We start from the raw sequence: 54,599 nt of genomic DNA, 5'->3' as shown, positions 1-54,599 counted from the left end.
ACCCTCGTCCTACGCACCGACACCACCGGAAACCCCACCTTCACCCACCTCCTCCACCGCGTCCGCGACACCGACCTCACCGCCTACGACCACCAGGACCTCCCCTTCCAGCGCCTCGTGGAGCACCTGCGGCCAGCCCGGAAGTCCGGCCGACACCCGCTGTTCCAGATCGCCCTGTCCCGCGCGGACCGCACCCCGACCACCACCCCCCTGCCGGGGCTGGGCTGCACGCCGGAACCGACCCGGCTGGCCATCGCGAAGTTCGACCTCGACATCACGGTGGCGGACGAACCGGTCGACGCCGATCTCGACATCACCATCACCTACGCGACCGACCTCTTCGTCCAGGAGACCGTCGAGCTGATCGGCGCGCGCCTGCTCGCGATCCTGCGCCAGGTCGCCCGGCAACCCGCCACCCCGATCAGCCGGCTCGACATCCTCACCGCCGCGGAGCGGCGGCATCTGCTGGCCGAGGCCGCCGCGAGCGCCACCGCGACCGTGGCGTGCAGCGTCGTGCGGGCCTTCGACGAGCAGGCCGACCGCACCCCGGACAACGTCGCGGTGACCGACGGACAGATCGCCCTGACGTACGCGGAACTGCGGGACCGCGCCGAACGGCTGGCCCGGACGCTGCGCGCGGCCGGCGTGACCACCGAGACGCCCGTACCGATGCTCATGCAACGGTCGGTGGACCTCGTCGTCGCCATCCTCGCCGTCCTCAAGGCCGGCGGCGCCTACCTACCCATCCACACCGCCTACCCGCTGAGCCGGATGCGGGCGGTGGCCGCGGACAGCACGTCACCGGTCCTCCTGGTGGACGCGGCGTTCGCCGACCACGAACTGGTCGCCCAGGAGCGGGCCACGGGCCGGCAGGTGCTGACCTGCGAGCCCGACCCGGCTGCCGAGGGCGTCGACCTGCCGGACGTACACCCCGACCAGCTCTGTTACGTCATGTACACGTCCGGCTCGACCGGCGAGCCCAAGGGCATCCAGATTCCCCACCAGGGCGTCGTCGACCTCGTCCGCGATCCCAGCTGGGCCATGCACCCCGACGACCGTGTCCTCTTCCACGCCCCGCACGCCTTCGACGCCTCCACCTGGGAACTCTGGGGACCGCTCCTCGCCGGCGGCCAGGTCGTCGTCGCCCCACCCGGCAACCTCGACGCGACCACCCTCCAGAACCTCATCCACGGACACAAGATCACCCGCCTCAGCTTGACCGCCGGCCTGTTCCGCGTGGTCGCCGACGAACTCGTCGACGCCTTCACCACCCTCACCGAGGTCACCACCGGCGGCGACGTGATCTCCCCGCAGGCCGTCAACGACACCCTCGCCCACTGCCCCACCACCATCGTCCGCACCACGTACGGCCCCACCGAGATGACCCTCTGCGTCACCCAGTACCCCTGGCGACAGGGCGAACAGGCCGGCGCCACCGTCCCCCTCGGACACCCCCTACGCGACACCCACCTCTACGTCCTCGACCAGCACCTCCAGCCAGCGCCCACCGGCGTTCCCGGCGAGCTGTACCTCGCCGGCACCGGCACCGCCCGCGGCTACCTCAACCGCCCCGACCTCACCACCACCCGCTTCGTCGCCAACCCCTACGGACCCCCCGGCACCCGCATGTACCGCACCGGCGACCTCGCCCGCTGGGACACCAACGGACACCTCCACTTCCTCGGCCGCACCGACGACCAAGTCAAGATCCGCGGCTACCGCATCGAACTCGGCGAAATCGAGTCCACCCTCACCGCACGACCCGACCTCCGCCACGCCGCCGTCATCGCCCGCGAAGACCAACCCGGCGACAAACACCTCGTCGCCTACCTCGTCCCCACCGACAACGCCCCCGTGGACCTGACCGCACTACGCCAGGACCTCGCGGCACACCTGCCCGACTACATGGTCCCCACCGCCTACGTCACCATGAACGCCCTGCCCATCACCGCCAACGGCAAACTCGACCGCAACGCCCTGCCGGCACCGGAGCGGCAGACCACCGTCGACGACACTCCCCGCACCGCCCGCCAGGACGTACTCTGCCGGCTCTTCGCCGACGTCCTCGGCCTGCCCGACGTCGGCACCGGCGACAACTTCTTCGACCTCGGCGGCCACTCCCTGCTCGCCACCCGCCTGGTCAACCGCATCCGCACCACCCTCGGCGTCGAAGTCGGCGTCCGCCAACTGTTCGAGAACCCCACCGTCGCCGCTCTCGAACCCCACCTGACCTCGGCCCGGCCCGCCCGTCCCACGCTTCGTGCGCGGTCGACGGGCAACCGCTGAGCCACAAGCGGAAGGAACACCGTGACGCTGCCTCCGGCCCTGCTCAAGGGCGACGAACTGTTCGAGCACGACGCCAGTGCCCCCTACGACGCCTCCCGTGACCTCTCCAAGTACCTGCTGATGCACTACGGCAGCGTGCAGGACCTGTTCAACCGGGACCAGCATCCGCTGGCGGGGGCCCACGGCTACTGCCAGCGCCTCTCCGACCTGCTGCGCTCGTGCGCGGAGCGGACCGGGACGACGGTGGCCCGCGCCCTCGACATCGGGTGCAGCGTCGGAGGCGTGACGCACGCGCTCAGCGGTTGGGTGCGCGACGAGGTCGTCGGCGTGGACGTCAGCCAGCGCTCCATCGAGATCGCCCAGTCGCTGACCGAACACGGCGGCGGGACCTTCAGCATCATCGAACAGGGGCCCTTCTACCGGGAGGTCGTGATCCGGGTCGCCGAGGCCGGCCGACGCGCCGGGCTGACCTTCGAGGTCGGCGACGCGAACGCGCTGCGGGCCCGGGAGGAGGCGTTCGACGCGGTCGTGCTCTCCAACGTCCTGGACCGGGTGCAGCAGCCGGCCGCCTGCCTGGAGCAGTTCTCCACCTCGGCGGCCATCCTGCGCAGCGGTGGCCTGATGATGGTCGCCTGTCCCTGGTCGTGGTATCCGGAGTACAGCGCTCCGAGCGAGTGGCTGGGCTCGGCGGCGACCGCCACGCCGAGCGAAGAGGCGCTCAAGACCCTGCTGCGGGACGACTTCGAGCTGGTAGCCGAGGTCGACGAACCCGGTGTGCTGCGGCAGAACCCGCGTGAGTACGACTGGTTCGAGTCACACGTGACGGTTTGGCGCAAGCGGTGAGCGAAGTCGTGACCACGGGGGACGGAACGGTACTGCCACTGTCGTACGCCCAGCGCCGGCTGTGGTTCATGTACAAGCTGGACGGACCGTCGGCGACGTACAACGTTCCACTGATCAACCGCTTCCGGGAGCGGGTCGACCCGGACACGCTCTGGGCGGCGGTGGCCGACGTGGTCGCCCGGCACGAGGTGCTGCGGACGGTCTACGTCGAGGTCGACGGTGAGCCGGCGCAGCGGATCCTGCCGCCGGCCGAGGCGGGGGTGGACACCGGGCACGAGACGGTGACCGCCGACGAGGTGGACGCGCGGGTGGTCGGGGCCTGCGCGCGCACGTTCGACCTGTCCACCGAGCTCCCGCTGGCGGTACGGCTGTTCACCGTCGCCGAGGACGATCACGTGCTGGTGCTGGTCCTGCACCACATCGCGGCCGACGGCGCGTCGATGGGGCCGCTGGGTCGGGACCTGTCGCAGGCGTACGCGGCCCGGTTGGCCGGCACGGCCCCGGACTGGGAGCCGCTGCCGGTGCAGTACGGCGACTACACGCTCTGGCAGCGGGACCTGCTCGGCAGCGACGACGACCCGGCCAGCGAGGTCAACCGGCAGCTGGACTTCTGGCGGCGCACCCTGCGTGGGCTGCCGGAGGAGCTGACCCTGCCCACCGACTTCCCCCGTCCGGTCCAGTCGTCCCACCGCGGGGGCACGGTCGAGTTCACCGTCGACGCACAGACCCACGGGCGGCTGCGGAGCCTGGCCCAGGCCGAACAGGTGACCGTGTACATGGTCGTCCAGGCGGCCATCGCCACCCTGCTCACCCGCCTGGGCTCCGGGACCGACGTCCCGTTGGGCACCGCGGTGTCGGGCCGCTCGGACGAGGCACTGGACGACCTGGTCGGGTTCTTCGTCAACTCGCTGGTGCTGCGTACCGACACCTCCGGTGATCCGACCTTCGTCGAGCTGCTGCACCGGGTCCGGACGCTGGACCTGGCCGCCTTCGACCACCAGGACCTGCCGTTCGAGCGCCTCATCGAGGAACTCCAGCCGACCCGCTCGCTGTCCCGGCACCCGCTGTTCCAGGTCTTCTTCCTCCTGGCCAGCGGCGGCACCGAGGACGTGCCGCTGCTCGGGTTGGCCGGCACGCCGCAACGCTCCACCCACGACGTGGCCAAGTTCGACCTCTCGTTCGTCCTCGCCGAACAGCGGGACGCGGCCGGGGAACCGGCGGGGATCAAGGGCCTGGTCGAGTACGCCGAGGACCTGTTCCGCCGGGACTCCGCGCAGGCCGTCGCCGCGCAACTGGTCCGCGTGCTGGCGGCGGTGGCCACCGCGCCCCGACAGCCGATCAGCGCGATCGACCTGCTGGACGAGGCCACCCGGAACCGGCTGCTCGACACCGCCGGCGCCACCGCCCGTCCGGTGCCGGACGGTTCGATCCTGGGCATGATCGCCGAGCAGGTCGCGCGCCGGCCGGAGGCGGTCGCGGTGATCGCCGGGGACCGGGAGCTGACCTACCGGGAACTCGACGAGCAGGCCGACCGGCTGGCCGGCATCCTCCGGCGGTGCGGGGTGGGTCCGGAGCGGATCGTCGCCCTTCCCCTGGACCGGTCGGAGCGGCTGCTCGTGGCGATCCTGGCGGTGTGGAAGGCCGGTGGGGCGTACCTGCCGATCGACACCGAACACCCGGCCGAGCGGATCTCCTTCATGCTCGACGACGCCCGGCCGGTGCTGCTGCTGACCGACCGGGAGTCGGCGGACGCGCTGCCCGACGTCGACGGGTGTCCCCGGATCGTGCTGGACGAGGCGGCGGTGACCGGGCTGCTGCCGCAGGCCGCCGACGCCGTCCGCCCGGTCGTGGCGCCCGACAACGCCGCCTACGTGATCTACACGTCCGGGTCGACGGGACGCCCCAAGGGGGTCGTCGTGTCCCACGCGAACCTGGTCAACTACCAGGTCGCCATCGCCGAGTTCCTGTGCCTGACCGCGCAGGACCGGCTCGCCGCGATCACCACGCCGGCGTTCGACATGTCGGTCCTCGACCTGTTCGCCCCGCTGGTCGCGGGGGCCACGGTGGTGCTGGTCCGCCGGGAGGTGGTCCCGGATCCGTCCGCGCTGGCGGAGGTGGTCCGCGACCGGGGCGTCACCGTCATGCAGACCACGCCGAGCCTGTGGCAGGTGCTCCTGGCGACCGCGCCGGACGCCATGCGCGGCCTCCTGCTGATCACCGGGGGCGAGGCCCTGTCCCGCCAGCTCGCCGACCGGATGCGCGAGATCGGCCGTCGGGTGATCAACGGATACGGTCCGACCGAGACGACGGTCAGCTGCACGGACGCGGTGATCGAGGACCGGCCCGGAGGCCCGTCGATCGGGCATCCGGTCGCCAACACCCGGGCGTACGTCCTCGACGAGCGCCTGCGGCCCGTGCCCGAGGGCACGGCCGGCGATCTGTACATCGGTGGCGCCGGGGTGACCCGCGGCTACCTGGGGCGGCCGGGGCTGACCGCCACCCGGTTCGTCGCCGACCCGTACGGCGGGCCCGGCGCGCGGATGTACCACACCGGCGACCTGGTCCGGTGGGCCCGCGACGGTCACCTGGAGTACCTGGGCCGCACCGACGACCAGGTGAAGATCCGCGGGTTCCGGATCGAGCTGGGTGAGATCGTCGCCGCCCTCGACGCGCACCCGGACGTGGCCTCCTCGGTGGTCACCGTGCACACCGGCGGCAACGACGATCGCTCCCTGGTCGGTTACCTCGCCCGACGGCCCGGAACGGAACCGGACCTCGACGGTCTCCGGGCGCACCTGGCCGCCCGGCTGCCCGACTACATGGTGCCCCCGTCGCTGGTCGTACTGGACGCGCTGCCGCTGAACGCCAACGGCAAGGTGGACCGGGCGGCGCTGCCGGAGCCGGAGCGGCGCACGGGTGGGCGTCCCCCGGCCACGCCCCGCCAGCAGGTCCTCGCCGACCTCTTCGCCGAGGTGCTCGGGGTGCCCGACCCGGGGGTGGACGACAGCTTCTTCGACCTGGGTGGGCACTCGCTGCTCACGCCCCGCCTGGTGAACCGGATCAGGGCGGTGCTCGGCGTCGAGGTCGGCGTCCGGACGGTGTTCGCCGCCCCGACCGTCGCGCAACTCGACCGCCTCCTCGACCAGGAGCAGCCGACGGGGCTGGAAACGGTGCTGACCTACCGTCGTTCGGGCGAGCGGACCCCGGTGTTCGTGCTACCGCCGGCGAACGGGCTCGGCTGGGGCTACTCGGCCCTGCCCCGGCACGTCCCGCCGGGCCACCCGATCCACGCGCTCCAGGACCCGAGGCTGGCCGGCGGGCGGGTGGACGACCGCAGCCTGGCCGACCTGGCCGCCGGATTCCACCAGCAGATCACCACGATCCAGCCCACCGGCCCGTACCTGCTGGCCGGCTGGTCGTTCGGGGGCACCCTGGCTCACCAGGTGGCGGTGGCGTTGCGGGCCGGTGGCGCCGAGGTGGCGCTGCTCGTCCTGCTCGACGCCCGGCCCGGCGGCGACGGTCCGTACGAGGCGACCGAGGAGGAGGCCCGCTACATCGCCCTGGACGGGGTGACCACCGACGTCGGTCCGGCGCGGCGGGAGCAGCTGGTGGCGGCGCAGAGCCCGCTGGCCTCGCTGGACGACCCGACGCTGGACCGGCTCGTCGCGGTGACCGCGGCGAACGTGCGGGCGCTCGCCAACCACTCGCCGGGCCACTTCGACGGTCCGACCCTCGGATTCGTCGCGACCCGGCACAACAAGGACTCCGACCTGCTCTGGCAGCCGTTCCTCGGCGGGACGGCGGAGTTCCACGACGTGGACTGCGGCCACCTCGACATCGTCAAGGCGGCTGCCATGTCCCGGATCGGCCCGATGATCGCGGAAAGGATGCAGGACGTTGACTGAGCAAACGGTCAAGAGGTTGACCAGGAGCCGCAAGCGGATGTGGGGTTGGACCTACCGATGATGACAGCCACCGTACCGCTGCCCCACCCCGGGCTGCTGCGCACCGCACCGCCGCCGGCCCTCGAGTCGCCGGCCATGTCCCGGATCCTGGCCGTCGGCACGGCCACCCCGGAGACGGCCTACAGCCAGCGGGACCTCGTCGAGATCCTCGGCATCCAGGACCCGCGGATCGCCGGGATCTACCTCAACAGCGCCATCGAGCGGCGGTTCCTGACCCTTCCCGAGCCGGACGGCAGCGGTGTCCCCCCGCGGGAGGACACCGGTCAGCTGCTGGCCAAGCACAAGACGCAGGGCATCGCGATGGGCACCCGCGCGGTGCAGGAGTGCCTCAAGCAGGCCGGGGCCGACCTCTCCGACGTCCGCTACCTGTGCTGCGTGACCTCCACCGGCTTCCTCACGCCGGGGTTCAGCGCCCTGCTGATCCGGGAACTCGGGCTCGACCGGCACACCAGCCGCGCCGACATCGTCGGGATGGGCTGCAACGCCGGCCTGAACAGCCTCAACGTGGTGTCCGGCTGGGCCCGCGCGCACCCCGGCGAGTTGGCGGTGATGGTCTGCATCGAGGCCTGCTCGGCCGCGTACGTGTTCGACGGCACGATGCGGACCACAGTGGTGAACAGCCTCTTCGGTGACGGCTCGGCGGCCATCGCGATGGTCGCCGGGACCGAGCCGGAGGCGGCGACCGACCAGCCGCTGACGCCGCACGTCATCGACTTCACCAGCTGCATCATCCCCGAGGCGGTGGACGCGATGCGCTACGACTGGGACAGTTCGCAGAAGGCGTTCAGCTTCTTCCTCGACCCCGACATCCCGTACGTCGTGGGGGCCCACGCCCGGTTGACCGTGGACCGGCTGCTGGGTCGGGCCGGCCTGCGCCAGTCCGACATCGCGCACTGGCTCGTGCACTCCGGGGGCAAGAAGGTCATCGACGCCGTCGGCGTGAACCTCGGCCTCACCCGCTACGACCTGCGACACACCACCGGTGTCCTGCGCGACTACGGCAACCTGTCCAGCGGGTCGTTCCTCTTCTCCTACGAGCGCCTGGTCCAGGAGGGAACCGTCCGCCCCGGCGAGTACGGCGTCCTCATGACGATGGGGCCCGGTTCCACCATCGAGACCGCCCTGGTCCGCTGGTGACCCGCCCGGCCTCCCCTCCGCCCCTGCCACCCCACACGGGAGAAGACATGCAGCTCCAGCACTCCATCGACGGCAGCCTGCCGCTGCGCCCGGCGACCGTCGCGGCGCTCGACGCCTTCATCGACACCGTCGAGGACGCCCCCGTCGGTTCCGTGGCGCTTCTCGACCTCACCGGCGTCCCCACGCCGGCCGACACCGACCGGCCGCCGCTGGCCGTGGTGAACCGGTGGGAGCGGGTCCTGCGACGGCTGGAACGGGTCCACACCACCACGGTCGCCGTGGTGCGCGGAGACTGCGGCGGTACCGCCCTCGAGGCCCTGCTCGGCACCGACCTGCGGATCGCCACCGCCGACGCCCGCCTGCACCTGCCGGTCACCACCGACGGCGTCTGGCCGGGGATGGCCCTCTACCGGCTGGCGAACCAGGTCGGGTACGCCCGCCTGCGGCGCGCGGTGCTCCGCCCCGCGCCGATCCCGGCCGACCGGGCCGTCGCCCTGGACCTGGTGGACGAGGTCAGCGACGACGTCGCGACGACCCTCGCGGAGACGGTCGCCGCGCTCGCCGCCACCGCCGGACCGGACGTCGCCGTGCGCCGTCAGCTGATGCTCGACGCGACGACCACCCCGTTCGAGGAGGCGCTCGGCCGGCACCTCGCCGCCTGCGACCGGCTCCTGCGCCGCACCGACGCCGATGAGGTGCGCGATGTCGCGGCTCTCGTCTGAGCCGGTGGCGGGGCTGCCCGCCGCCCGCGAGATCACCGCCGCCGCGGCCCGGGTCGACGAGCTGACCGCCGTCCTGCCCGGTCCGGGGCAGCGTTCGCCGGAGCAGCGGACGGCCGTCACCGAGGCGCGCCGGCACGCCCGCGATCTCGTCGACGCGTTCCTGCGGTCGCACGTCGACCGCCTCTACGACGAGGTGACCGGGGACCGGTCCCGGTTCCTGCGGCTCGACGAGGTCTGCGCCGCCGTCGCCGAGGCGGTGCCCGGTCTCGTGCCCACCCGGGCACAGGTGGACGCGGAGCTGCGGCTGATCCCGACGGAGAAGGAGGGCCTGGACATCGACCAGAGCATCCTGGTCGGTCACCTGCTCCGGTCGGACGTCGCCGGACCGCACCTGCTGGAGGCGATGCGCCGGCCCACCGCGCGGGCACTGTCCCTGCTGCCGGAATTCACGCGCACCGGCGTGGCGGCGCTGGACGCGGTACGGGTCGAGGTCCACGACGGCGCGGCCCACCTGACCATGCAGCGGGACGACTGTCTCAACGCCGAGGACAACGCCCAGGTCGAGGACATGGAGACCGCCGTCGACCTGGCCATGCTGGCACCGTCGGTGCGGGTGGGTGTGCTGCGCGGCGGGGTGATGACCCATCCGCGGTACGCCGGGCGCCGGGTGTTCAGCGCGGGCATCAACCTGCGTTGTCTCCAGGCCGGGCAGATCTCCTACGTGGACTTCCTGCTCCGGCGGGAGCTGGGCTACATAGCCAAGATCGTCCATGGACTCAGCGGTGAGCGGGACCGCGCCTGGGACGGCGACGTGGTGCAGAAGCCGTGGATCGCGGCGGTGGACTCCTTCGCCATCGGCGGTGGCGCGCAACTCGTGCTGGCCTGCGACCGGGTGGTCGCCGAACGGGACGCCTTCTTCAGCCTGCCGGCCGCCCAGGAGGGGATCGTCCCGGGGCTGGGGAACCTGCGCCTCGGGCGGGTCGCCAACGGCCGGCTGTCCCGGCAGGTGATCCTCGCCGGGCGGCGGGTGTCGGCGAGCGAGCCGGACGGGAAGCTCTTCTTCGACGAGGTCGTCCCGGCGGAGGAGATGGACGCGGCGGTCGCGGCGGAGGTGGCCCGGATGGACGCCCCGGCGGTGGTCGCGAACCGGCGGATGCTCAACCTCGCCGAGGAGCCGCAGGACTGGTTCCGGGCCTACCTCGCGGAGTTCGCCGTCCAGCAGGCCCGGCGGCTCTACAGCGAGGACGTCATGCACAAAGTCACCCGTTTCGCCGCGGCTCCCCGGGCGGCGGCGGTGACAGGCTGACCCGTGACGGAGAAGGAGCGCGCCATGGTGGCAGCAGACGGCGAGGAGCCCCGGGTCCGGTACGAGAAGCGGGGCCGGGTCGCGTACGTGACCTTGAACCGGCCGCACGTGCTCAATGCCATGGACCTGCGGACGCACGAGGAACTCGGTCGGATCTGGGACGACTTCGAGGCCGACGACGAGCTGTGGGTGGCCGTGCTCACCGGCGCCGGGACGCGCGCCTTCTCCAGCGGGCAGGACCTCCGGGAGCGGGCCGATCGGGACCGCGCCGGTTCCGGCCCCACCACGTTCGGCAGTCGGGGGCAGCCCGGCTGGCCCCGACTGACCGAACGGTTCGAGTTGTCCAAGCCGGTCGTCGCCCGGGTGCGCGGCTACGCCCTGGGCGGCGGGTTCGAACTGGCGCTGGCCTGTGACGTCGTGGTGGCGTCCGAGGACGCGGTGTTCGCGCTGCCGGAGGCCCGGCTCGGGCTGGTCCCCGGTGCGGGCGGGGTGTTCCGGCTGGCCCGGCAGCTGCCGTTGAAGACGGCGATGGGTCACCTGCTGACCGGTCGGCGGCTCGACGCGCACCGCGCCTGGCAGCTCGGGCTGGTCAACGAGGTGGTGCCCGCCGACGACCTCGACGACTGCGTGGCGGGTTGGGTCGCCGACCTGCTGCGCAGCGCCCCCCTGGCGGTGCGGGCGATCAAGCAGGCGGCGATGCGGTCGGTGGACATGCCGCTGGAGCAGGCGTTCACCGCCCGCTACGAGTGGGAGCAGCGCCGGTCGACCAGCCGGGACGCGGTGGAGGGCCCCCGGGCGTTCGTGGAGAAGCGGGATCCGGTCTGGGAGGGCCGGTGACCGGTCCACGGCGGGGTTTCGGAAAGAGCTATCGCGATATATCGTTAGGACTCCCGAGCCTGACGGAGGTCGACCGATGCCCGACAGCCCTTCCGGGACTCCCCGCCATGTCCACGTCGGACCGGGCGAGAGCTCGGACATCCCGTTCCCGCCCCTGCCGGCGAAGCCGCCACCTCCGCTCCCCCCGCCCCCTCCCCCGCCGCCGGGCGGACGCCGGGGCGGCCGGATGCGTCGGGGCGACGTGCGGGCGGCCCTGCTGGCCCTGCTGCGCGAGCAGCCCCGCAACGGTTACCAGCTCATCCAGGCCGTCGCCGAGCGCAGCGGTGGCCACTGGCGACCCAGCCCCGGCTCGGTCTACCCGGCACTGTCCCAGTTGGAGGAGGAGGGCCTGGTCGCCGTCACCGGCACCGGCGCGGACCGGCGCTGCCAGCTCACCGAGGCCGGCCACGCCTTCGTGGCCGCCCACGGGGATCGCGTCAACGAGCCGTGGCGTGCCGCGGCCCGGCTGCTCCCCGAGCGGGCCGTCGAGGTGCGCCACGCCCTCGACGGGCTGACCGCGGCGGTGACCCAGGTGACCGCCATCGGCACCGACGACCAGCTGGCCCGCGCCGGACGGGTGCTGGACGCCGCCCGCCGTGACGTGTACCGCATCCTCGCCGACGACGACACCGCCGCCGACGCCTGAGCCCGACGTGTCAACCGACAGGAGACCAGTGATGAGTGCCCACCCCGGCGGTGCGGGCGTGCTCGACACGGCGGTGGCCGCGGACCGGCCGCTGCGCCGCAACCGCGACTTCCAGCTGCTGTGGAGCGGCTCGGCCTTCGCCTTCCTCGGCCGGGAGATCACCGATCTCGTCTATCCCCTGATGGTCCTGGCCATCACCGGGTCTCCCGGCTGGGCGGGCACGTTCGGGGGTGTGCAACTGTTCATGGCCCTGCTGGTCGGCATCCCGGCCGGCAGCGTCGCCGACACGTACGACCGGCGGAAGCTGCTCATCGTCATGGAGACCGCCCGCGCGACCGCCTCGGCGAGCGTCCTGGCGGCGGTCCTCCTCGACGCCGTCACCCTGCCGCACCTGCTCGGCGTGGCCGTCGTCGTCGGCACGGTGGGACCGCTGGGCGGCTCGGCGCGGATGCTCCTGGTCCGGGCGGTCGTACCGCCCCGGCAGCTCACCGCCGCGCTGACCCAGGAGGAGGTGCGTACCCACTCGGCGGCCCTCGGCGGACCACCGGTGGGCGGTTTCCTCTACAGCCTCGCCACCGTGCTGCCCTTCGTCGCGACCACGGTGTCGTTCACGGTGTCGTTGATCTGCGCCCTCTTCGTCCGGGTCCCCCGCCGCGACGACGCACCGGCCGCGCCGGTCGAGGCAGGTGGGACGGTCCGCCGCGCCCTCACCGGGCTCGCCCTGCTCTGGCGGGTGCCGACCCTGCGGCACAGCACCCTCTTCGCCATGGCGCTGAACATGGTCACCGCACCGCTCTTCCTGATCGTGCTGGTGATGCTGGACCGCGCCGGGGCCTCCCCCACCATGATCGGGTTGACCTCGGCCGGTCTGGCGGTCGGCGGCCTCACCGGCACCCTGCTGGTCCGCCCGTTGCACCGCGCGTTCTCCCCGGGCACGCTGATGCTGGTCCTCGGCGGAACGGCGGTGGCGTTCATCAGCGCGCTGGCCCTGCCCTGGGGCGCCTGGTGGCTGGCATCCGCGCTGTTCCTGCTCGGTCTGGGCGGGCCGTCGATGCGGGTCCTCGTCGACATCCTGATCTTCCGGCAGGTGCCCGACGAGCAGCGCGGACGGACGTTCACGGCGTTCATGACGGTGCTCGGGGCCGGGGCGTCGGTCGGTCTGTTCGCCTCCGGTCAGCTGCTCGAGCGGCTGCCGGCGGCGTACGCGATCCTCACCCTGGCCGGTGTCCTGGCGCTCGCGGTCGGGTGGGCCTTCACCGACCGGCGGATCCGCGAGGCCCGGTGGCCGGACGAGTCGCGGTAGCGGTCAGCGCCAACGGACCAGTCCCAACTGCGCGGCGGCGACACCGAGACCGAACCGGCCCTGCACTCCCAGCTGCTCCCCGATCATGGCCACCCGACGGCGGACCGTACGCGGGCTCACGTTCAGCCGTAGTGCCGTCGCCTCGTCGGTGTGCCCGGCGGCCAGCTGACGCAGGATGTCCTGGTCGAGCTTGCTGACCTCGAGAGTGGGCAGGGAGACACCAACGGGCGGGGCGGCAACGAGTCCGTTGTGGACGGGCATGGGTTGTTCCTCCTGAGTTCACTGGACCAGTCAGCCACGGCCGGCCCGCCCCAGTGTCGCAAGGCATGCCTTCCCAAACGCTTCCCGCCCAGTTCCATCGACGACCATAACATTGGCCTAAGTGCTGCTTCGCTACCGCAGAAGTTCCCGACACGTAGGGCGGTGACGTCGGAGCGAGGAGTATCGTCGCGGAAACTGCGACCCGGGGGGGTGTGGGGTGGAAGTTCGCATACTGGGGCCGGTGGAGGTGCGGCACGCCGGCTCCCCCGTCCGGCTCGCCCGGCGCCAGCAGCGGCTCATCCTCGGCATCTTCGCCCTCCGCGCCAACGAGCTGGTCTCGTCCAACCAGCTGATCGACCTGCTCTGGGGCGACTCGCCTCCCCGCCAGGCCCGAGCCGTCGTGCAGACGCGGGTCAGCGAGCTGCGGGCCGTCCTCAACGGGTCGGCCGACCCGGCGGTACGCCTGCGCACCCGTGGCGGCGGCTACCTCCTCGAATCCGCGCCCGAGGCGATCGACGCGCAGCACTTCCTCACTTTGGTCCGGGCCTCCCGGACCGAGCGGGACGGCAGCGCCGCCATCCGGACCCTGCGCCGCGCCCTCGACCTGTGGCGGGGGCCGGTGCTGGGCGGCGACGTCCCCAACGAACTCTGCGCGACGCTCTGCCAGGGACTGGAGTCCGCTCGGCTGACCGCCACCGAGGAACTGTTCGATCTGGAGCTGGGGCTCGGCAACCAGCAGCGCATCGTCGACGAACTCCTCGCCACCGCCCGGGTCAATCCCGCCCGGGAGCGGCTCGTCGGCCAGCTCATGCTGGCCCTGACCAGGGTCGGGCGCAGCGCCGAGGCACTCAGCTACTACGACGAGTGGCGCCGGTGGCTGGCCGACGAGTTCGGTGTGGACCCGCAGCCGGACGTCCAACGGCTGCACCTGTCCATCCTGCGGGAGGGGGAGGGCGAGCCGCCGGCCGATCCACCGGACGAACCCCTGCCGGCCGGTGTCACCGACCAGTCGGGGGTCACCTTCCGGGGCGGCATGCCCCGCCTGCTGCCGCCGGACGTGAGCGATTTCACCGGGCGGACGGCGGAGATCGGCCGGATCCGCCGGCTGCTCACCGCGCCGACCCGCACCGGAGTGGCGGTGGTGGCCGTGACCGGCCCCGGCGGGGTCGGCAAGACGGCGCTGTCGGTGCACGTCGCACACACCCTCAAGGAGGACTTCCCCGACGGGCAGATGTACGCCAACCTGCGCGGACCCGACCACCGTACCCCGATCGACCCGGCCGAGGTGCTCGGTCGTTTCCTGCGGGCGCTCGGCGTCGACGGCGCGGCCGTGCCGGAGACCATCGAGGAACGGGCCGACCTCTACCGCGACCTGCTCGCCGAGCGCCGGGTGCTGGTGGTGCTCGACAACGCGGCCTCCGACGACCAGATCGCCCCGCTCGTGCCGGCCGGACGCCGGTGCGCGGTCATCATCAACGGTCGCACCCACCTCGGCTCGACGTTCGGCGCGCCCGCCCTGCGCCTGGAGATCTTCGAAGCGGGGCAGGCGGTGGAGTTGCTGGGGCACGTCGCCGGCACCGCCCGGCTGCGGGCCGAGCCCGAGGCCGCGGCCGAGCTGTGCCGCCAGTGCGGTTTCCTGCCGCTGGCGCTGCGGGTGCTCGGCGCCCGGCTCGCGGCCAAGCCACACTGGAGCGTGGCCAAGCTGAGCGGGATGCTGCGCGACGAGAGCGGACGGCTCGACCAGTTCAGCTATCACGACCTGGACGTCCGGGCGAGTCTGGCGATCAGCTACGCCGGCCTCTCCCCGGCCGCGCAACGCCTGCTGCGCCTGACCGGCCACGTCGACCTGGCCTACACCGACTCCTGGATCGCGGCGGCGCTGCTGGACGTCAGCGCCGCGCAGGGCGAGACGTTGCTGGAGGAGCTCTTCGACGGGCAGCTGGTGGACGTCGCCGAGGCCGACCCGGTGAGCGGTTCCCGGTTCCGCCTGCACCATCTGGTCCGCCTCTTCGCCCGGGAGCGCGCCGACGCCGAGGAGGACGGCAACGACCTGGCGGCGGCGCGCGTCCGGGTGTTCGGGGCGTGGCTGTCCATGGCGGACAGTGCCTACCGGGCGATCCACGGTGGGCCCTACCAGACGGTCCGGGTCTCCGTCGAGCGGTACGCGGTCGACGACGCCCAGCGGATCCGTCCCGCCGAGGGGCCGGTCACCTGGTTCGAGAGCGAACGGGCCGCGCTGGCCGTGGTCGCCCGCCGGGCCGCGAAGGAGGGACACGCCGCAGCGTGCTGGGAGCTGGTCAACATCACCTCGCCGTTGTTCCAGATGCGTCGCTACTTCACCGAGTGGCACGACCTGATCGTCCTGGGCCTCGACGCGGCACGTGCGGCCGGTGACCGGCTCGGCGAGGCGACGATGCTGTACCGCCTCGCCATGCACAGCACCGACCGCCGTGAGTTCGGTCGGGCCGAGGAGTACATCGCCCTCTCCCGGGAGATCTTCGCCACCACGGGCAGCCTGCACGGACGAGCGCTCGTGAATGCCTTTGCCGCGTCCCTGAGCCGAATCAAGGGGCACGAGCGCGACGCACTCGTCCGATACAAGGAGGTACTTCCGGAATTGGTCGACGCCCGGGACTGGAGTTCCGCCGCGCTCGCACTCCGAGGTATCGGACAAATACATCTCAACCAGCAGGACCATTCGACCGCCGACCACTATTTCGGTCAGGCACTGGACATGTGTCGACTGGGTGGATCGACGAGACTGGAAGCGCAGGTGCTGTTCTGGCAGGGCATGCTCCGGGTGCGACAGGAGCGGTTCACCGAGGCCGAGCCGCTGTTCTCCCGGGTACTGTCGGCTAGCCGACAATTGGGCGACCTCACCGGCGAGGGCCAGGCCCTGCACGGGCTCAGTCGCTGCTACCAGGGCCTCGGCCAGGTGGAACGGGCCCGGAAGACCCTGCATACCGCCCTTGTGCTGTGCCGACAGCCGCGCCCGACGCTGCTGGAGGGCACGATCCGACGTGCCCTCGCGGATCTCGAATTGGCGACCGGTGGCCGGAACCGGTCAACAGTTCCCATTAGTGCAGACACTGTTCCTCGCGTGGACTAACGTCGATGACACCAGAACGCGAGAGGAAGTCACGATGCAGGGATTCACGGCGCGGTCCACCTCCTACCGCAACGATTGGGAGTGGCACTGAATCGGTGGCTGACGCCGCGACGGTCGAACACCGGAACCACATATCGGTCTTGACGATTCAGGATTCCGGCACCGCCCGGAGTCCCGGCGGCGACGCCGGCACCGGACGACCGCGCGGCACCGACCACGTCGGGACGACCGGCGGGCGATAGGCTCGGTTCCCATGCGGAGCAAGCAGGAACTGGGTGAGGCCATCCGGCGGGACCGCCGCGCCGTACTGGTCATCAACGCCCGTTCCCGTCGGGGGCGTCGCCGCTACGACCACGCACGGTCCCGACTGCTGGCGGCCGGTTTCGACCTGGTCGGCACGTACCCGGTCGACCGCCCCGGTCAACTCGAGGAGAGCCTGACGGCCGCCGCCGCCCTGGCGCCGGACCTGCTCGTGGCCGGTGGCGGGGACGGCACGCTCAGCGCCGCCGCCCGGCTGCTCGCCCACCGCGACATGGCGCTCGGCCTGCTGCCCCTCGGCACCACCAACAACTTCGCCCGCACCGTCGGCGTGCCGCTCGACCTCGACGGGGCCGTCGCGGTCCTGACCGACGGCAAGGTGATCGACGTCGATCTCGGCCTGGCCGGGGACGTGCCGTTCGCCAACCACGTCGGGATCGGGCTCTCCGCCGACATCATGCTCCGGACCCCGCCCCGGCTGAAGCGGATCACCGGTCGGCTCGCGTACCCGCTGACCGCGCTGGCGCTGCTCGCCCGGCACCGGCCGATGCGGGCCGTCCTCCGGTCCGCCGGCGACCGGCACGAGTTCGTCACCCACCAGTTGTACGTGGCCAACGGCGGGTTCCACGCCGGACGACGGATCACGGCCGACGCCGACGCCGACGACCGGCTGCTGGTCGCCTACCCGGTGGGTGGGCCGACCCGGCGCGGGCTGCTGCGCGACACCGCGCGCAACGCGGCCACCGGTCACCGCCGCACGCTCGGTGACGAGCCCTTCCTCGCGGTACGCGAACTCTGGCTGGAGACCGACCGCCCGGCCCGCGTCGAGGTGGACGGGGAACTGTGCGGCCGGACGCCGATCCGGCTCGGTCTGGCCGCCAACGCGCTGCGGGTGATGGCCCCGGCCGACAGCCCCGACCGCTGAGCACCGCCCAGGACGACGGCTCCGCACCCGACGGGCACCGCCCCCTGCCCGTGCGCCTCCTTGCGCGCCGACCTCCGGCACACCGGGTCGACGATTGACACCCGCCCACGCCCGCGAATACCGTGCGTCACGCAATGGTCACGCTCCCGTCCCCGAACGAGGCCCGCAGGGTCGGAAAGGTGCCCACCGCCGTGGCTTTCCCTCACCTCATACGCCGGCCGCTCACCCTGCTCTGCGGTCTACTCACCGTTCTCGCCGTGGCCTCCCCCGTCCGGGCCGATGACCGCCCGACCACCAGCAACGACGAGGCGGCGGCCGGGTGGCTTGCCCGGCAACTCGTGGACGGCGAGCGCTTCGAGACGGTCCGCGACGGCGTGGCCCACCCCGCCCCGGAGCTGACCCTGGACGCGGTCCTCGCCTTCGCCGCCGTGGATGTCGCCGACACGCACGCGGCTCGGGCGCTGGCCTGGGTGTCCCGCCCCGACGTCCGCGACGCCTACATCGGCGACGGCGTCGGCGAGTCCTACGTCGAACCGACCGCCCGGCTCGCGCTGGCCGTGGCGGTACGCGGTGGCGACCCCACCTCGGTCAACGGGGTCGACCTGATCGCCCGCCTCCGGTCGTTGCAGACCCGGTCCGGCCGTTTCGTCGACCGCTCCGCGCACGGCGACCGCAGCACCACCGTCGGCCAGGCCTTCGCCATCCTGGCGTTGCAGCGCACGCCGGCCGGGGCCCCGGCGGCGGCGGTCGACTTCCTGGTCACCAGCCGCTGCGCCGACCTCGGCTACCCGCTGGTGCCGGGACAGCCGACCTGCCGCTCCGACGTGGACACCACCGCGACGGTGGCGCACGCGTTGCTCGCCGCCGGCCGGTGGAACGAGCCGTACGCCACGCTCACCGTACTGCTGAACGCCCGCACCAGCAGCGGGGGCCTACGCAACAGCGCCGGGGTCACCAACGCCGTCACCACGGCGCTCGCCGCGCCGGTCTTCGGTCACCTCGGCTGGAGCATCGAGGAGACGTTCACCCGCATGTACCTCGTGCGCGCCCAGGCGACCTGCGGCGACCCGGTTCCGGCGGCGGACCTCGGGGCGGTCCCCCACGACGGGGTGACCCTCGACCCGACGACCACCCGCCGGGCCACCGCGCTGAGCACCCTCGGCTTCACCTCGCAGCTCTACGGCCGACTGCCGCTGTACGGAGCCACCCCGGACACCCCGGTCTTCGTTTGCTGATCATCGGTTCCCGCCGTGAACGCGGGAACCGATGCTCCGTCACCGACCCGCTTCCACCAGCGCGCAGACTTCGTCGGCGCTGCCCCAGGAGAGGGTCATCCCCGCGCCGGCGTGCCCGTAGGCGTGCACGAGAAGACCCCCGGCGCGGTGTTCCGCCTCCACCCGGGGGCCGCCCTGACGGGCCGGACGCAGGCCGACCCGTTCTCCGACGACCGGCGCGACGGCGAGTTCGGGCACCAGGGCGATCGCCCGGGCCAGGATGCCGGCCCGGACCGCCGGGTCGGGGACGAGATCGGCCCGACCGGGTTCGAAGCTGCCGCCGAGCACCACGTCCCGGCTGCGCGGGTGCACGTACGTGGTGCCGGCCGGGTTCTCCTCGTCGCGGAACGACACGTCCAGGCCGGGATTGGCGACCAGCACGACCTGGCCGCGCGCCGGAAAGACCGTGTGGTCCCCGCAGAGCGCACCGGCGGCCAGACCGGCGGCGTTGACCACCACCGGCGCCTCGGCGAAGAGGTCGTCGAGCGCCTCCACCCGCCGCTCCACCAGCTGCCCTCCGCCGGCGACCAGCCGGTCGCGCAGCCACTCGAGGTACGTGGTCATCTCGGCCAGCGGGGCCACGAAGCGCAGCTCGCGCGCGTAGGGCGCGGACGCGTCGACGGCCTGCACGTCGTCGGCCGCCGCTGCCCACCAGGGCAGGTCGTCGGCGGCCTGGCGCTGGAACATCCTGGTCCGGCGCAGCAGCACGCCGGGCACGCCGTCGGCGGCCTGCCGGCGGAACTCCTGGTAGGTGGTGGCGGCCCAGGCCAGCACGCGCGGATCCGGATCGGTGTGGGTGGGATACCAGACCGCCGCCGCGACCGTCGAGACCAGCCGCTCCGGCGGGTCGGCGGTGAACACGGTGACCCGCGCACCCCGCTCCTGCAACCGGACGGCGGTCGTCAACCCGACGATGCCGGCCCCGACGACGATGACATCCCCCATGCCGCACCTCCCCTTCCCCCGCATCGTGCCCTGTCGACACCGGCGGCCGCCACCCGCCCCCCGAGGGCACCGTCCCCCCTTGGCCGTCCATGCTGGCCACCTCGACCGGTCCGGCACAGGGTCCGGTCGCCGATCCGACCGCGACGGCCGGAGCGTCCCCTGCCCCGGTTCAGCGGGGAAAGGTCAGGGTGGTCGGAACGTGTGCGCGCACGTGCACGCTCGACGGGCCGGGCACCCCCGGTGGCAGGACCAGCACGATGGTGCGGTCGTGGGCGGCGGTCAGCGTGGCCGAGGTGAGCCGACCGGCCCGCCAGCTGAGGTCGACCAGCACCGGCCCCCGGGCGCGCAGCCCCCGGACCGCCCCGTCCGGCCAGGCCGGCGGCAGCGCCGGCAGCAGCCGTAGCCGGTCGTTGTGGCTCTGCACCAACAGCTCGGCGATGGCGGCGGTGGCGCCGAGGGTGCCGTCGATCTGGAAGGTCGCCGGTGGCTGGAGGTTGAGCAGGTTCGCCGCCGTGTAGTGGGCGAACAGGTCGCCCAGGCCCTCGGCGGCGGCCGCCCCGTCACCGAGCCGGGCCCAGAGGGCGATGGTCCAGGCCCGGCTCCAGCCGGTGCTGCCGCCTCCGGCCTCCAGCCGGGCGCGCAGGGAGCGACGGGCCGCCGCCGCCCATCCCGGGGTGTCGGCCGGGTCGACGGCGCTGCCCGGGTAGAGGCCGTAGAGGTGGGACAGGTGCCGGTGGCCGGGATCGACCTCGGCCACCGGCGCGGACCACTCGCAGAGCCGACCGTCCGGGCCGACCACCGGCGCGGGCAGCCGGTCCCGCGCGGCGCGGACGCGCCGGACCAGGTCACGGTCGACGTCGACGGCCGGATCGCCGCCGGCCCGGTCGGCGACGGTGAGGACGGCGCTGAAGAGGTCGCCCAGCAGCCAGCTGTCCATCGTGGTCGTCACGTCCACCGACACCTCGCGACCGGAGCGGTCCCGGTAGGTGTTCTCCGGCGAGGTCGACGGGCAGCTGACCCACCGCCCGGTCCGGTCCGGCGTGAGGAAGTCGAGGAAGAACGCGGCCAGACCGCGCAGCAGCGGCCAGACCCGGCGGACGAGGAGGTCGTCGTCCCCGGCGAAGACGGCGTGGTCGACCAGGTGCAGGGCGAGCCACACCCCGCCCAGCGGCCACATCGCCCACCTCGGGTCGTCCCGGCCCTCCCCCACCGGCCAGCTCGTCCGCCACAGGTCGACGTTGTGGTGGGCGGTCCAGCCGGCACAGTCGTAGAGCGAACGGGCGGTGCGCGCCCCGGAGACGGCCAACTCGTCCACCAGGTCGAGCAGGGGCCGGTGGCACTCGGGGAGGTTGGTCGGCTCCGCCGCCCAGTAGGTCATCTGGAGGTTGATGTTGATGGTGTGGTTGCTGCTCCAGGCCGGCTGCACGTCCTCGCACCAGACGCCCTGGAGGGTGGCCGGCTGGCTGCCCGGCCGCGATCCGGCGATCAGCAGGTAGCGGCCGTAGGCGAAGAGCGTGGCGGCCAACCCGGGGTCGGGGTGCCCGGCCCGGACCCGGGCGAGGCGTTCGTCGGTGGGCACGGCGGCCAGGGCCGGATCGCCCGGCAGGTCGAGGTGGACCCGGTCGAACAGCGCCCGGTGGTCGGCCTCGTGCCGGACGGCGAGCCGGTCCGGGCCGACGGCGGTGGCCGCGTCCAGGGTCGCGCTGACCGCGTCGAGCAGCCGCCGTCGGTCGTCGTGCGGCACCCGGTCCCAGCCCCGGTACCCGGTCTCCGCCGCCACCAGCAGGGTCGCCTCCCGGGTGCCGGTGACCCGTAGGGTGTCGCCGTCGGCGCTGACGCTGCCCGTCCCGGCGAGCACCCGCACCGCGTACCCGAAGCACATGCCCTCGCCGGGGGTGTAGACGACCGGCTCGGACCGGTCGGGATGCGGCGGGGGCACGTGGGCGGGGACCCGGCCCCCGACGGCGAGGGTCACCGGGTCGGGACGGGTGGTCCAGCCCTCCCGGTGCGGGTGGCGCAGGGTGACGGTCAGGTCGAGCGGCTGGTCGCCGCGCACCCGGACCACCAGGACGCCGTCCGGGGCGGAGCAGAAGGCGGTGCGGACCACCGCGCCGGTGCGGGCGGTGGCGGTGGCCCGGGCGAGGTCCAACTCCCGCCGGCAGTCGCCGTCGGCCGGGGCGGCGAGGTCGACCAGCAGGTCACCGAGGGGCTGGTACGCCTGGCTGTTCGGCCCCTGCAACCGCTGCGAGGCGGTGCCGGCGGCGGCCGGGTCGTCCTCGTCCAGCAGGAGGCGGCGGACCTCGGCGAGGGTGGCCGGGCCGTCGGGCACGCCGTGCGACCGGGGCCCACCGGACCAGAGGGTGTCGACGTTGAGCGCGATCCGGTCGTGGACGCGCCCGGCGTGCACCATCGCGCCGAGCCGGCCGTTGCCCAACGGCAGCGCGTCCCGCCAGCTCGTAGCGGGGTGGTGGAAGCGGATCCGGGGGCCCGGCCCGGTGGTCGCCGGGTCAGCCACCGGCCCGCTCCCGGACCACCGCGACGCCCCCGGCGGGCAGGGTCACCGCGTCCTCGACCACCGCGCCGGTGAGCAGGTCGATCCCGGCGGTCGGCACCCGCTGCGCGGAGCCGGTGTGGTTGAGCAGGAACAGCCAGCTCGCCCGCGGACCCCGCCGACGCACCGCCTCGACGCCGGGCGGCGCGTCCGGACAGGTCGGCATGGCACCGGCGGCGCGCGCCACGTCGGCGAGCAGGCGCTGGTACGTGCCCTCGTCGGGGCGGGTGGAGACGTACCAGGCGACGCCGTCGCCGTACCGGTGCCGGGTGACGGCCGGCTGCCCGGCGAGCACGCCGGTGGCGTACGCGTCGACCGGTTCCGCCCCGGCGAGCCGTACCGTCTCCGACCAGAACCGCCCGGCGCCGCCACCGGTCAGCGGGATCTCCTCGCCCTCGGCGAGCGGGTGGAACTCCTCCACCCGGACCCCGAGGACGTCCCGGTACGCGCCCGGGTAGCCGCCGAGCCGGATCCGGGCGTGCTCGTCGGCGACCCCGCTGAGGTAGCCGACCAGCACGTGCCCACCGCCCTGGACGTAGTCGCGGACCCAACCGGCGGTGGCGTCGCTGGCCAGGTAGAGGGCGGGCAGGACGAGCAGCGCGTACCCGGTCAGCGGGTCACCGGGGAGCACCGGGTCGCAGACGTACCCGGCCCGCCGGAGCACCCGGTGCGCGGCGGCCACCTCGGTGTGGTGGTGGATCCGGTCGGACGGCAGGGCGCGTTGCTGCAACGCCCAGCCGCTGGCGGCGTCCCAGGCGATCGCCACCGGGGCCTCGATGGTGCCGGCGTCGACCTCGGCGAGCCGGTCCAGCAGGTCGCCCAGCTCGACCGTCTCCCGGAAGATCCGGCTGTCCGGTCCGGCGTGCGGCACCAGGGCGGAGTGGAAGAGTTCCGCGCCGCCGCGCGGTGCGCGCCACTGGAAGAACATCGCTCCCCGGGAGCCCCGGGCGACGTAGCCCAGGCTGTGCCGCGCCAGCCGGCCGGGTTCCCGGGTGTGCATCCGTCCGGGGGTGTAGATCAGGTTGGGCGCGCTCTCCATCAGCAGCCAGGAGCCGGGCGTGGTGGGCAGGTCCCCGTCGACGGCGCGGGCGTCCTGGCGGGCACCGTGCCGGGCCCAGCCCCGGGCCAGGTCGGCGGCGAGCGCGATCTGTTCCTCGGCGGCGGGCCCGGCGTCGGACGGGTAGTGGTCGATCGCGACCAGGTCGACCTCGGCGGCCCAGCGGGCGTGGTCGACCGGCACCCAGTCGCCGAGCACGTAGTTGGTGGTGATCGGCACCGCCGGGGTGGCGTCGCGGAGCAGGTCCCGCTGCTCGACGTACGCGGCGAGCAGTTCGTCGGACCAGTAGCGGCGGAAGTCGAGCACCTGGGTCGGGTTGGGCAGGTACTGGGTGGCCCGGGGGGTGGTCACCTGCGCCCAGTCGGAGTGGTGCTGACTCCAGAAGCTGGTGGTCCAGGCGTCGTTCAGCGCGTCGAGGTCGCCGTAGCGGTCGCGTAGCCAACGCCGGAAGCCGACCTCGGCGTGGCGGCAGTGGCAGGTGGTGCCGTACTCGTTGTGCACGTGCCAGAGCGCGAGTGCCGGATGGTCGGCGTACCGCTCGGCGAGCAGGTCGGTGATCCGGCGGGCGGCGGCGCGGTAGGCCGGTGCGGCGGCGCAGTAGGTGTCCCGGCTGCCGTGGTGCAGCCGCACGCCGTCGGCGGTGACCGGCAGCGCGTCCGGATGGGCCAGGGAGAACCACGGCGGGGGCGACGCGGTCGGGGTGGCCAGGGCGACCCGGATGCCGCCGGAGTGCAGCAGGTCGAGCACCTGGTCGAGCCAGTCGAAGGTGTACCGGCCGGGAGCGGGTTCCAGTCGGGACCAGGCGAAGACGCCGACGGTGACCAGGGTGATCCGGGCCTGCCGCATCAGGTCGACGTCCTGCTCCCAGACCTCCGCCGGCCACTGCTCCGGGTTGTAGTCGCCGCCATAGCAGAGCCGACCGTCCAGCACCATGCCGCACTCCCGCGAATTTTGTTTGGTACGTAGCTAAATTATGGCGAGGTCACCCGCTTGTCAACGCGATCGCACGGTCCCGCAGCGACGGCTCCTCGTTGACACTTTGTTGGGTATCCAAAGAAACTGGTGGGGTTGCCGACCCGGGAACCGAGGAGACGTCCATGCCGTACCGCCCGCCACTGGTTCCGTTCGAGACCTTCGTGGCCGACCCGCCCGACCTGCCGGTCCGCCGCGCCGGTGACGACGGCCCCGCCGTGGTCAGCCGGGCGGAGGTGGTGGAGACCGACGACCACGGCGTGACCCTGAAGAGCGCTACCTCCGACGGCGGCTCCCTGGTCGTCCGGGTGGAGTCGGCGGGCGACGGGGTGATCCGGGTCCGTCTCGCCGAGGACCCGCAGGCCCGTAGCCGCTCCGCCCGGATCCTGCCGCTGGTCACCGCCGAGCCCCGGCCCGCCCGGGTCACCGTCGACGACGGTGGGGTCCGGGTCGACGCCGGGGCGGTCGTCGCGGAGATCCGGCTCGACCCCTGGCACCTGCGCTTCCTCGCCCCGGACGGACGGGTGCTGCTCGAGCAGGACGGCGGCACCCTGGACATCTCCGGCCGGCGGCGCACCCTGCCCTTCGGTCGCTCCGGTTCCGGGGGGCAGCCGGTGGCGTACCACGAGAGCTTCGTGGCCCCCGGCGACGAGCACTTCGTCGGCTTCGGGGAGAAGTTCACCCCGCTGGACAAGCGGGGGCAGCGCGCGTTGATGTGGAACTTCGACGCCTTCGGCAGCGAGTCGGACCGGTCCCACAAGTGCGTGCCGTTCTACCTGTCCAGCCGGGGCTACGGGGTGCTGGTCGACAGCGGCCTGCCGGTGGAGTTCGACGTCTGCCAGTCCACCCACAGCAGCGTGCAGATCCTCGTCCCGGACGACGTGCTCGACTACTACGTCCTGGCCGGGCCGACGCCGACCGAGATCATCGACCGCTTCGACCGCCTCACCGGGCGGCCGTACCTGCCGCCGAAGTGGGCGTTCGGGGCCTGGATCTCGTCCGGCTTCTACCCGGACAGCCAGGAACGGGTGCTGGAGCGGGCCCGCCGCATCCGCGACCGGGGCATCCCCTGCGACGTGCTGCACCTGGACTGCTACTGGCAGGTCGACGGGCACTGGTCCGATCTCCAGTGGGACAGCGCACAGTTCCCCGACCCGGCCGGCATGATGGCGACCCTCGCCGAGCAGGGCTTCCGGGTCTGCCTCTGGATCAACCCGTACGTCTCCGCCGACAGCCCGCTGTACGCCGAGGCGGCCGAGGCCGGCTACTTCCTGACCCGTGCCGACGGCAGCACCTACGTGGCCGACGTCTGGCACGGCAGCCACGCGGCGAGCGCGATCGTCGACTTCACCGACCCGGAGGCGACCGACTGGTTCACCGGGCTGCTGCGCCCGTTGCTCGAGCAGGGCGCGATGGTGTTCAAGACGGACTTCGCCGAGGGGGTGCCGGCCGACGCGGTGGCCGCCAACGGGATGACCGGCGTGGAACTGCACAACGTGTACGCATTGCTGTTCAACGACGCGGTCTCCGGCGTGACCCGGGAGGTGGCCGGACACGACACGGTCTGGGCCCGCTCCTCCTTCCTGGGTGGACAACGGCACGCCGCACAGTGGAGCGGCGACGTCAACGCGACCTGGCCGGCACTGGCCAGCACGATGCGCGGCGGCCTCTCGCACGGGCTCTCCGGCATTCCCTTCTGGAGCCACGACACCGGCGGCTTCCACGGCACCCCCGAGCCGGACCTGTACGTCCGCTGGACCCAGTTCGGGGCCTTCTCGCCGCTGGTCCGACTGCACGGCACCACCAGCCGGCTGCCCTGGGACTTCCCGGCCGACACCGAACGGGACGCGGTGGCCGCGCTCCGGTTGCGCTACCGGTTCCTGCCGTACCTGTACTCGGCTGCCGCCGACGCGGCCCGCACCGGGGCCCCGATGATGCGGGCCCTGCTGGTGGACACCCCGGACGACCCGGTGGCCTGGACCCGGGACCTGGAGTACCGGCTCGGCCGGGACCTGCTGGTCGCGCCGATGTTCGACCCGACCGGCCGGCGCACCGTCTACCTTCCTGACGGCGACCGGTGGGTCGACGCGAACACCGGCGAGGTGCACACCGGTGGACGGCACGTGCGCGTCGACGTCCCGCTGGAGCGGACCCCGCTCTTCGTCCGGCACGGCGCGCTGCTTCCGGTCGCGCCCCCGGCCGACCGGATCGCCGACGGTCCGTTCCCCGACGTGACGCTGGTGAGCTGGGGTGGCGTGGACGGCCGCACGGTGGTGCACGACGTCGACGGGGACACGGTCGTCGAGGCGGTCCGCGACGGGGACACGCTGAAGATCACCAGCGACGGCCCGCTGCGGCTGCGCGGGGTGTCGCTCGCCCCGGTGGTCGGGAGCGACGCGCCGGCCCGGGTGCTGCTCGACGGCATCGAGGTCCCGGTGACCCCGCTCGACGGGCTCTTCGACCCGGCGGCCTGAGCCGCGAACGGCGCCCCGACCGGAACCGGTCGGGGCGCCGGGGCACGCGGATGCGGACGCCCGGCCGGTGGAACCGGGCCCGGGGCGGACGCGCCACCGGCGCCGGAGCGGTCAGCCCTTGACCGCGCCGGTGATCATGCCCTTGGTGAAGTGCCGCTGCACGAACGGATAGATGATCACGGCGGGGAGGACGGTCACCACCACCACCGCCATCTTGACCGCGAGCGTCGGCGGGTACGCGGTCACCCCGGGAATGGTGAACGACGACCCGGAGACGGCCGGCGACTGCCCACCCAGGATGTAGGTCTGCAACACCCGCTGGATCGGGAACTTGTCGTTGTCGTCGATGTAGAGCACCGAGTTGAAGTACGCGTTCCAGTACCCGACGGCGTAGAAGAGCCCGACCACCGCCACGACCGCCTTCGACAGCGGCAGCATGACCTTCCACAGGATCCGGAACTCGCCCGCCCCGTCGATCCGGGCGCTGTCGACCAGTTCGCCGGGGACGTTCATGAAGAACGCCCGGACCACCACCAGGTTGAACACGCTGATCGCGCTGGGCAGGATCAGCGACCAGATGCTGTCCTTCAGGCCGAGCCCGGTCACCACCAGGTAACTGGGGACCAGACCCGGGAAGATCAGGAAGGTCAGCAGGAAGAAGAAGAGCAAGCCCCGGTGCGCCACCGAGCCCGGCCGGGAGAGCCCGTACGCGGCGAGCACGGTGAGCACCAGGCTGACCGTGGTGCCGAGGACGGTGACCAGGGTGCTGATCCAGACCGCCTGGGTGATCTGCCCACCGTTGAAGATCGTCACGTACGCGCTCGGGTCGAACTCGCGCGGCACCACGACCATGCCACCGGTCTCGTTGATCGTCTCCCGGGAGGCGAGGCTGGTCACCACCACCGACCACATCGGGAAGAGCACGGCGAGCACCAACAGGGTGAGCACCACGCCCTTGCCGACCTGGCCGACCGGCGAGGGTGGCTCCTCCCAGGCCGGCCGCCGGGACCGGGCACGCCGGGCACGACGGCCGTCGACCGGCGGCGGCGCCACCGGCACCGGTCCGACTCCACTGAGCTGTGCGGTCATGACTTGGAGTACACCCCCTGTTCGCCCATCCGGTGTGCCAGGTGGTTGGCGGTGACGATGAGCAGCAGGCCGATGACCGCCTTGAACAGGCCGGCGGCGGCCCCCAGGCCCCACTGCTGGGTGGCGATCGCCTGGTAGTAGACGAAGGTGTCCAGCACCTCGGCGGCCTCCCGGCCGACCGCGTCGCGTTGGAGGATGAACTGCTCGAAGCCGACCGAGAGCGCGTCGCCCAGCCGCATGATGAGCAGCAGGACGATGACCGGCCGCAGGCCCGGCAGGGTGATGTGCCAGAGCCGGCGCCACCGGCCGGCGCCGTCGGCCGCCGCAGCCTCGTACAGGTTGGGGTCGATGGCGGCGAGCGCGGCCAGGAAGACGATCGCGCCCCAACCGACGTCCTTCCAGACCGCCTCGGCGGTGACCAGCACGATGAACGTGTCGGGGTTGGTCATGACCTGCCACGGTTCGAGCCCGGCCTGGCGCATCTCCTGGGCCAGCAGCCCGGCGCCGCCGAGCATCTGCACGAAGAAGGTGATCACCAGCACCCAGCTGAAGAAGTGCGGCAGGTAGACCACGCTCTGCACGAAGCCGCGCACCCGGCCGGAGACCAGGCTGTTGAGCAGGATGGCCAGCAGAATCGGCAGCGGGAAGAAGAAGACCAGCTGGAACGCGGTGATGGTGAGGGTGTTGCCGACCGCGTCCCAGAAGAGCGGGTCGCGGAAGAGCGCCTCGAAGTTGCCGAAGCCGATCCACTCGCTGTAGAGGAACGCCTCGAGCGGGTCGTCACCGACGAACGGGTTGTAGTCCTGGAAGGCGATCACGTTGCCGAGGGTCGGCAGGTAATGGAAGACCAGCAGCAGGAGCGCGGCCGGGGCGGTCATCGCCAGCAACGGCCAGTCCCGGCGCAGCCGGGCCCGCAGGTTGTGCCGGGGGCGGGGCCGGTCGCCGCGTCGGCGACCGGCCCGCGTCGACGTACGCCCGGCGGGGGTGGACGCCCCGTCGGTGGCCGGGGCGTCCACCACCCCGGCCACGTCCGCCCGGCTCATCGGCCGTTGTCGGCGAGCGCCTTCTCGAAGAACGCGCGCCCCTCTTCGCCACCGGTGGACAGGAACTCCTTGCGCACCTGGTCGAGGTCACCGATGGGCCGACGACCCCGGAGGATGTCCCGGATCTTGTCGTCGGTCGGGGTGATGATCTTCGACCAGTTGGCCGGCAGCTCCAGCTTGATCCCGGCGAAGAGGTCCTTCTCCATCAGCCCGATGTGCTGCTGGTAGTAGCCGAGGTAGTCGCGGACGTAGTTCGGGGTGTCACCGCTGCGCACCTTCACCGGCACCCGGCCGCCGATGTGGGTGTACTGCGCACCCAACTCCTTGCGGCCCAGCTCGGTCGGGACCGGACTGCCGTCCGGGCCCCGGGTGAAGTGCTTACCCTCCACGCCGTACTCGCGCAGTTCGAACTCACGGCTGCCGAAGGGCGCCGCGCACCAGTTCAGCACCCCGAGCAGTTCCCGGGTCCGCTCCTCGCCCAGCCCCTTCTTGACGAACGTGAAGAAGACCGGCTTCTCGCTGCCCCAGATCACCGCCGGCTTCCCGCTCGCGCCGAAGACGGGCAGCGGCTGCATGTCGAAGCTGGCCAGCACCTTGGACTGCTCGCCCTGCATGCCCTGCCAGGCCCCCAGGCCGTCCTGGTACATCAGGATCTTGCCGCCCTTGAAGAGCTGCTTCTCGTCGGCGCCCTTGCTGGCCACCGTGTCCGGGTGGACCAGCCCCTCGGCGAAGAGCCGGGCGGTGAACTCCAGGGCGGCCCGGAACTCGGCGGTCTCGAACTTGTGCTCCAGCCCGCCGTCGGGCTTCTTGCGCCAGATCTGCTGGCAGCCGAAGAACTGCTGGACCATGTCGAAGACGCTGCCGAAGGCCCAGACCCCCTTGGCCGGGTCGGTGGCCTTCTTCCCGAACTCGTACAGCTCCTCCGGGCTGGTCGGGGTGCCCAGGCCGCCCCTGGCCACCAGGTCCTTGCGGTAGAAGAGGGCGTAGGCGAACGGGCCGTCGGTCGGGAACGGGACGGCGTGCAGCCGCCCGCCCCACACCGAGTACTCCCAGGCCCCGGTGGGCAGGGCGGCGAGGTACGGATAGGTGGCGGCGGCGTCGCCCTTCAGGTGGTCGGTGAGGTCCTCGAAGAGCGCCTTCACCGCTTCGGAGAACCGGGCGACCTTGTCGACCTCCCAGTTCGGCACGCTGAGCAGCTCCGGCACGTCCCGCGCGCCGAGCATGGCGTTGAGCTTGTCGGCGTAGGTGCCGCCGTCCTGGAGGCTGGGGTTGACGTCCACGCCGAGCTTGCCGTTGACCGCGGCCAGGTACGAGTTGCGTCCGAGCGTCGGCGGGGCCGGGCCCCACCACGGGCTCATGGTGCTGATCGGCGCGCCACCCCGGCCGGGCTGCTCGGTGACCGCGTCCACCAGCTCACGCGGATAGGTCAGGTAGCCGTCCGGGATCGGCCCCTCCCCCGCGATGTCCGGCTTGAGCAGCTCGGCGGGCTTGTGCGTGGGCAGGACGGCACGGATCGCGTCGGCCTTGGTGGCGCTGCCCCGGCTGCCCGCCTCCTTGCTGCACCCGGCCAGGGTTCCGCCGGCCATGGTCGCGGCGGCGCCGACACCGGCCAGGCGGAGCAGGGTCCGACGATCGGTGGATACGTCCGGCATGGACGGCTGCACGGCGCACTCCCTTCATGGCGAAACCGGCCCGGATCCTGACGATCACGGTTGCAAAGCGGCCCGACCCGGTTAGGATTAGTTAGTCTTCTAGCCGAACAAACTAAACGACCGCCACCGGTCCCACAAGGGAGCGGGTCCGGGTGGCCCGCCACCGGACCGCGGCAGGCGCGCCGGTCGGATCCGACGGTGCGGGTGCGGCATGATGAAGACGCGATCACCGCCCACGACAGCACCGGTCGGGGCACGTCGGCGCAGGGAGCGGAGAACGTTGATCACCATGCAGACCGGGCCGCAGCCGACCGACCTGAGCGACGTCCGGGCCACCAACCGGGCCGTGGTGCTGCGCTACGTCCGCACCCACTCCCCCTGTTCCCGGGCGGACATCGCGGCCCGCACCGGGCTGAACAAGGCGACCGTCTCCAGCCTGGTCACCGAACTCATCGAGCGCCGGCTGCTGCGCGAGACCGGGCTGACCGAGAACCGGGTCGGCCGGCCGGCGACCATGCTGGTCCTCGACGGCGAGCCGTACGCGGCGCTGGGCATGCAGGTCGACGCCGACCAGCTGGTGGTGGTCGCGGTCGACCTGGGCGGGAACCGGCTGCTCACCTGGCGGCGGGCCTTCGGCACGCTGGGCGCCTCCCCCGGCGAGACCGTCGCCGCCGTGACGAAGCTGGCCCGCCGGGCCGTCGGGCGGGTCACCGCCGAGGGCCGCACCGTGCTGGGGCTCACCCTCGGCGTGCCGGCGCTGGTCGACACCACCGGTACGGTGCCGCTGGCCGCCACCCTGGACTGGCGGGACGCACCGGTCGCCGCCGAGCTGCGGGCGGCGCTGCGCGACCCGGGCTTCCCGGTGGCCGTGGAGAACGAGGCCAATCTGGCCGTCCTGGCCGAACAGCGGCACGGGGAGCGGGCCGGAACGGCCAACCTCGTCCACCTCACCGGTGGGGCCGGCATCGGCGCGGGCATCCTGGTCGAGGGGCGGCTGCTGCGCGGTGGACGCGGCTTCGCCGGCCAGGTCGGGCACCTCCCGCTGGACCCGGCCGGACCGGTGTGCCGGTGCGGCCGACGGGGCTGCCTGGAGGCGCTGGTCGGCCTGCCGGCGGTGGTGCGCCGGCTGCTGCCCGACGCCGAGGCCGACGGCGCGGTCACCGACTTCGCCCCGGAGATCGAGCGGATCCGGGCCCTGGCCCGCGCCGAGGACCGGGCCACCCTCGCCGGCCTGACCGACCTCGGCCGGCACCTCGGGCACGGGGTGGCCGTCCTGGCCGACCTGCTCAACCCGGAGGCCGTCCTGGTGGGCGGGCACTTCGCGGCGCTGGCCCCCTGGCTGCTGCCGACGGCCCGGACGGAACTGACCCGGCGGACCCTCGCCCCCGACGCCGGTGGCTGCCGGCTGGACGCCTCGGCTCTCGGTGCCGAGGCGGCGGCGCTGGGTGGCGCGACCGCCTCGCTGGCGGCGGTCGAGGCCGGCCGGCTGCCCGTTCCGGCGGCCATCGCCGGCTGACCCGCACCCGGCCCGTCGACCCACCGGCAGCCGGGCGTCGCCATCGACCACGGTCCGCGTGGAAGCGATCCCATTCACCTCTTGACCGGAGGACGGCCCTGGTGCAAGCCTCAGACAGCCGCCCCGTAACACGTGGGCAACAGGGGCGGGTCACTCGCGCATGCCGTCGAAGCGCTTCGCGCCGACCGGGCTGACGGCTACCTCTCACCCCGATGCCGCACGCCCCGCGCCGGCCGCTCGTCGAAGCGCTTCGACACCGGAACGGGCCGAGGCAGGCCAGGAAGGTAACGGACCCACCATGACCAACCGCACCGATCCCGCATCCGGCGACGCCCTCGGCGCCCGCGTCGACCACCTCCTGGGCCAGCTCACCCTCCCGGAGAAGATCGGGCTGCTGCACCAGCACCAGGCCCCGGTGCCCCGGCTCCACCTGCGGTCGTTCCGGACCGGCACCGAGGCGCTGCACGGGGTGGCGTGGCTCGGACCGGCCACCGTCTTCCCGCAGGCGGTCGGGCTCGGCGCCACCTGGAACCCGGAGCTGCTGCGCGCGGTCGGCACCGCCGTCGGCGAGGAGGTCCGCGCCCTGCACCACGCCGACCCGGAACGGGTCGGACTCAACGTCTGGGCACCGGTGGTCAACCCGCTGCGCGACCCGCGCTGGGGACGCAACGAGGAGGGCTTCGCCGAGGATCCCTGGCTGACCGGGCACCTGGCCACCGCGTACGCGCGCGGACTGCGCGGGGACCATCCCTGGCGGCTGCGCACCGCACCCACCCTGAAGCACTTCCTCGGCTACAACAACGAGACCGACCGGGCCACCACCTCCAGCGACCTGCCGCCCCGGGTGCTGCACGAGTACGAACTGCCCGCCTTCCGGGCCCCCCTCGCCGCCGACGCCGCAGTCGCCGTGATGGCCTCGTACAACCTGGTCAACGGGGTGCCGGCGCACCTGAGCCCGCTGATCGCCGACGAGCTGCGCCGGTACGCCCCGGGCGAGGTCATGGTGGTCGGCGACGCCGGCGCGGTGACCAACATCGCCGGCGTACAGGGCCACCTGCCCGACCACGTCCGGGGCTTCGCCGCCGCGCTGCGCGCCGGGATCGACAACTTCACCGAGGACGGCGAGGACAGCACGCCGACCGTCGGGCGGCTCACCGAGGCGCTGCGCCGGGGGCTGGTCACCGAGGCCGACGTGGACACCGCGGTACGGCGGATCCTCACCGTCCGGGCCCGGCTCGGCGACCTGGACCCGGAGAGTGCGGACCCGTACGCCGACGTGTCGCCGGACACCGTCAACTGCCCCGCGCACCGGACGCTGGCCCGGGAGACCGCCCGGCAGTCGATCGTGCTGCTGCGCAACGACGGGCTGCTGCCGCTGTCCGCCGACCCGGGGCTGCGGGTGGCGGTGCTCGGCCCGCTGGCCGACACCCTCCTGACGGACTGGTACAGCGGCACCCTGCCGTACGCGGTCACCGCCTTCGGGGCGCTCGCCGGGCGGTACCGCACGGTGACCACCCACGAGGGGGCCGACCGGATCGCGCTACGGGTCGGCGACCGGTACGTCCGCTGCGCCGGCACGCCGGACGGCACGACGCTCACCGCCGACGCCACCGCCGCGACCGACGACACCCACCTGGACGTCTTCGACTGGGGCGCGGACCTGCTGGCGCTGCGCGCGGTCGCGAACGGGCGGCACGTCCGGGCGGACGAGGAAGGGCTGCTCGTCAACGACCGGCCCGGACCGGGTGAGTGGGTGGTCCGGGAGACCTTCCGGTGCCGTCCCGGCCCGGACGGCACGGTGGTGCTGCACCACGTCGCCACCGACCGGTACGTCACCGTCGGCCCGGACGGGTTGCTGCGGGCGGACGCCGTCGACGCCGTCGCGGCCACCGCGTTCCGGGTCGAACTGGTCGCCGACGGGGTGGCCGGAGCCGCCGCGCACGCCGCCGACGCCGACGTGGCCGTGGTGGTGCTGGGCAACCACCCGATGGTCAACGGTCGAGAGACCGAGGACCGGACCGACCTGGCCCTGCCCGCCGGACAGCAGCGCCTGCTGGCGGCGGTGCACGCCGCCAACCCCCGGACCGTGCTGGTGCTGAGCAGCAGCTACCCGTACGCGGTCGGGTGGGCCGACGCGCACCTGCCGGCGGTGCTCTGGTCCGCACACGGTGGCCAGGAGTACGGCGCGGCCCTGGCCTCGGTGCTGGTCGGCGACGCCGAACCGGGCGGCCGGCTGCCCCAGACCTGGTACCGGGACGCCGCCGAACTGCCCGACCTGCTCGACTACGACGTCATCGAGGCGGACGCCACCTACCTCTACCACCGGGGCGATCCGCTCTACCCGTTCGGCCACGGGCTCGGTTACACCCGGTTCGACTACGCTGACCTGGAGTTGAGCGCGGCGTCGGCCACCGCCGACGAGGAGGTCGGGGTGAGCGTGACGGTGACCAACAGCGGCGACCGCCCCGGCGAGGAGGTGGTGCAGCTCTACACCCGCCAGCGTCGCTCCCGGGTCAAACAGCCGCTGCGCCAGCTGCGCGACTTCGCCCGGATCACCCTCGCCCCCGGCGAACGCCGGGTGGTCACCCTTCGGCTGCGCGTCGCCGACCTGGCGTACTGGGACGAGTCTCGGGGGCGGCCCGTGCTGGAGGACGCCCGGCACAGCGTGCTCGTCGGGCGCTCGTCGCGGGACATCCGGCTGGTCGGCGTGCTCGCCGTGGCCGGCGGGTCGGCCGGATGGCGGCCCGAGCGGGAACCCTTCGATGTCGGCGCCACCCGGTGACCGGGCCGCCGGCTCCCCGACCCGTCCGGTGAAGTCGGCCGACCTGGTCACGATCGCCGACGTGGCCCGGCACGCCGGGGTCGCGGTCAGCACCGTGTCGTACGTGCTCAGCGGCAAGCGGGCCATCTCGGCGGCCACCCGCAGCCGGGTGCTGGCCAGCATCCGGCTGCTCGACTACCACCCCAACGCCGGGGCGCGGGCGTTGGCCAGCCGGCGGGCCAACGTCATCGCGCTGGTCCTGCCGCTGCGTACCGGGGCACAGGTGCCGGTGCTGATGCAGTACGCCACCGCCGTGGTGACCACCGCACGGCGCTACGACCACGACGTCCTGCTGCTCACCGCCGACGAGGGAGCCGCCGGGCTGCGACGGATCGCGGCCAGCGCGATGGTCGACGGGATCGTGCTGATGGACGTGGAGATGCACGACAACCGGGTGCCGCTGCTACGGGCGTTGACCCGGCCCAGCGTGCTGATCGGCTTTCCCGCCGATCCCACCGACCTGACCTGCGTGGACCTCGACTTCCACCGGGCCGGGGAGGTCTGCGTCGAGCACCTGGCCGCGCTCGGGCACCGCCGGGTCGCCCTGCTCGGCGCGCCGACGGCGGTCTACGACCGGGGCACCGGGTTCGCGCACCGGACCCGGGCCGGGTTCACCGCGGCCGCGACCCGGCTCGGTGTGGCGGCCGAGACGCGACCCTGCCCGGAGGAGGTGGCCGCCGTCCGGGACGAGCTGGCCGACCTGCTGACCCGCTCCCCCGACCTGTCCGGGCTGGTGGTGCAGAACGAGGCCGCCGTCGGGCCGGTGCTGGCCGCGTTGCCCGCCCTCGGTCGGCGGGTGCCGGAGGACGTCTCGGTGGTGGCGGTCTGCCCGGACCAGTTCGCGGAGCGGGCCAGCCCGGCGCTGACCTCGGTTCCGGTGCCGGCCGAGGAGACCGGCCGGGAGGCGGTGTCGCTGCTGATGCGCAAGCTCACCGGCGAGCCGGTGCCGGACGCCACCCTGCTGGCACCCCGGCTGACCGTACGCGGCAGCACCGCGCCAGCGCCGGGGTGACCGCAGGGCGACGCCGTCAGCGCCGGTTCTTGCCGTAGGTGCCGGCGACGATCGCGACGCCCACCGCGGCGAAGACCACCTGGAGGGCGAGTTCGATCCAGTCGATCCCCCGGGTGTCGTCGACCCCGAGGAGCCCGGCGACGAGCGTGCCGAGCACGGCGGCGATCACACCGATGAGCAGGGTGAGCCAGATCGGGATGGACTGCCGGCCCGGCACGACCAGTCGGCCGAGCGCACCGATGATCAGGCCGATGACGAGCGCGGTGAAAAAGCCGGTTACTTCCACGGGGTACCTTCCCTTCCGGGTCTGTCAGTCAACGTACCCATCCCCACCGCTCCGAGCTGCTGAAACGCGGTTCGCGGCGGAACGGCTGCTTCGTCATGGAACCGTCACGGTCCCGCGTGCCGGCCGTCATCCGCCCGGCCCGCCGGGATGACCGACGGCCGGACGACCCACCTCACCGATCAGCATGCCGCAGCAGCGGGCGTACCGGACCGATCCGGCGTAATCGACCGCCCCGGCCCACCCGGGAGGACCGGTTGTCGGCGGCCGGCGCCCGGTGACGGACAGGCCGGGCGCCGCTACCGACGGGGGCGGCGGGCCGCCCGGTGATCGTCGAAGAGTTTCACGTAGATAAAGAGACGCGAAGACTATCGACATAGATGCTCATGAGGATATAGCGTGCCGATCACCTGGTCGTCGACCAGATACACCCCCGCTGGACCATCGTTCCTAAGGAGCGCCGTGGCCACTCCACGATCCATCCGACTGCGGCGCCGAGGTCTTCTCGGCATCCCGGCCCTCGTGGTCGCCGCATCCGCCGCCGTCGCCGCCGCACCCGTCTCGGCCAGCGCCGCGCCGACCCGCGCCGCCAAGCGCGTGGAGTGCCTGGCCGACCTGCTCGAGGAGGCCTGATGGCCACCATCCCCTGGCTCGTGGACGTCCTGCGCTCCGCCGGGGTGCAGGTGGTGGTCCAGGGCGACTGGCTGAACCGGATGCGGCCGGGTGACTTCAACCCGATCGGCGTGCTCTGGCACCACACCGCCGCGACCTCCAGCGCCAGCAACCCGCACCCCGCGTTGAACGTCTGCATCAACGGCCGGTCCGACCTGCCCGGCCCGCTCTGTCAGGCGCTGGTCGACTACCACGGCGTCTTCCACGTCATCTCCGCCGGGCGCTGCAACCACGCGGGCACCAGTCGGGGCAGCGGGCCGATCCCCGCCGGGGACGGCAACACCCTGATGATCGGGTGGGAGATCGACTACAACGGCGTGAACCAGGAGATGACGGCGGCGCAGTACAACGCCTCGGTCGCCGCGACCGCAGCCGTGCTCAAGCGGCTGGGCAAGGACTCCAGCTATGCCCGGGGCCACCGGGAGACGAGCACGAGCGGCAAGATCGACCCGTCCTTCATCGACCTGAACGTCATGCGCGCCGACGTGGCCGCCAAGATGTCGGGCGGCGGTGGAACGTGGAGCACCATCGTCGACAACACCACGGCCGGCCGGTTCACCGCCAGCGCCAACTGGGGCGTCTCGACGTACTCGGGCCAGCGGTACGGCGCCGACTACCGGTATGCCAACCCCGTCCTGGCCAGCGACGTCGCCTGGTACAAGGTGAATGTTCCGGCGACCGCGAACTACCGGGTGGACGCCTGGTGGCCGGGCGTCTCCGGCTACAACAGCGCCACGCCGTACATCGTCTCGACGACGACCGGCAACAAGACGATCGTCGTCGACCAGCGCACGGGCGGCCAGTGGCGCACCCTCGGGACGTTCACGCTGCCGGCCGGCGACGCGAACCGTGTCGGGGTCAGCCGGTGGACCACCGCCAGCGGCCTGGTCATCGCCGACGCCATCCGGGTCACCCGGGTCTGACCCGCGACCGGGGCGCCGCATCCGTTCGGGTCGGGTGCGGCGCCCCGGCGGTTCATCCGCCCGGGACGGAGCGGGGCACCAGGTCCGGCAGCGGTGGCGGTGTCCAGTCCGGCAGGAGGGGCGCCCGGGTCGGGCCGAGCGGGAAGCCGGGCACGGAGTGGAGACCCGGCAGGGGTTCCCGGTCCAGCGGATCCGTCAGCACCGGCCAGGTGGGTGTGAAGCCCGGCGGATACCGCGGCTCCGGCTCGTCGTTCAGCCAGTGCACGAAGCCCAGCAGGGCCAGCCCCAGCAGCACGGCCAGCGACACGTAGGCGATGTCCTGGTGCCGCCGTCGGGTGGCCTCGTCCAGTGCCGGGGTGATGGTCAGCGCCCGGGAGGGCCCGGTCGGCACGGCCCGCACGGCGTCGTCGGGATCGGCCCCGAGCGCGGTCAGCCGGGCCAGCAGTCGGGGCACCCCGTCCGGATCGTCGAGGGCCGCGGTGACCCAGACCGTGACGTCGTCGTGGTCGACGGCCGCACCGCTGAACCGGCCGCACCCCGTCCAGCACGCCGTCACGCGGGCCTGGCCCGCCCGGACCAGGCAGAGCCCCACCAGCGCGGACAGGCCCTCGACCAGCCGTGCCCGCCCCACCCGCGGATCCGGGCCGAGGGCGCGGACGGCCCGGCCGGCCCCGCCGGCACCCACCTCGCGGAGCACCCCCGCCACGGTCACCGGTCCCGGACCGGGTCGGAGCACCCCGGTCACCGCGGTCACCGCCTCGCCCGCCCGGTGGGCGGCGAGCGTGTCGAGCCACTCCCGCCACGGCCGCCTCCGCCCCGGGTACCTCGTCGCCCGGCGCAGCGGGCCGGGCGCGAGCGCGGCGGCCACCTCGGGAGCGGGTGGCAGCCCCGGTTCGTCGCGGAGCCCGGCCAACCGGTCGAGGCGACGCCGCATGGCGGGGTGGAACCCGTCGGCCGGAAGCCGCTCGGCGGCCCGGCGCAGCGCCGCCAACTCGGTCCGGTGATCCGGGTCCGCCAGCAGGTGGGCGAACGGCCGGTGCGGGTCGTCCGGGACGGTACCGGTCGCGCGGCGCACCGGCTCGACGAGGTCCTCCTCGAACCGGGCCCACGCGGCGGCGACCGCCGGCACGGACCGCAGCCCGTCGGCCAGCGCGGCGGCCCCGGCGACCTCGGCGGCGATCCGGTCGGCCTCCAGTTCCTGCCGCTGCCGGACGGGTCGCACCAGCCGGTAGGTCAGCCCCGCGCAGGCGCTGACGGTGAGCAGCAGAAGCCCGGCGTAGTGCCGTGCCAACGGGTTGGCGACCATCACCTCCCGGATGCGCTGCCGGGCCATCACCATGCCGGCGTACGCGCGGTGGGCGGGCTCGCTGAACCGCGCGTGCCGGCGCGCGTAGTGGCCGAGCTCGTGCGCGAGCACCGCCCGCAGTTCGTCCGGGCGGAGGCCGACCAGGAGCGGTACCCCGACGTAGAGCCTCCGTCGGCCGGCCGGGGCGAGCAGCCAGGCGTCGTCGGTGACCGCCGCGTTGGCCTCGCCGGTGAGGCGGATCTCCAGCGGCGGATCGGTGCCGATCTGCTCCGCCAGTGTCCCCACCAGCGCCCACAGCGCGGCTCCCTGGCTGCGGGTGAGCAGCACGGAGTCGGGACGGGGACCGGCCGGGCGGCTGGCCCGGACCAGTTCCCGCACGGCCAGCAGCAGCGGGACGAAGGTCGCCGAGGCCAGCAGCAACGGCGTCGTGTTGAACTGCGGACCGGCCCCCCGCCGGCCGACCACCCAGACCGCGCCGATCGCGAAGCCGATCCAGAGCAGCACCAGCAGACCGGTGAACAGGTGGACGCCGGCCAGCAGGGCCAGGGCGAGCAGCGCCCGCAGCGAGGCGGTCACGGGAGGTCCCGCTGCCGGTGCCCGGCCGTCCACAGCCGGTGCGCCGACCCCGGATCGGCGTCGAAGCCGCGGACCAGCCACCGTTCGGTCCGGCGCAGCGCCCCCGTCAGCGCGTCCTCGCCGTACCCCGGCTGGCCGCCCGGACCGGGCCGGGTGAGCACCCCGGCGACCAGCGGGTCGCCCGGCCGGTGTGGACCGCCGGTGAGTCCGAGCAGGACGGCCAGCCGCTCCCGGGCCTTGGCGAGGTTGGCGCCGACCGCCCCCACGCTGATCCCCACCTCGTCGGCGACCTGCCGGTAGGTCATGCCCTCCAGGCACACCATGATCAGAACCTGACGCTGCCGGGACGGCAGCAGCCCGATGCTGCGCAGCACGGCCACGGCGGCGACCTCCTCGTCCGGCGTGGACGTGGCGGGGACCGGCACCTCCAGCTCCGTGCGCCGCCACCGTGACCACCAGCGACCGGCCTCCCGGGCGAACCGCCGCCTCACCGTCGTCTCCACCCAGGCCCGTGGCTCGCGCAGCTGCGACCAGTGCAGGTAGGCCGCCAGGTAGGCCTCCTGCACCGCATCCTCGGCGTCCGGGCGGCGACCGCAGTACATGACCGCCTGGGCGAGCATCGCCGACCGGGTCCGGACGACGAAGTCGTCGAAGTCGGCGTACTCATGCACCGTCGTCCTCCCACGTGCCGGCCCGCTCCACGCCGGAACGGGCCCTCCCAGCATCGCCGACCGCGCCGGGCCGGGATGTCGCCTGTTCGACAGCGGCGAGCCGGCGACGGCCGGACCACCAGTCCGCCGTCCCGGTCACCAGCCTGGTGACGGCCAGGGCCAGTCCCACCGCGCCGGTGGCCACCTCCAGGACGACCGTCGTTCTGTCCATCGGTACCTCGCTCTCTCCCGCGGACCGGTCGCTGACGCGTCGGTCATCAGGTAGAGCCCGCCGGACACCGGTTTCTTCACCGTCCGCCCCGACTTTCGCCGGGTCCACGCGGCGTGGCCGCACCCGGTCACCGGGCGGTCCGCCACCGTGCCGGGCGCGGCCGGGCGGCGCGCCGGGCGCGCCGAGGCGGATTGGCGGTACGGCGACCTGCGCTTCTATGCTCCGGCGCATGGCGAGGTACTTCGACGTGCACCCGGACAACCCGCAACCGCGCAGCATCGGCCAGGTGGTCGGGATCGTCCGCGACGGCGGGCTGATCGCCTACCCGACCGACTCCTGCTTCGCGCTCGGCTGCCAGCTCGGCAACAAGGCCGGCATCGACCGGATCCGCCAGATCCGACATCTCGACGACGACCACCACTTCACCCTGGTCTGCCGGGACTTCGCCCAGCTCGGCCAGTTCGTGCAGATCAACAACGCGCTGTTCCGGTCGATCAAGGCGGCGACGCCCGGCAGCTACACGTTCATCCTGCCGGCGACCCGGGAGGTGCCGCGCCGGTTGCTGCACCCGAAGCGCAAGACCGTGGGCGTGCGCATCCCCCGGCACACCGTGGCGCAGGCGCTCCTCACCGAACTGGGCGAGCCGCTGGTCTCCAGCACCCTGCTGCTGCCGGGCGAGGCCGAGCCGATGACCCAGGGCTGGACGATCAAGGAGACGCTCGACCACGCGGTCGACGCGGTGGTCGACTCCGGTGAGTGCGGTACCGAGCCGACCACGGTGATCGACTTCTCGCAGGGCACGGCCGAGATCGTCCGCCGGGGGGCCGGGGACCCGACCCGCTTCGAGTGAGCCGACGCACCGGTGCCCGGCGTCGGGGCCGGGCACCGGTGCGTCAGCGCTCAGGACAGGGCGCGGCGGGGTGTGGTGGTGGGGGTGAGCCGGCGGCCCGCCCCGGCCGGACCGGTCAGGGGATCACGTCGGCCCCGCCGACCCCGGCGCCCGCCGCCGGCGGGGTCGCCGAGGCGGAACCCGCCGAGTAGCTGTACGGCGGCGCCGCGACGTTGTTGGTGATCCGCAGCCAGTCGTCCATGTCCTTGCCGGAGTCGTTGGCGCGGGTGATGGTGGCCGGGTCGTAGAAGTTGCTGGGACGCCAGGTCAGCCCGGCGTTGCCGAAGTCCTCGGTGATGGTCTTCGCGCTCTTGACGTAGTTGCTCTCGGCGAAGATGCTGCCCTGCACACCGAGGCCGATGAAGTAGTCGTCGACCTGGACGAAGTTGCCGAAGAGGTGCGCGTAGCCGAACCGGACCCGGGGGTGCCGGGTGTTGGAACCGTCGAACCAGTTGTGGTGGTAGGTCACCCGCAGGTAGCCGGTGTCCTGCGCGCCGTTGCTGTCACTGTGCCCGAGCAGCATCGACTTGTCGGTGCCGACGTACCGGTTGTACGAGACGGTGACCAGGTCCGACCCGCGCTTGACGTCCACCGAGCCGTCCGCGCCCGGGTGGAAGGTGTTGTGGTCGATCCAGACGTGGTGCGAGTAGCACTGCACGTTGATCGAGTCGTCGGGCGCGTTGCGGAAACTCAGGTTGCGGATGATCACATTCTGGACGTGGGTGAACTGGGTGCGTTCGGCCGGGTCGCAGATGTCGCCGCCCCAGGCCACCTCGTCCGGGCCCCAACCGTTGACGTCGAGGCCGAAGCCGCTGATCGTGGCGGTGGAGCCGACCCCGATGATGGTCTTGTTCGAGCCGACGTCCAGCATGTCCGCCCCGATGCCGGTGATGGTGCCGGAGACCCGCACGATCCGGGGGGCGTCGTCGGCGACCGCTGCCGCGAGTTGGGCGTAGCTGGTCACGGTCACCGTCGGGCCGCCCGTACCGCCGTTGGTGCCGGTCCGGCCGTGGCCGCTCATCGTGGCGAAGCCCTGGAGGCCGGTGGCGTTGCCGGGCGGGGTGGTCGGCGGCGGGGTGGTGGCCGGCGGGGTGGTCGGCGGTGCCGTGGTGGGTGGGGTCGTGGTCGGCGGCGTCGTGGTCGGCGGAGCGGTGGTGGGCGGTGGGGTGGTCGGGGTGGTGCCACCGGTGGTCACCACCACGTCGTCGAAGGAGGCCGACGCGTACGACGTCTGTAGACCGATCCGCCCGGAGGTGGGGCCGGACGCCGACCGGGAGGCGACCGGCGCGCCGTCGACCGACGCGCTCACCACGGACCCGCTCGTGGTCAGCGCGAGCTGGTACCAGGTGCCGTTGGCCACGCTCCGGGTGGAGCTGCCCAGGACGGTCACCGTGCTGCCGTTGACCGCCTGGAGTTCGGCCCGGCCGGGAAGGAGCGCGAGCCGGTAGAAGCTGGTCGACCCGGCGGCCCGGGCGAGCAGACCGACGAAGCCGTTGGAGCCGAGACTCACCGGCTTGACCCGGGCCTGGACGGTGTAGTCGGTGAGGCTGGTCGGGGCGTTGAACAGCCGCGCGTTCTCACTGCCGGCGTTGGACTGCCGGGCGACCTGCGAGCCGTCGGCCTGCACCGCCCAGCTACCACCGGACTTGGACCAGGAGGTGAGACCGCCGCTCTCGAAGTCGGCGGAGAAGACGGTGGCGGCGGAGGCGGTGGGGGCGAGAGCGAACCCGGCGGCGGTGAGCACGGCGACCGCGCCGCCGAGCGCGGCCCACCGCCCCCGCCGGGTGGAACGGGACCGAACCGGTGTGTCCAAGGCGACCTCCCGAAGACGGCACGACCCTCCGGTCGGGGCTGACCGAACCGAAGGGAAAGCGCTTTCCTATTGGCAGGAACGTAACCCCTGGTTCACCGGCCTGTCAACGAGAGATGTCGATCGGTGGGGAGCGGCGGGCGGGCCGGCCGGGCCCGAGTCGACCGGTCCGGACAACCGGGCGGAACCACACCACAGTGGAGTGGCGCCACCCTTCGGTCCGCATCGGACGGATCGGAATCGGTTGCCGTCGCGCCGATGTTCGCACCAGTGACCGACACGGGGGGCCACCCATCGATCGTCCGGCGTCACTGGATAATGAGCCGCGATCATCGGCGGTCCCGGCTCGACCCGGGTCCACCGGCACCCAGGAAAGGGACGGATCTGTGAAGCGAGACCACGGGCCCGTGCTCCCCGGCGAGGGAGCCACGGACTACGCGCGCTACATGCGGACGGACACGCTGCTCGCCCTGCAACGGGACCCGGCCGACATGGTCCACCGGGACGAACTGCTCTTCCAGGTGGTGCACCAGTCCGCCGAGCTGTGGTTCAAGCTCGCCGTGGCCGAGTTGACCGAGGCCGCCGCCCGGATCGACGACGGGGAGCTGGCCGAGGCGGAACTGCTGCTGGGCCGGGCCGCCCTCGCCGTCCGGCTGGTCAGCGACCAGCTCGACATGTTCCGGCACCTCCCACCGGCCACCTTCCAGGCCCTCGTCCCGGTGCTCGGCAACGGCTCCGGCGCCGAGTCGCCCGGCTGGAAGCAGGCCCAGGCGGCGAGCCGCCGGCTCGACCAGGCGTTCGCCGCGTACCGCGCCGCGCACGGGATCGACCTGCGCAGGCTCTACACGGGCAACCCGGCCGACCCGGTGTACCGGCTCGCCGAGGCGATGGTCGAATGGGACGAGCGGGTCGCCCTGTGGCGGGTCCGGCACTACAAGATCGCCATTCGGATCGGCAGCCACGGCGAGATCGGCACCCAGGGCAGCCCGGCGAACTGGCTCGCCAAGCTGATCGACCACCGGTTCTTCCCCGACCTGTGGCGGGCCCGCACCGGACTCACCGACGCGCACCCCACCGCCGACGAGCACCCGGACCCGGCGGTCACCGCCGGTGCGGGGGCGTGACGTGGACGCCGCGTTCCGCGCGCAGTTCCCGGTCCTGGACACCTGCGTCTACCTGAACAGCAACTCCACCGGGGCGGTGCCCCGCGGCGTGCAGGAGGTGCTGACCGGCTACTGGGACACCCTGCGCACCTGGCGCGACGACGTCTGGGGCGGATGGCACGAGGCCCTCGACCGGTACGCCGACACCCTCGCCGCGTTCCTCGGCGCGCCCGCCGGCAGTGTGGCCACCGACGCCAACCTGAGCGCCCTGCTGGTCCGGGTGGCCTCCTGTTTCGACTACCGCCCGCCGCGCGACCGGGTGGTCACCACCGACCTCGAGTTCCCCACCGTGCCGTTCGTCTGGAACGCGTTCCGCCGCTACGGCGCGCAGCCCGACGTGGTCGGCACCGGCGGCCCCCGGTTCGACCAGGACGCCCTGGAGGAGCGGATCGACGAACGGACGCTGCTGGTCTGCGTACCGCACGCGAGCTTCTCCTCCGGCGCGGTCCTGGACCTGCCCCGGCTGGTGGCCCACGCGCACTCGGTCGGCGCCCTGGTGGCGGTCGACGCCTTCCAGAGCGTCGGCGTCATGCCGCTGGACGTCACCGCGCTCGGCGTCGACTTCCTGCTCGGCGGCGCGCACAAGTGGATGTGCGGGGCGGCGACGGCCTTCCTCTACGTACGCCCGGACCTGCTGCCGCACCTCGAACCGGCGGCGACCGGCTGGCAGGCGGGCGACCGGGCGCTGACCTTCCAGCCGTCGACCGGCTTCGCCGAGGGCGCGCAGCGGTTCGCCGGTGGCACGCCGTACCCGCTCACCTCGCTCATCTCCCAGGTCGGCCTGGACCTGCTGGGCGGGGTGGGCATCGAGGCGATCCGGGCGCACTCGCTGCGCTGCACGCAGCGGGTCATCGACCGGGCCGGCGCGGCCGGCATCCCGGTGGTCAGCCCGGTCGGCCCGGAGCGGGGCGGCGTGGTCTGCCTCGACGTCCCCGACGGGGAGGCGGTCAAGTACCGGCTGGCCGCCCGGAACATGGTGTGCTCCTGGCGGGGCTGGCTGCGGATCGGGCCGCACGTCTACAACACCCTCGACGAGATCGACGAGTTCATGGACGCACTGGAACAGGAATGGCAGGGAATCCGCCGATGAGCACTCCGTCGTTGTCGCCCCGCGCACTGATGAGCCTGCTGGTCAACGCGAGCAAGGCGGTGGACGTCCTGGAGACCGCGCTCGGCATGGGGCTGCTCGACGCCCTGGAGCCGGGTCCGGTCCGCCTGGGCGAGCTGGCGGCCCGGTTCGACGTCCGGCCGCTGCGGCTCTACAAGTTCCTCGACTGCCTGGAGAGCGTCGGCGTCGTCGAACGGAAGGAGAAGGGCGACGACATCACCGACGCCAGCTACCGGGCGACGCCCGGCCTGCGCGACGCCGTGCGGGCGGTGGTCGGGCCGGGGTCGATCGAGAAGGACCGGGACCGGTACCCGTGGCGGCAGCTGCACGGCCGGCTCGCCGAGAGCCTGCGCGGCGAGGTCAGCATGACCGACGACGACTTCGCCTGGCCGCCGAAGACCGACGAGCAGACCGCCTCGTTCGAGCAGAGCATGTCGGTCGGACTCGGCCCGGTGGTCGAGGTCTTCGGCCAGCACGCCGACCGGCTCTGGGCGGGGCGTCGTCGTTTCCTCGACGTGGGCGGTGGCGACGGCACGCTCGCCGCGCGGGTGCTCCGGGACGCGCCGGAGCTGCGGGTCGACGTCTACAACCTGCCGGCGGTCGGGCCGCTGGTCGAGCAGACCCGGACGGGGTGTGTCGACCCGGAGCGGCTCGGCTTCGTCGGCGGTGACTTCTTCGCCGAGCCGCTGCCGTCCGGGTACGACGCGATCTCCTTCGTCCGGGTGCTGCACGACTGGCCGAACGACGTCGCCCGGATGCTGGTGGAGAAGGCGTACGCGGCCCTGCCGCCGGGCGGGATGCTGCTGATCTGCGAGGAGTTCCGCACGCCGGACCGGTTGGCGATGCAGTTCTTCTGGTCGTACTTCCTGATCGGGGTGGACAGCTGCGTCAGCCGGCTGCGTGAGGTGGAGTTCTACACCGGCCTGCTGACCGAAAGCGGCTTCGAGAAGGTCGAGGTGCTCCCCGGCGGCTGGGAGCTGGTCGTCGCCCACAAGCCGGAGCACTGAGGGCAGCGCTCATCGGATGGGGTGGGGTACGGGTGGGACCCGCCCCATCCGACTCGGCCAGCCCCGCTGACCAGCCTTCGCTGTCCGCGCCGACCGGGAGCGGATCCCGATCGGCGCGTGGCGGGCCACCGGCGGCGGTGTCAGCCGAGGTGCCGGGCGAAGAACCGCAGCCCGCTGTCCAGACGGCCGCGCGGACCCGGGGTTCGGCGGCAACGAACGGAACGCCGAGTCCGCAACCCAGCGACACCCCCCAGTAGCCCACCGGACCGGCACCGACGTAGTCCAGATCCTGCACCGCGTCCAGGACCGCGCGCCATTCCGGGACGGTCTGGCGAGCCACGAGCGCCTGGAAGGCAGCGATCAGCGGAGCCAGCTCCTCCCCCGCGTCCACGCGAGCCTGGTTCTCGGTCGCGATCCGGTGGTACTCCTCGTCCTCCGGCCGGTCGCCGTGGCCCGGCACGTCGACCGCCACCACCGCGAACCCACCTTCGGTTACGAAGCGGTGCGCGCGGGCCACGATGCCGGGGGCCTTCTTGTGCTGACCGCCGCCGTGTCCCATCACCATGAGGGGACGAGGACCGGCGGCGCCTTCTGGCGTCCACAGCACGCCGGGAACCTCACCGAGGGTGAAGAGTTGTTCGGAGACGCCGTCGGACGACGTCGCAGAGTTGAAGCGCACAGCGTTCCAAGCCTTTCGGGATGCCTCCTGCGGGCACTCCCTAGACCATGCGAGGGAGGGAGCCCCGACCTGTCATACCGTTGATCGGTCCCACCTCCTCGGTTCGCAGCAGCGCACGGCGACGCCGAACGTATCACGACGGTCGTCCGCGCCGGCCCGAGGACGTACGGAGGCGACCACCTCGCGCCGGTTCACGGGCTCGACGTCCGGGCGACGTGCCTGCTCCACGGGGCGTCCGCCGAGCGGACCACGGCGCTCTCGGCACCTGGTCGAGAAGACCACCGAGAAGACGTACCAGGGCTGACGATCGAGGTCAGCGGCGCGGTTCCCGCTTCGGGAAGACCGTGTAGTACAGCGGCCAGAAGACCAGCCAGACCACGATGACCAGGCTGAGCCGGCCGATCCAGGCCTCCAGCTCCCGCGTCCGGTCCGGGTCGCCGACCAGGACGATCCCGCCGACCAGCAGGGCGCAGGCGACGGCCCAGCCGAGCAGGGCCTTGCCCCACTCGCGCCACTCGTACCGGGTCCGCTCCCGGCCGTAGCGGGGCGGCTTGACCGGCGGTGGGCCACCGGCGAACCGGTGCGCGAAGCGCTGGTCGGCCCAGCGCACCATGCTGTGCCCGAAGGCCACCGAGAAGCCGAGGTACGCGGCGGCGAGGCCGTGTACGAGCGTCGCGGTTCCCCCGGAGCGCAGGTCGATCATGGTGGCGACGAGGAGCACGACGTCGACCAGGGGGACGGCCAGCAGCAGGGCGGCCCCCAGTCGGGGGCGGCGCAGCGGGTAGCGGGCGATCAGCCCGGCCGCCAGCACGACCCAGAAGGCCACCTCACACGCGATGATCAGTCCGACGAGCATCTCCCACCCCGTTTTTAGTACGCTGTGCGATAACCGTAGCAGGGGACCGCACACCAGCCGGAGGGGCCGTTGCCCAAGATCGTCGATCACGAGGCCCGCCGCGCCGAGCTGGCCGAGGCGATGTGGCGCGTCGTCTACCGCGAGGGGGCGGCCGCCGCGACCGTGCGCAGCATCGCGACCGAGGCCGGCTGGTCACCCGGCGCGCTGCGGCACTACTTCACCACCCAGACCGAACTGCTCGCCTTCGCCATGGAACACGTCATCACCGAGGCGACCCGGCGCTTCCACGCCGGGGACTGGACCGGACCGGTCCGCGAGGTCGTCCAACGCATGCTGGAGGAGTTCCTCCCCCTGGACCAGCAGCGCATCCGGGAGATGGAGGTGTGGCTGCTGCTCGCCGCCCGAGCCCCGGCCGACCCGGTCGCGCGGACCCACGTCGCCGAGGCCGACGACGGCGTACGGCGGGCCGCCGAACTCGCCGTCACCGCGCTCGCCGACGCCGGACTGACGGCCACCGACCGGGACGTACCGAGCGAGACGGCTCGGCTGCACGCCCTGCTGGACGGGCTCGCCCTGCACGCGCTGCTGCACCCCGATCTGATGCCGCCCGACCGGGTCCGGACCGCCCTCGCCCACCACCTCGACGACCTCCGCCGCCCGAGCCAGCCCTGACACCGATCGTGGGCTCCCCGCCAGGCTCGGCCGTCTGTTCGACCCGCTGCCACTGAAGGTGAGGTTCTGCCCGACCAGGGGGTGAGAATGGGCACCTCACGCTGGTTGTTCCGCCTGCCGCCCGTCTGGTTGTCTTGCCGGGCTCGGCACATATCCACAGTAGAAGGAGCCGGACCATGGTCGCGGCAAAGGAAACCACGCTGCGGGAACTACTGGAAGGCACGAAGCAGTACCAGGTGCCGCTGTACCAGCGCACGTTCTCATGGAGCGGGAAGCAGCTCGAACAGCTCTGGGAGGACGTCCGGAAGCTGGCTGAGGATCGCGCGGTGGACGAAGGGGTCACCCACTTCATCGGGTCACTCGTGCTCGCGCCGAGCCCCGACAACGGCCCGGCGGGGCTCTCCGAGTACCTCGTGGTGGACGGTCAGCAGCGACTCACCAGCCTCTCCATCCTGCTCTGCGCCATCCGCGACCACCGGGCGACGCACGAGCACCCCCGCCATCGGGACCGGATCGACGAGCAGTACCTGATCAACAAGTGGGAGGATCGGCGGCCAAAGTTGGTGCCGACCCAGGCTGACCAGGCCTCCTACGTGGCCTGCCTCGGCGCGACGGCACAGGCTGGGGGCACGGACCAGGTAGGCGCGGCGTACCAGTACTTCACGGGACGGCTGGCGCTGGCCGACGACCCGGAGGACCCGCTCGACATCGCACGGATCGAGGACGCGGTCATCTCTGGGCTGGCGCTGGTCGCGGTCACCGCCCAGCACGGTGACAACGTCTACCGGATCTTCGAGTCCCTGAACAACACCGGCCTGAAGCTGTCCCAGGCCGACCTGTTGCGCAACTACCTCTTCATGCGTCTCCCGACCCGCAGCAAAGTGGTCTACCAGTCGCTGTGGCTACCGCTCCAGGAGAGCCTGAAAGAGAATATGGAGCTGCTCTTCTGGCTCGACCTGGTGCAACGGGACCCTCGGGTCAAACAAACCGACGTCTACGCCCGGCAACAGGCGCGACTCAACGCCCTGCGCTCCGAGAAGGAGATCGAGGTCGAGGTGGAGCGGTTCAACCGCCTCGGCGCCCTCCTGCGGGTCATCCTGCATCCGGAGGAGGAGAAGGATCCGAGCGTACGGCTGCGGCTGGAGCGCCTGAAGGCCTGGGGAACGACCACCGTCTACCCGCTGCTGCTGCACCTGCTCGAGCGCCGCGACGAGAAGGCCGCCACCTCCGAGCAGATCGCCGTGGCGATGCTCTACGTGGAGAGCTTCTTCGTCCGGCGGTTGCTGATCGGCCGTGCCACCGCCAACATCAACCGGATCCTGCTCTCCGTGGTGACCGAGATGAGCACGGAGCTGTCGATCGACGAGGCGGTCCGGACGTACCTGTCGGCCGGCCGCAAGCACTACGCGGGCGACGACCAGGTCCGCAGCTCGGTACGGTCCATGCCCTACTACCTCAACGGCCGTCCACACCAGCGCAACCTGGTGCTCCGGTGGCTGGAGGAGTCGCACGGCAACAAGGAGCCGGTGCGGCTGGACTCGCTGACCATCGAGCACGTACTACCGCAGACCCCGACCATGCAGTGGCGGCAGGAACTGGCAGCGGACCTCGAACCGGACGAGAACCCCGCTGAGGCGTACGAAGCCCTGGTGCACACGCTGGGCAACCTGACGCTGACCGGCTACAACTCGTCGTTGGGCAACAGTTCCTTCGCCGTCAAACGAGAGAAGCTCCGCACGAGCGGAGTTTCCCTCAACCGGGAGATCGCCGCCCAGGAGCGGTGGGGTCGAGCACAGATCCACGCCCGTGCCGAGTCGCTGGCCGACCGGATCATCTCGCTCTGGCCGGGTCCGACCAACCAGGGCGCGGGCACTGGATCCGAGGTGCCGTGGGACGTCATGGACCGGGTGCTCGCAGAGCTACCCGCCGGGTCCTGGACGACGTACGGGGACGTGGCCGCGCTCATCGGCAGTCACCCGGTACCGGTCGGCGCCCGACTCGCCAACCATCCCGCCCCGAACGCGCACCGGGTGCTCCAGGTGGAAGGCACCGTCTCACCCAACTTCCGCTGGCTCGACGCGGCGCGTACCGACCACCCCCGAGACGTGCTGCGGGCCGAGGGCGTGCACTTCGACCAGCATGAGCGGGCCAACCCCGCCCAGCGCATGGTCACCGAGGAGCTGGCGCAGCTCATCGGCATGACGGCGGACGACCTGCCGGACCGACCGACCGCCACGCCACCGTCCGAGCGGGCCGAACGGTTCGCCGAACAGCTCGCCGTTCTTCAGGGCCCGGATCTGGCCCACGCGACGCTCTCCCTGCTCGACGAGTGGTGCAAGCTCGGCGGATTCCTGCTCTACGGGGCCGGTGAGGAGACCACCTGCTTCCTCATGGCCCGGCGCAGGGACCACAAGCTCGGCGACATCTGGCCGGTGTCCATCCGTCCGCGCGGGCGGATCGAGGTCGTGTTCCAGCGGCTGCGCATCCGGACGCCGTTCGATGACATCGCCCTGCGGGAGGAGCTTCGGCAGCGGTTGAACCAGGTTCCCGGCGTGGAGATCGCCGCCGCCAAGATCGCCATGCGGCCCCGGTTCTCCCTCAGGGTGCTCAACGATCCGAAGGCCCGCGAGCTGCTGCTGGAACAGCTCGCCTGGTTCTACGACCAGGCGCAGGCGACGGACTCGGAGCCACTCACCGACGAGGAGTAGACCAGGGGCTCCGCGCGGACGGGGCGCCGGTGGCGATGATCACGATGGGGGAACTCTCCCCTGACGTGAGAGTACGGTCGGTCGGGCTTCCCCCGTACCGACCGGAAATGGCCGCATGTCCTCTCTCCTGTCCGCGGCCCGCCGGCCGCGCCTGTCCCGCCCCTCCTGGCTGTCCTCGTCGACGGTGTTCCGTACCGAGGTCCTCGCCGGCCTGGTCGTCGCCCTGGCCCTGATCCCGGAGGCGATCTCGTTCTCGATCCTGGCCGGCGTGGACCCCCGGGTGGGCCTCTTCGCCTCGTTCACCATGGCGGTGACCATCGCGATCTGCGGTGGCCGTCCGGCGATGATCTCCGCCGCGACCGGTGCGATCGCCCTGGTGGTGGCGCCGCTGGCCAAGAAGCACGGCCTCGATCACCTGGTCGCGGCCGTGATCCTCGGTGGGCTGTTCCAGATCGTCCTGGCCGCGCTCGGGGTGGCGAAGCTGATGCGGTTCGTCCCCCGCAGCGTGATGGTCGGCTTCGTCAACGCCCTGGCCATCCTGGTCTTCGCCGCGCAGATCCCGCACCTGATCGGGGTGCCGTGGCTGGTCTACCCGCTCGTCGCCGTCGCCCTGGTGATCATCGTCGGGCTGCCCCGGTTGACCCGCGCGGTGCCCGCTCCCCTGGTCGCCATCGTGCTGCTGACGGTGGCAACGGTGGCCGTCGGGCTGGCCGTACCGACGGTCGGTGACGAGGGCGCGCTGCCGGACAGCCTGCCCACCCTCGGCCTGCCGCAGGTCCCGTGGACCCTGGACACCCTCACCCTGATCGCGCCCTACGCCCTCGGGATCGCGCTGGTCGGCCTGATGGAGTCGCTGATGACCGCCAAACTGGTGGACGACATCACCGACACGCCGTCGAACAAGACCCGGGAGTCCTGGGGGCAGGGCGTGGCGAACATCGTCACCGGGTTCTTCGGCGGCATGGGCGGCTGCGCGATGATCGGTCAGACGATGATCAACGTAAAGGCGTCCGGAGCGCGTACCCGCCTCTCCACCTTCCTGGCCGGGGCCTTCCTGCTGGTCCTGGTGGTCGCGCTCGGCGACGTCGTGGCGCTCATCCCGATGGCTGCCCTGGTCGCCGTGATGGTCGTCGTCGCGGTGTCCACGTTCGACTGGCACTCGGTCGCCCCCGCCACGCTCCGGCGGATGCCGTACGGCGAGACGACCGTCATGGTCACCACCGTCGTCACCACCCTGGTCACCCAGAACCTGGCCATCGGCGTGCTGGTCGGCGTCCTCACCGCCATGGTGGTCTTCGCCCGCCGGGTGGCGCACCTCGTCCAGGTCACCAGCGTCCTCGACGCCGGGGGCGGCACCCGTGTCTACTCGGTGCACGGCGAACTCTTCTTCGCCTCCAGCAACGACCTGGTCCACCAGTTCGACTACACCGGCGACCCGGACCACGTGGTCGTCGACATGACCCACGCCCACGTCTGGGACGCCTCCTCGGTGGCCGCCCTCGACGCGGTCACCACCCGGTACGCCGCCCGGGGCAAGACCGTCGAGATCGTCGAGCTGAACCCGCCCAGTGCCCGCATCCACGGCACCCTCGCCGGTCACCTGGACGTCGGCCACTGATGGCAGGCCCTGGTGGGGTGGCCGGGCCGGACACGCACTCCGGCCCGGCGCACTCCGGTCCGGCCGGCCCGGCGCCCGGCCCCGGTCGGTTCGTGCAGATCGGGGAGGCCGCCGAACGGGTCGGCCTCAGCATCCGCACCATCCGGCACTACGAGGAGGTCGGCCTGATCGTCCCCTCGGCCCGCAGCGAGGGCGGCTTCCGCCTCTACACCGGGGCCGATCTCGACCGGCTCGCCGTGGTCCGGCGGATGAAGCCGCTCGGGTTCACCCTCGACGAGATGCGTGACCTGCTCGGCCTGCTCGACGCCCTGGACACCGCCGTGAGTGGGGACCGGACCGCCCTGCGGGACCGGCTCGCCACGTTCCACGAGGCGGCCGACGCCCGCGTCGCCGCGCTCCGCGACGAACTCGCCGTCGCCGAGGGTTTCGCCGGTACGTTACGGGCGAGGCTCGACCAGCACGGCGGCTGAGCGCTCCCACCGATCCCGTGGCGTGATCCCCCGTCGACAGTCCGGCGGGAAGGATCCGGGAAGCTCCCGGTGAGTGCCCACCTCGATCCTTACTCCGGCGGCGCAGTGAAGCTGACCATTCACGGAGAGTACGAGGTGTTGCCGGGATGGATCCCGCTGGAGCCGTCGAGTGCACCGAGTTCCCCCTGTCGTCGGCGCAACGGCGGTTGTGGTTCCAGTACCGGCTGGAGGGTCCGTCGGCGACGTACAACATCCCGATCGTCACCCGCATCCGCGATCGGGTGGACGCCGACGCGTTGCTCACCGCCGTACGGGACGTGGTGGACCGGCACGAGATCCTGCGCACCGTGTACGTGGAGGTGGCCGGGGAACCGATGCAGCGTGTCCTGCCGGCCTCCGGAGTCTCCGTCGACGTCGCCCAGGTGGTCGTCCCGGCCGACGAGGTCGACGCGGCGGTGCTGGAGACCTGCCGGTGGACGTTCGACCTGGCCACCGAGTTACCGCTACGGGTGCGGCTGTTCACCATCGCCGAGCGGGAACATCTGCTGGTGTGGAACCTGCACCACATCGCCGGGGACGGCGGGTCGCTCGGCCCGCTCGCCCACGACCTCGCCCAGGCCTACACCGCCCGCACCGCCGGACACGCCCCCGACTGGCAACCCCTGCCCGTCCAGTACGCCGACTATGCCCTCTGGGAGCAGGAACTCCTCGGTGCCGAGGACGACCCGGACAGCGAGGTCAGCCGCCAGCTCGACTACTGGCGTACGACGCTGGCCGGGTTGCCGGAAGAGATGCCGCTGCCCACCGACCACCCCCGACCCGCACAGGCCACCTACCGGGCCGGACGCGTCGACCTCACCATCGACCCCGACACCCACCACGCCCTCCGCACCCTCGCCCGCACCAACGACGCCACCCTCTTCATGGTCATCCA

At 72.6% G+C, this 54,599-nt stretch carries 40 protein-coding genes; 27 read left to right on the top strand and 13 right to left on the bottom strand.

From position 1 onward, the window contains the following. The 9 genes from AB0F58_RS28690 to AB0F58_RS28650 form a co-directional block, all read left to right on the top strand. A partial coding sequence (locus AB0F58_RS28690; protein WP_357149553.1) for an amino acid adenylation domain-containing protein occupies positions 1–2,286 on the top strand: 2,286 nt, incomplete at its 5' end. A gap of 21 nt (positions 2,287–2,307) precedes the next feature. Then, a complete protein-coding gene (locus tag AB0F58_RS28685; protein ID WP_357149550.1) occupies positions 2,308–3,129 on the top strand; it encodes a methyltransferase domain-containing protein in 822 nt (273 codons plus the stop codon). Then, positions 3,126–7,034 (top strand): amino acid adenylation domain-containing protein, encoded by a 3,909-nt coding sequence (locus AB0F58_RS28680; RefSeq protein ID WP_357149548.1) that lies wholly within the window; start codon positions 3,126–3,128, stop codon positions 7,032–7,034. The genes AB0F58_RS28685 and AB0F58_RS28680 overlap by 4 nt, the downstream gene beginning before the upstream one ends. A gap of 57 nt (positions 7,035–7,091) precedes the next feature. Then, entirely contained in the window at positions 7,092–8,231 is a 1,140-nt protein-coding gene (gene dpgA / locus AB0F58_RS28675) for a 3,5-dihydroxyphenylacetyl-CoA synthase DpgA (protein WP_357149546.1), read from the top strand. A gap of 47 nt (positions 8,232–8,278) precedes the next feature. Next, positions 8,279–8,953, top strand: a complete 675-nt coding sequence (gene dpgB, locus AB0F58_RS28670) for an enoyl-CoA-hydratase DpgB (RefSeq protein ID WP_357149543.1) — start codon at positions 8,279–8,281, stop codon at positions 8,951–8,953. Beyond that, positions 8,934–10,259, top strand: coding sequence for a (3,5-dihydroxyphenyl)acetyl-CoA 1,2-dioxygenase DpgC (dpgC, locus tag AB0F58_RS28665; protein WP_357149541.1), 1,326 nt, complete (start codon positions 8,934–8,936; stop codon positions 10,257–10,259). Before dpgB ends, dpgC begins: the two co-directional genes overlap by 20 nt. A gap of 24 nt (positions 10,260–10,283) precedes the next feature. Then, positions 10,284–11,096, top strand: a complete 813-nt coding sequence (dpgD, locus tag AB0F58_RS28660) for an enoyl-CoA-hydratase DpgD (protein WP_357149538.1) — start codon at positions 10,284–10,286, stop codon at positions 11,094–11,096. 226 nt (positions 11,097–11,322) lie between these two features. Continuing rightward, a complete protein-coding gene (locus AB0F58_RS28655) occupies positions 11,323–11,781 on the top strand; it encodes a PadR family transcriptional regulator (RefSeq protein ID WP_357149535.1) in 459 nt (152 codons plus the stop codon). Between the two features lie 31 nt (positions 11,782–11,812). After that, positions 11,813–13,084 carry an MFS transporter gene (locus AB0F58_RS28650; RefSeq protein WP_357149532.1) on the top strand — a complete coding sequence of 424 codons (1,272 nt, stop codon included), beginning with the start codon at positions 11,813–11,815 and terminating at the stop codon, positions 13,082–13,084. Between the two features lie 3 nt (positions 13,085–13,087). Here the strand turns inward: AB0F58_RS28650 and AB0F58_RS28645 are convergent, their stop codons facing one another. Further along, the gene (locus AB0F58_RS28645; RefSeq protein WP_357149530.1) at positions 13,088–13,345 is read right to left on the bottom strand and encodes a LuxR C-terminal-related transcriptional regulator; all 258 of its coding nucleotides are present in this window, start codon (positions 13,343–13,345) and stop codon (positions 13,088–13,090) included. Between the two features lie 241 nt (positions 13,346–13,586). Between AB0F58_RS28645 and AB0F58_RS28640 the strand changes: the two genes are divergently transcribed. From AB0F58_RS28640 to AB0F58_RS28630, 3 genes are all read left to right on the top strand, one after another. Next, on the top strand, positions 13,587–16,454 hold the full coding sequence (locus tag AB0F58_RS28640; RefSeq protein ID WP_357149527.1) for a BTAD domain-containing putative transcriptional regulator: 2,868 nt from the start codon (positions 13,587–13,589) through the stop codon (positions 16,452–16,454). Between the two features lie 253 nt (positions 16,455–16,707). Continuing rightward, complete coding sequence (locus AB0F58_RS28635; protein ID WP_357149524.1) at positions 16,708–17,637, top strand: diacylglycerol kinase family protein; 930 nt, start codon at positions 16,708–16,710, stop codon at positions 17,635–17,637. A gap of 191 nt (positions 17,638–17,828) precedes the next feature. Then, the gene (locus tag AB0F58_RS28630) at positions 17,829–18,872 is read left to right on the top strand and encodes a peptidase (protein ID WP_357149521.1); all 1,044 of its coding nucleotides are present in this window, start codon (positions 17,829–17,831) and stop codon (positions 18,870–18,872) included. 39 nt (positions 18,873–18,911) lie between these two features. On the opposite strand, the gene AB0F58_RS28625 is transcribed toward AB0F58_RS28630, so the two are convergent. The 3 genes from AB0F58_RS28625 to AB0F58_RS28615 form a co-directional block, all read right to left on the bottom strand. Beyond that, positions 18,912–19,856 (bottom strand): FAD-dependent oxidoreductase, encoded by a 945-nt coding sequence (locus AB0F58_RS28625; protein ID WP_357149518.1) that lies wholly within the window; start codon positions 19,854–19,856, stop codon positions 18,912–18,914. 169 nt (positions 19,857–20,025) lie between these two features. Beyond that, positions 20,026–22,371 carry a glycoside hydrolase family 95 protein gene (locus tag AB0F58_RS28620; RefSeq protein ID WP_357149516.1) on the bottom strand — a complete coding sequence of 782 codons (2,346 nt, stop codon included), beginning with the start codon at positions 22,369–22,371 and terminating at the stop codon, positions 20,026–20,028. Further along, positions 22,364–24,397 carry a beta-galactosidase gene (locus AB0F58_RS28615; RefSeq protein ID WP_357149513.1) on the bottom strand — a complete coding sequence of 678 codons (2,034 nt, stop codon included), beginning with the start codon at positions 24,395–24,397 and terminating at the stop codon, positions 22,364–22,366. The genes AB0F58_RS28620 and AB0F58_RS28615 overlap by 8 nt, the downstream gene beginning before the upstream one ends. 164 nt (positions 24,398–24,561) lie before the next feature. Here AB0F58_RS28615 and AB0F58_RS28610 point away from each other — a divergent pair, with 164 nt between their 5' ends. After that, positions 24,562–26,910: a TIM-barrel domain-containing protein gene (locus AB0F58_RS28610; protein ID WP_357149510.1), complete on the top strand. Its 2,349-nt coding sequence runs from the start codon at positions 24,562–24,564 to the stop codon at positions 26,908–26,910. 111 nt (positions 26,911–27,021) lie between these two features. On the opposite strand, the gene AB0F58_RS28605 is transcribed toward AB0F58_RS28610, so the two are convergent. From AB0F58_RS28605 to AB0F58_RS28595, 3 genes are read right to left on the bottom strand one after another with little or no spacing between them, the layout of a single operon-like run. Then, a complete protein-coding gene (locus tag AB0F58_RS28605) occupies positions 27,022–27,999 on the bottom strand; it encodes a carbohydrate ABC transporter permease (RefSeq protein ID WP_357149507.1) in 978 nt (325 codons plus the stop codon). Continuing rightward, a complete protein-coding gene (locus AB0F58_RS28600) occupies positions 27,996–29,042 on the bottom strand; it encodes an ABC transporter permease subunit (protein WP_357149504.1) in 1,047 nt (348 codons plus the stop codon). Before AB0F58_RS28600 ends, AB0F58_RS28605 begins: the two co-directional genes overlap by 4 nt. After that, positions 29,039–30,706: an extracellular solute-binding protein gene (locus tag AB0F58_RS28595; RefSeq protein WP_357149501.1), complete on the bottom strand. Its 1,668-nt coding sequence runs from the start codon at positions 30,704–30,706 to the stop codon at positions 29,039–29,041. Before AB0F58_RS28595 ends, AB0F58_RS28600 begins: the two co-directional genes overlap by 4 nt. A gap of 277 nt (positions 30,707–30,983) precedes the next feature. On the opposite strand from AB0F58_RS28595, the gene AB0F58_RS28590 reads away from it, so the two are divergent. From AB0F58_RS28590 to AB0F58_RS28580, 3 genes are all read left to right on the top strand, one after another. Beyond that, positions 30,984–32,210: an ROK family transcriptional regulator gene (locus AB0F58_RS28590; RefSeq protein WP_357149556.1), complete on the top strand. Its 1,227-nt coding sequence runs from the start codon at positions 30,984–30,986 to the stop codon at positions 32,208–32,210. A gap of 298 nt (positions 32,211–32,508) precedes the next feature. Continuing rightward, positions 32,509–34,992, top strand: a complete 2,484-nt coding sequence (locus tag AB0F58_RS28585) for a glycoside hydrolase family 3 C-terminal domain-containing protein (protein ID WP_357149498.1) — start codon at positions 32,509–32,511, stop codon at positions 34,990–34,992. Then, positions 34,973–36,043, top strand: coding sequence for a LacI family DNA-binding transcriptional regulator (locus AB0F58_RS28580; protein WP_357149495.1), 1,071 nt, complete (start codon positions 34,973–34,975; stop codon positions 36,041–36,043). The genes AB0F58_RS28585 and AB0F58_RS28580 overlap by 20 nt, the downstream gene beginning before the upstream one ends. Positions 36,044–36,059: 16 nt before the next feature. Here the strand turns inward: AB0F58_RS28580 and AB0F58_RS28575 are convergent, their stop codons facing one another. After that, on the bottom strand, positions 36,060–36,329 hold the full coding sequence (locus AB0F58_RS28575) for a GlsB/YeaQ/YmgE family stress response membrane protein (RefSeq protein WP_357149492.1): 270 nt from the start codon (positions 36,327–36,329) through the stop codon (positions 36,060–36,062). A gap of 459 nt (positions 36,330–36,788) precedes the next feature. Between AB0F58_RS28575 and AB0F58_RS28570 the strand changes: the two genes are divergently transcribed. Together AB0F58_RS28570 and AB0F58_RS28565 are read left to right on the top strand one after the other, a co-directional pair. Beyond that, positions 36,789–36,959 carry a hypothetical protein gene (locus tag AB0F58_RS28570; RefSeq protein WP_357149490.1) on the top strand — a complete coding sequence of 57 codons (171 nt, stop codon included), beginning with the start codon at positions 36,789–36,791 and terminating at the stop codon, positions 36,957–36,959. Continuing rightward, positions 36,959–37,921, top strand: a complete 963-nt coding sequence (locus AB0F58_RS28565) for an N-acetylmuramoyl-L-alanine amidase (RefSeq protein ID WP_357149487.1) — start codon at positions 36,959–36,961, stop codon at positions 37,919–37,921. Before AB0F58_RS28570 ends, AB0F58_RS28565 begins: the two co-directional genes overlap by 1 nt. A gap of 52 nt (positions 37,922–37,973) precedes the next feature. Here AB0F58_RS28565 and AB0F58_RS28560 read toward each other — a convergent pair whose 3' ends face one another. From AB0F58_RS28560 to AB0F58_RS28550, 3 genes are read right to left on the bottom strand one after another with little or no spacing between them, the layout of a single operon-like run. Further along, positions 37,974–39,803, bottom strand: a complete 1,830-nt coding sequence (locus AB0F58_RS28560) for a M48 family metalloprotease (protein ID WP_357149484.1) — start codon at positions 39,801–39,803, stop codon at positions 37,974–37,976. After that, positions 39,800–40,474, bottom strand: coding sequence for a sigma-70 family RNA polymerase sigma factor (locus tag AB0F58_RS28555; RefSeq protein ID WP_357149482.1), 675 nt, complete (start codon positions 40,472–40,474; stop codon positions 39,800–39,802). Before AB0F58_RS28555 ends, AB0F58_RS28560 begins: the two co-directional genes overlap by 4 nt. Continuing rightward, complete coding sequence (locus AB0F58_RS28550) at positions 40,467–40,685, bottom strand: hypothetical protein (protein ID WP_357149479.1); 219 nt, start codon at positions 40,683–40,685, stop codon at positions 40,467–40,469. The genes AB0F58_RS28555 and AB0F58_RS28550 overlap by 8 nt, the downstream gene beginning before the upstream one ends. Before the next feature lie 229 nt (positions 40,686–40,914). Here AB0F58_RS28550 and AB0F58_RS28545 point away from each other — a divergent pair, with 229 nt between their 5' ends. Further along, complete coding sequence (locus tag AB0F58_RS28545; RefSeq protein WP_357149477.1) at positions 40,915–41,535, top strand: L-threonylcarbamoyladenylate synthase; 621 nt, start codon at positions 40,915–40,917, stop codon at positions 41,533–41,535. 115 nt (positions 41,536–41,650) lie between these two features. On the opposite strand, the gene AB0F58_RS28540 is transcribed toward AB0F58_RS28545, so the two are convergent. Further along, complete coding sequence (locus tag AB0F58_RS28540; protein ID WP_357149474.1) at positions 41,651–43,387, bottom strand: LamG-like jellyroll fold domain-containing protein; 1,737 nt, start codon at positions 43,385–43,387, stop codon at positions 41,651–41,653. Between the two features lie 383 nt (positions 43,388–43,770). Between AB0F58_RS28540 and AB0F58_RS28535 the strand changes: the two genes are divergently transcribed. The 3 genes from AB0F58_RS28535 to AB0F58_RS28525 are packed head-to-tail and all read left to right on the top strand — an operon-like array spanning position 43,771 to position 46,662. Then, a complete protein-coding gene (locus AB0F58_RS28535) occupies positions 43,771–44,508 on the top strand; it encodes a tryptophan 2,3-dioxygenase family protein (RefSeq protein WP_357149471.1) in 738 nt (245 codons plus the stop codon). Next, a complete protein-coding gene (locus AB0F58_RS28530) occupies positions 44,495–45,637 on the top strand; it encodes an aminotransferase class V-fold PLP-dependent enzyme (RefSeq protein ID WP_357149469.1) in 1,143 nt (380 codons plus the stop codon). Before AB0F58_RS28535 ends, AB0F58_RS28530 begins: the two co-directional genes overlap by 14 nt. Then, positions 45,634–46,662 carry a methyltransferase gene (locus AB0F58_RS28525; RefSeq protein WP_357149466.1) on the top strand — a complete coding sequence of 343 codons (1,029 nt, stop codon included), beginning with the start codon at positions 45,634–45,636 and terminating at the stop codon, positions 46,660–46,662. Before AB0F58_RS28530 ends, AB0F58_RS28525 begins: the two co-directional genes overlap by 4 nt. 992 nt (positions 46,663–47,654) lie before the next feature. Here AB0F58_RS28525 and AB0F58_RS28520 read toward each other — a convergent pair. Beyond that, on the bottom strand, positions 47,655–48,197 hold the full coding sequence (locus tag AB0F58_RS28520; protein WP_357149463.1) for a hypothetical protein: 543 nt from the start codon (positions 48,195–48,197) through the stop codon (positions 47,655–47,657). 69 nt (positions 48,198–48,266) lie between these two features. Here AB0F58_RS28520 and AB0F58_RS28515 point away from each other — a divergent pair, with 69 nt between their 5' ends. The 5 genes from AB0F58_RS28515 to AB0F58_RS28495 all read left to right on the top strand — a co-directional run. After that, the gene (locus AB0F58_RS28515) at positions 48,267–48,869 is read left to right on the top strand and encodes a TetR/AcrR family transcriptional regulator (RefSeq protein WP_357149461.1); all 603 of its coding nucleotides are present in this window, start codon (positions 48,267–48,269) and stop codon (positions 48,867–48,869) included. A gap of 176 nt (positions 48,870–49,045) precedes the next feature. Further along, positions 49,046–51,577, top strand: coding sequence for a DUF262 domain-containing protein (locus AB0F58_RS28510; protein WP_357149458.1), 2,532 nt, complete (start codon positions 49,046–49,048; stop codon positions 51,575–51,577). A gap of 115 nt (positions 51,578–51,692) precedes the next feature. Continuing rightward, a complete protein-coding gene (locus tag AB0F58_RS28505) occupies positions 51,693–53,195 on the top strand; it encodes a SulP family inorganic anion transporter (RefSeq protein ID WP_357149455.1) in 1,503 nt (500 codons plus the stop codon). Beyond that, complete coding sequence (locus tag AB0F58_RS28500; protein ID WP_357149452.1) at positions 53,195–53,665, top strand: MerR family transcriptional regulator; 471 nt, start codon at positions 53,195–53,197, stop codon at positions 53,663–53,665. Before AB0F58_RS28505 ends, AB0F58_RS28500 begins: the two co-directional genes overlap by 1 nt. A gap of 146 nt (positions 53,666–53,811) precedes the next feature. After that, positions 53,812–54,599, top strand: a 788-nt coding sequence (locus AB0F58_RS28495) for a condensation domain-containing protein (RefSeq protein WP_357149449.1), incomplete at its 3' end; no start/stop codon positions are given.

Source organism: Micromonospora sp. NPDC023956 (assembly GCF_040639195.1).
In the GTDB taxonomy this organism is placed as follows: Bacteria; Actinomycetota; Actinomycetes; order Mycobacteriales; family Micromonosporaceae; genus Micromonospora.
This window is presented reverse-complemented; position numbering and strand designations above follow the sequence as displayed.

Bases quoted from the DNA above. Each gene is read 5' to 3' on its own strand.
- AB0F58_RS28645 (WP_357149530.1), bottom strand. From the start codon at position 13,345: ATGCCCGTCCACAACGGACTCGTTGCCGCCCCGCCCGTTGGTGTCTCC.
- AB0F58_RS28565 (WP_357149487.1), top strand. From the start codon at position 36,959: ATGGCCACCATCCCCTGGCTCGTGGACGTCCTGCGCTCCGCCGGGGTG.
- AB0F58_RS28610 (WP_357149510.1), top strand. From the start codon at position 24,562: ATGCCGTACCGCCCGCCACTGGTTCCGTTCGAGACCTTCGTGGCCGAC.
- AB0F58_RS28615 (WP_357149513.1), bottom strand. From the start codon at position 24,397: ATGGTGCTGGACGGTCGGCTCTGCTATGGCGGCGACTACAACCCGGAG.
- AB0F58_RS28650 (WP_357149532.1), top strand. From the start codon at position 11,813: ATGAGTGCCCACCCCGGCGGTGCGGGCGTGCTCGACACGGCGGTGGCC.
- AB0F58_RS28600 (WP_357149504.1), bottom strand. From the start codon at position 29,042: ATGAGCCGGGCGGACGTGGCCGGGGTGGTGGACGCCCCGGCCACCGAC.
- AB0F58_RS28525 (WP_357149466.1), top strand. From the start codon at position 45,634: ATGAGCACTCCGTCGTTGTCGCCCCGCGCACTGATGAGCCTGCTGGTC.
- AB0F58_RS28605 (WP_357149507.1), bottom strand. From the start codon at position 27,999: ATGACCGCACAGCTCAGTGGAGTCGGACCGGTGCCGGTGGCGCCGCCG.
- AB0F58_RS28585 (WP_357149498.1), top strand. From the start codon at position 32,509: ATGACCAACCGCACCGATCCCGCATCCGGCGACGCCCTCGGCGCCCGC.
- dpgD (WP_357149538.1), top strand. From the start codon at position 10,284: ATGGTGGCAGCAGACGGCGAGGAGCCCCGGGTCCGGTACGAGAAGCGG.
- AB0F58_RS28510 (WP_357149458.1), top strand. From the start codon at position 49,046: ATGGTCGCGGCAAAGGAAACCACGCTGCGGGAACTACTGGAAGGCACG.
- AB0F58_RS28580 (WP_357149495.1), top strand. From the start codon at position 34,973: ATGTCGGCGCCACCCGGTGACCGGGCCGCCGGCTCCCCGACCCGTCCG.
- AB0F58_RS28625 (WP_357149518.1), bottom strand. From the start codon at position 19,856: ATGGGGGATGTCATCGTCGTCGGGGCCGGCATCGTCGGGTTGACGACC.
- dpgA (WP_357149546.1), top strand. From the start codon at position 7,092: ATGATGACAGCCACCGTACCGCTGCCCCACCCCGGGCTGCTGCGCACC.
- AB0F58_RS28550 (WP_357149479.1), bottom strand. From the start codon at position 40,685: ATGGACAGAACGACGGTCGTCCTGGAGGTGGCCACCGGCGCGGTGGGA.
- dpgC (WP_357149541.1), top strand. From the start codon at position 8,934: ATGTCGCGGCTCTCGTCTGAGCCGGTGGCGGGGCTGCCCGCCGCCCGC.
- AB0F58_RS28545 (WP_357149477.1), top strand. From the start codon at position 40,915: ATGGCGAGGTACTTCGACGTGCACCCGGACAACCCGCAACCGCGCAGC.
- AB0F58_RS28500 (WP_357149452.1), top strand. From the start codon at position 53,195: ATGGCAGGCCCTGGTGGGGTGGCCGGGCCGGACACGCACTCCGGCCCG.
- AB0F58_RS28590 (WP_357149556.1), top strand. From the start codon at position 30,984: ATGCAGACCGGGCCGCAGCCGACCGACCTGAGCGACGTCCGGGCCACC.
- dpgB (WP_357149543.1), top strand. From the start codon at position 8,279: ATGCAGCTCCAGCACTCCATCGACGGCAGCCTGCCGCTGCGCCCGGCG.
- AB0F58_RS28655 (WP_357149535.1), top strand. From the start codon at position 11,323: ATGCGTCGGGGCGACGTGCGGGCGGCCCTGCTGGCCCTGCTGCGCGAG.
- AB0F58_RS28635 (WP_357149524.1), top strand. From the start codon at position 16,708: ATGCGGAGCAAGCAGGAACTGGGTGAGGCCATCCGGCGGGACCGCCGC.
- AB0F58_RS28505 (WP_357149455.1), top strand. From the start codon at position 51,693: ATGTCCTCTCTCCTGTCCGCGGCCCGCCGGCCGCGCCTGTCCCGCCCC.
- AB0F58_RS28520 (WP_357149463.1), bottom strand. From the start codon at position 48,197: ATGCTCGTCGGACTGATCATCGCGTGTGAGGTGGCCTTCTGGGTCGTG.